The sequence below is a fragment of the Methanofollis sp. UBA420 genome (assembly GCF_002498315.1).
In the GTDB taxonomy this organism is placed as follows: Archaea; Halobacteriota; Methanomicrobia; order Methanomicrobiales; family Methanofollaceae; genus Methanofollis.
The window spans coordinates 795,485-850,866 of record NZ_DAGX01000002.1; the positions used below are offsets into that span (position 1 = coordinate 795,485).

Here is a 55,382-nt window from a genome sequence, read left to right on the forward strand (position 1 = left end):
AAGGAGGGAAAAAACCGCAGACTTTCAGGTCACGGACAACGAAGCCAGAACGAGTCAGCAGATCGTTTATGATCCGAATATTAAAATGACAGGTATAAATGCCCATTTTTTTGAATGTTGATTTTCTAACCGTCTGAGGAACACTGATAAGGATCAACCCATCATTTTTTAGCACCCGCCGGATCTCACACAGTGTTTGCACGGGGTCTTTCACATGCTGGAGTGTGGAAATACAAAGGACCATATCGAGGGAATTTGATTTTACCGGCAGAGATTCACCCAGGCTCTGACAGAGATGGATATCAAGACCCTCAATTTCAGCATTTTTTCGAGCTCTGAGAAGAGAAGTATCCCACAGTGGGTCAACCCCAATACATTTTCTCCCTTTTTTTTGAAGATAGAGGATATATTCACCAATTCCGCATCCCACATCCAGGACACAGGACTCAGAAGATGAGTGCTCCACTGCCATCTGCAAGATCAATTCCCGATTCAATGACCAGAAGATCTTGTTGACCGGGGTTATTCTTCCCGATCTCCAAGAACGCAGAATCTCATCCTGCTGCTCAAGTGTTGCCTCGTATTGAGGAGGATTTGGATCTATTTCAAAATCTCGTGGACACATCGTATGACATGACGAATGGTTTCTTCCTGCATTGCTGGATACAAAGGAAGAGAGACTTCATGATCGTATGCTCCTTCCCCAAGGGGATAATCACCCCGCACCAGACCATAGTTTTCTCGATAAAACGGATGAAGATGCAACGGAATGAAGTGAACGCTACAGCAGATGCCCATATTTGCCATCTCCCCGATAAAATCGCCCCGATCCATTCCATTGAGAAGAATCGGATAGAGATGGTAGACATGTCTCCGACCCTTTTTTTCAACCGGCGTCACCACTCCCTCGAGATCGCGGAGGCCAGTTGAATACATCTCCGCATACTTCCGCCGCGTCTCAACAAAACCGTTCAGTTTCCTCAACTGGTGGATCCCGAGCGCCGCCTGGATATCGGTCATGTTATATTTCCAGCCGCAGTCTTCGATCTCGTAATACCACGATCCCTGTGCCGAGTACCTCTTCCAGGCGTCCTTGCTGATCCCGTGCAGCCTGAGGATCCGCATTTTGTCGGCGATCTTCTGGTCGTCGGTGGTGACCGCACCTCCTTCGCCGGTGGTCATGTTCTTCGTGGCATAGAAACTGAAGCAGGTGGCATCGCTTAAGGAACCGATCTTTTTCCCGCGGTATTCCGCTCCGATCGCATGGGCCGCGTCCTCGATAACGACAAGGTCGTGGTCGTCTGCAATCTCCTGGATCTCCTTCATGTCGCAGGGCTGGCCAGCAAAATGTACCGGAACGATGGCCTTCGTCTTTGACGTGATCGCCTCGTTGATCTTTTCTGGGTCGATGTTGAAGGTATCCCGCTGGATATCGGCAAAGACGGGCCTGGCACCGGAGTGGACGATTACATTCCCGGTCGAAGCAAAGGTGTACGGGGAGGTGATCACCTCGTCGCCGGGCCCGATGCCATAGGCAAGGAGAGAGAGGTGAAGGGCGGCGGTACAGGAGTTCACGGCCACAGCATATTTTGCGCCGGTATATGCCGCGATCTGCTCCTCGAAGGCGATCGTCTTCGGCCCCATGGTGAGCCATCCCGACCGCAGGGTATCGACGACTTCTGCAATCTCTTCCTCGCCGATCTCGGGAAGGCAGTATGGTATCTTCAATTCGTCCATATCCTCATCTCGGCTTCGCCCATTCTTCAACCTTGTAGTTTCTGTACCATTCGATGAACTTTTTCAAGCCTTCGTCGATGGAATATTTCGGTTCCCAGCCGAGTTTTCTCGCCTTCGAGATATCGGCAACAAGGCGCTGGACCTCACCGGGACGCTCCTCGACATGGACAGGGGTAAGATCCTTGCCGCAGAGACCGATGATCTTATGGGCAAGGTCGATGATCGAGACATCGACGCCGGTCCCGAAATTGATCGGTTCTCTGAGGGGATTCGGGTATTTCACGACGAGATCGTACGCCTCCACGATGTCATCGACATAGGTGTAGTCCCGCGTCTGCAGACCGCTCCCGTAGATCACCGGCGGAAGGCCACCCATCGCCCTCTTGGTGAAGATGGAAAGAGCGCCGCCGTACCCGGAATCCTTCTGCCGAGGCCCATAGAGGTTGAATGGCCGCATGATGCAGACATTCATCCCATAGGTCTCGATATAGGCATAGCACATTCGGTCAGCTGCAATCTTGCTTGCGCCATAGGGATGAGGGGCATTGAGCGGGTGGTTCTCGTCCATCGGGGCATATTGCGCCGAGCCGTAGACCTCGCTCGTCGAGGCATGAACGACCTTGTCCACGTCATAGACCCTGGCGACCTCAAGGACATTCTGAGTGCCAAGGACGTTCACTTCATAGGTCAGCCTCGGTTCGATGATGGAGCGGTCCACATGGATCTGGGCGGCAAGATGGATGACGGCGTCGACATCACGCATGATCTTTTCAAGGAGGTCATAGTCCCTGATGTCGCCGTTGATCAACTTGAAATTGCGGTATCCCAGAAGGTGTCTGACATTTGTCAGACTTCCATTCATAAAGTTATCCAGACAGACAACTGTATCCCCGTTCTTTACATATCGATCGCAGAGATGAGAACCCACAAAACCGGCGCCGCCGGTGATCAACAGTTTCATGCCTGTCTCCCCTTTAGACAATTATAAATCATGCCCATCTCCTTCATCTGAGTATCATATCCTGCTTTTTCCTCAGCAATCCTTCGCGAGGCTGCGCCAAACCGTATCCTACTATCTTCGTTCCGAAGAAGATAAACAATTTTCCTCGCAAGTGTTTGAGAATCTTTTTTTGGTATAATAAACCCGTTTACCCCGTTCTGGACCCAGAGTGCATGGTCTCCGCTATCAGTCGCGACAACAGGAAGACCTGCCGCCAGTGCCTCAAGCGTGCTCACCACCGCACCGCCGTCGGAGAGTGACGTGGAGACATATACATCGGCGGAAGAAAGAAAGGCAGGAAGCTCATCATGGGGGATCCACCCGACAAAGAAAACGGCATTGGCAACCCCGAGAGAGGCCGCAAGATCCTGATTCCAGGCCTTCTCCTCCCCTTCACCTCCAAGGATGAATTTTGCATCAGGGATCTCCTTCAAAACAGAGGGGACCGCCCGGATCAGAGTCTCAGCATTATAGACCGATCGAAAACCCCGGATGTCGATGACAAGGGGATCGTTCTGGTTCGAGAAAAGTCCAGCAAAAAGAGTCTTATTCCTCTTTCCAGGATGAAAGAGAGTCGTATTCACTCCATGATGGATGACATGAATATCTTTTCCCTCTCCTCCGAGATCGTGAATTGCAGGAAGGTAATTCATACCATCGCATGTGATCACGTCGGCATCCCTCAACGCTTTTGTGACCATATACCTAAAAAGCGGATTTTTTTTCGGATCCTGAAAAATATCGCTCCCCCACAGTGTCAGGACATAGGGGCGGCCGGAGAAGGCAGCGCAGAAACCATAGTGCGTTGCATAATGGGCATGGACAACGTCTGGATCCAGACGCTTCAGAATGCTCCGGATCCTCACGGGTGCCAGGGCGATTGAGGGAAAAGCATAGGAAACCGTGATGACGCTAACGCCGATAGAATCGTAAAATGATCGATGAGCACGAAGTTCAGGAGTTTCCAGATAATCAAGGGTGATAAGGGTGACCTGGTGGTGAGTGGCAAAATATTCAATCCAGCGTCTGGTATGGATCGACCTGATATCCGCAAGATAACAGATATGCATCAGACCACTCCCATAAAAGCCACCCTAAAGTACCCCCATCTCACTCAAACGCGCCGGCAAATACTCCTTCGTCACGAAGTCCAGCCCCTGCGCGGCGAAGGCCTGCTGTTCCGCCTTCAGCCCCATCTCCAGCTGCAACCCGATCTGCTCCCGCCAGTAGTCTGTCGCGAACCTGGGATCGGTCAACTCCGACTTCAGGGCCGCCACATCCTGCTCGGAGAGGTGGTCGGCCGGGAGGTCGTAGTCGCGGATGTCCGAAGGCTGCACCCCGATGAACTGCGCCTGCGGCGTCGCCAGCAGTTCGGACATATGCGCCGCCTTGATCGATCCGTACGCCACCGAGGCATAGATACGGTACGACCAGGGGTCGCCGTCGGTGAAGACGACGATCGGAAGTTTGAACTCCTCGTTGATCCGCTTGAGGAGCCGCCGGGTGGAACGCGCGGGCTGGCCCTTCAGGTGGACGAGGGCCGCGCCGTACTCGTCGTCGAAGCCGTTCTCGATGAGGCGGGCGTACATACCGCCCGTCTCCAGCGCGATGACGAACTTGGCGTCATGGTCCAGGAAGTCGAGGGCGTCGACATTGTTCGGGATCTGGTAGCCGGTTTCGCCCACGTCGTCCTGGCAGTGGATCTCCCGCACGCCCCGCCGCGTCTTCTCCCGGATCCTGATAGGCCCGAAGATCGAGGCCCCGTCCTCCTCGGGACGGAGGTGGTAGACCTCGCGCTGGATGTCGGTGAGGATCTCCAGGTCCTCGACAAGTTTGTTGGACTCGTCCTGCGCCCCGAACTTCGCCTGCTTCCAGCCCTCGGAGATGTAGTACATCTCTCTTAAGGTCGAGGACCGGTTCTCGGCCAGCTGCTGCTTCAGGAAACCGATCACATACGCCATCTTCAGGAGGTGGACGGCCCCCTTCGCGGTGGCGGCCGAGCGCATGCTCTCCTTGTCGCCGTACTTCCAGACCTCGCTCTCCTCGTCGTACGCGATGTTCTGTTTGGTCCGCGTCGGCAGGGCGATCGAGGGGATCCGGCCGTCGATGAGCTGGTCGTACCAGCGCTCCGCGATCGCCTTCAGTTTTTCAAGGCCGAGGGCCTCAGTCTCCTCTTTCGTGCTCACAGGTACACCACCACTTTCTTCGCGTCCTCGACGCCGCGCACATCGAGCATGCCGCCGCCCGTCCCGGTGTAGACGACATGCCAGCCCTCGCCGGGAGCGAGGGCGCAGTTCCAGACCCGCGTGTACTCGCCGTCGAGGTCGCTTGCAAATGCGGGCGCAGGCTCCGCGTCCTTTGCGGCGTCAGGGGAGATGTCGTAGACGACCAGGGCGAGGTCATCGGCCGTGTGGTTGCGCACTTCGATGAGCACCCGGCCGTCATAGGACCGCTTCCGTGCGACAAGCCTGTGCATGATCCGCCCCTCGATCGCCGAGATGTCGGGCACCGGCCTCTCCGTGATCTCGGCCACCTTCTCGGCGATCGCGGGCATCACCGCGCAGACCGCCCGCGCCCGGTCATCCTTCTGCTTGTTCCTCTCCCGGCGGGCGAGGTACGCCTTCAACTCCCGCCCCAGGTCCTGAAGGGCGAGGGTGACCTCCTTCTCGATCTCCGGGATCGAGGCGACCGCGTCCTTGCTCTCCGAGGTGAAGGGGACGTTCGTCGAGGCGACGTGGACGAGGACGAGCACAGGCCCTGTCGGGAGGCCCGACTGGGAGAGCCCGTAGTTCTTCCAGTTCACGCCGGCGACCTGCGCCGTGATCGCGCAGGCCCCCTGCTGGTACAGCAGGGGCACGCGGTTTGCAAAGCGCATCAGCTGCGCCGTTCCCTCGGCGTCGAGTTTCCCGCCATAGCCGATCGCCGCCTCCACGACAAAGGGGTGGCCTGAGAAGACCGAGGCCGGGCGGGTCCGCGCCTTCACGAAGTCCGGCTGGAACTCCTTCTCCAGCCCCTGGACGATGAGGTCCTCCCCGATCGGGGAGAGGCACTGGTTCGTCGGCGGCGCCGGGACATGCACAGACTGCATCGCGGCAAGGAGGGTCTTCAGGGCGTCGGGGGCGACCGCACCCATCTTCGCCCTGACAGGGAGGCCGGCGGCCGCCGCGATCTCCTCCGCGGTCTTCTTTCCCACCCGGCAGAAACTCCCGACGAGAAAATCGTCAAGGGTGACGTCGGCCTTCGTGGCCGCCATCCTCTTCAGGGTGCCGAGTTCGATGCCGTGCGGGTGGGGCTGGATCGCCTGAGGCGGCACGATCGGTTCTGCCGAGACCCGCTCGAAGGTCGTCGCCTCGCCGTCGATCTCGATGCTGATCCGCGCGTGCGGGTTCACGACCGAGGTGTAGCGGAGGTACTCGATGAGGCGCTTTCGCGCCGCAAGGGTGCTCGTGAACTCCAGCTCGATCCTGGTGCCGTGCGTCCTGTCCCAGGCGACCTCCTCGTGGCCGAGCACCTCGGGTTCATTCGTCTCGGTCCTGATCATCAGGGAGAAGCGGTGGGCCGGCACCTTCGCGGAGGTGCGGGAGACGACCACGGCAGGCGTGCCCGTGGTCAGTTGCGCATAGAGGACCGCGGCGGAGATGCCGATCCCCTGCTGGCCGCGGCTCTGCCTGATCTGGTGGAAGCGGGAGCCGTACAGGAGTTTGCCGAAGACGTACGGCACCTGTTCGGGGACGATGCCCGGGCCGTTGTCCTCGACGGCCACCCGATATGCATCGGGCGAGGCCTTCCTGATGGAGACGAAGATGTCCGGGAGGACGCCCGCCTCCTCGCAGGCGTCCAGGGCATTGTCGACCGCCTCCTTGATGGTGGTGATGATCCCCCGCGTCGGGGAATCGAAACCGAGGAGGTGCTTGTTCTTCTCGAAGAACTCCGCGACGCTGATGCTCTTCTGCTGTTTCGCAAGGTCTTCAGCGAGCACCAACGCCCTTCACCCCGGCGATCGCCTCGTCGAGCTTCATCTCCCGCTGCTCGCCGGAATGAAGGTCCTTGAGGGTGACCGTCCCTGCCTCGGCCTCGCGCGTGCCCATGATGCAGGCATAGTCCGCGCTCTTTGCGGCATGCGCGAGCTGCGCCCCCATGCCGCGGCCGAGCAGGTTCACCTCGGCCCTGACGCCGGCGGCGCGCATGCTCCGGGCGACCCCGAAGGCCGCCGCTTCGAGGCCGGGCTGGGAGAGGACGGCGACGACCGGCTGCTTCTCCAGGGGGTAGTCGCCGAGGGAGACCATCACCCTGTCGAAACCAATCGCAAACCCGCAACTCGGGGCGTCGTCCCCGCCGAAGAGCTGGGCAAGTCTGTAGTTGCCGCCGCCGAGCACCTGGTTCTCGGCGCCCAGGTTGTGGGCGAAGCCCTCGAAGACCATGCCGGTGTAGTAGTCCAGGCCACGGGCGATCCCGAAGTTCACCGTGTAGTCGATCTCCTCGCCGTCCAGGATCCGGAAGATCCCCTCGACCCGCTCCTTCTCCGGGATATCGCCGCAGATCTCGAAGGCCTCCGCGGGGTCCCGGCAGGAGACGAGGCCGGTGAGGGAGTCCTCGAGCTCGGCCTGCCCGCAGGTCTCCAGGCAGCCCTTCAGGCCGTCCATGTCGCGCTTGTCGAGGTACGCCATCACCTGTCTCTGGAGCGAGGGTTCCACGCCGGAGAGGAGGTGCTTCATCGGCGCCAGGAACCCGACCTTCAGGTCGTAGTCCAGGCCGACAGAACGGAGGAGGTCGTCGGCGACCATGATCACCTCGGCATCGGCCGCCGCGGAGTCCGCGCCGATCAGTTCGACGCCGAACTGCCAGAACTGGCGGTACCGACCCTTCTGGGGCCGCTCGTACCGGAAACAGTCGGCCACATAGTACCAGCGGAGGGGCTTTGCGATGGAGCGCCCCTCGTTCACGTACATCCGCGAGACCGAGGCCGTCACCTCGGGCCGCAGGGTCATCTGCCGCCCGCTCTTGTCCTCGAAGACGTACATCTCCTGCTTGATGTTCTCGCCCGAACGCATGGTGAAGAGTTCGAGGTGCTCGAAGGTCGGGGTGCAGACCTCGCCGTAGCCCCACCGCCCGACGGCCTCGCGCATCTTCGCTTCCGCGGTGCGCCGCTGCGCCATCTCGTCGGGCAGAAAGTCCCTGGTTCCGCGTGGTTTCTGTAGCATCAGATCGACTCCTGCCGTAAAATTTGCGTTTCAGACCTTATCTTACCTGCGGGGAACATTCCCGAAAAAGCGCGTCGCGGCGCTCTCCCCGCCTGTCCAGACCTTCTCCCGCGGCACGCGCCCCTGGAGGTACAGGGCGAGGAGGACCGCGCCGAGAGCGAGGAACTCGAGGTCCGGGTTTGTCAGGGCCATCAGGGACCCGAAGAGGGCGAGGGCCGAGTAGAGCACGCCCCTGTACGCCGCCTGCCTGTAGCCGGGGAGGGCGGTCCGATAAAAGATCCGGGCGTCCCGCAGCCAGAGGAAGAACGTCGCCGCAGTGCCGAAGGCGGCCACGTAGACAAGATAGGTCATTACCGTGGGTGATTTATTATCCCCGCACCCATATTTTACTATTGGACCATGACTGCGGACACTATCCTGAGAGAGGTGCTTGCCGCGTACGCCGCCGGCAGGATCTCCCTCGACGATACCATTGACAGGATATCGGGGCTGAGGGTCGAGAAGGTGGGGGAACTCGCCAGGATCGACCTCGGGCGGGAGGTGCGGTGCGGCATCCCCGAGGCGGTGCTCGCGGAGGGAAAGGAGACGGCCGACCTGGTGGCGATCATGCTCAGGCATGCCGACGCTGCAGGGCGCTGTCTCGCCACGCGGGTCTCCCCCGAGCAGGCTGAGGCGGTGCGGACCGCGGCTGAGGCGGCCGGCCTCGCGTTCAGGCACGAGGAGCGGGCGCAGGCGGTCGTCCTCTCGAAGGGAGGACAGCCCGAGAAGAACGGCGGGATCGTCGCCATCCTCACCGCGGGGACGGCCGACATCACGGTGGCGGAGGAGGCGCGTGTCGTCGCCGAGGAGATGGGCTGCGAGGTGCGGACAGCCTACGACGTCGGCGCGGCCGGGGTCCACCGCCTCTTCCCGGCCCTGAAGGACCTTGCCGGGGCGCACGTCTATGTCGTCGCCGCGGGGCGGGAGGGGACTCTTCCCGCCGTCGTCGCAGGGCTCGTGGACAGGCCGGTGATCGGCGTCCCTGTCTCGACAGGCTACGGTTTCATGGGCCAGGGTCAGGCGGCACTCGCGAGCATGCTCCAGTCCTGCTCCGTGCTGACCGTCGTGAACATCGACGCGGGCTTCGTGGCCGGGGCGCACGCCGCGCTCATCGCGTCCCTTGCGGGGCGGCCATGACGCGTGCCTTCTACATCGGGCGGTTCCAGCCGTACCACAACGGCCACCACTCGGTGATATCGAGGATCGCCCCCCTGGTCGACGAGATCGTCATCGGCGTCGGGAGCGCCCAGCTCTCCCACGAGGTCGAGAACCCCTTCACCGCGGGCGAGAGGGTGATGATGATCGCGGCGGCCCTGGAGGAGATCGGCATCCCCTTCTATGCGATCCCGATCGAGGACCTCCGCAGGAACGCCCTCTGGGTCTCGCACGTCTACTCGATGACGCCGTACTTCGACGTCGTCTACTCGAACAACCCCCTGGTGATCAGGCTCTTCTCCGAGGGCGGCATGAAGGTGCAGACCCTGCCGATGTACATGCGCGACACCCTCTCGGGCACCGAGATCAGGCGGCGGATGGCGGCGGACGAGGACTGGCGCAGTCTCGTGCCGGAGAGTGTCGCCGACGTCATCGACCAGATCCACGGGGTCGACCGGATCAAGCAGATCGCCTGCTCGGACTGAGTGCCTGAAACCCTTTATAGCGGGCCACCGATAGATCGGTGATGTTCCGCTTTCTCAAGGGTCTTTTTTCAAAGAAAGAGGTAGAGGAGAGTCTCACGCTCACCGTCGACAGGGCGGGGGGGTGGCTCGACGCACGGGATGAGGAGGTCGAGGCCGGCCTGGAGGAGGCGACAGGAAGGTGCAGGACGGCTGTCTCGGCCTCGCTGGAGGACCTCGACCGTCTCCTCGCAACGCTGAAGGACGCCGAGGGGCGGGAGGACGTCCACCCGAAACTGAAGAGCGTGACAGACCGCTCTCTCCCGGCCTTCATCGCCGCGATGGAGCAGCAGGCCGCCCATCCCCTCCCTGACGATGCGGACGGGTTCTATGCGGCGGCCGCCGAACTCCTCACCGGCCTCCTGAAGGCCCAGAAGGGGCAGGGGAGATACCTCGCCGCCGTATTCCCGGAGGAGATGAAGGAGGTCAGGGGGGTCACCCGGGATATCGGCCGGGAGATCAACACCCTCACCGGCCTGGTGAAGGAGGCACAGGCGACGACGGCGCGGATCGGCGCCGCCCGCGCGGGCCTTGCCGCGGTCACGGAGGCGGGGACAGAGACTGAGAATCTCGACGCGGAGATCGGGGCGCTCAGGAAAAGGCTGGAGGCGGCCGACCCGGCGATCGCCAGGGACGGGGAGAGACTCCGGGCGCTCACGGCGGGCCAGGACTATGCCGCCTGCATGACCGAGCAGGAGAGGCTTGCCGGACTGAAAAAGGAGGAGGAAGGGGCCGTACAGGACCTCACGAACACGGCGGCCCAGGCGGCGCGGGTGATGAGGAAGGCGGAGCGGGTCGCGGGGCGTGCCCGTGCGCAGCAGGACCTCCGCACCCTCGAAGCCTGCACCGCGCTCCTGGACCGGCCGCTTGACGCGGGCCGCGAGGAGATTCTCCCCCTCGTCGAGGCCGCGGCAGGGGTCGTGCAGAGGCAGATCGCAGGGGGCGACCTGGTCCTGAAAGGAAAGGACGACCTGGCACTCTTCGCGGACGCGGGGGCGGCCGCGAAGGAGATGGACGCGCGGATCGCCGCCCTCGACGGGGTGCGGGAGAGGGTCGCCGCCGCGGAGGAGAGGGTGCGGGCCTGCACCGCCCTCGGCGAGGCGCAGAGACTCGAAGAAGCGATCGCGAGCGCGGAGGCAGAGAAGGAGAGAGACAGGCAGGCGCTCGCAAGCGCGGAGGCGCGGAAGAGGGCCCTTGCAGACGGGGAGGCAGACCGCCTGCACCGCCTGGAGGAGGCTCTCGCCGCGGTGGCGGGCCGGCCCGTCACTCTAGCCTGAGATACCAGAAGCGGCGGAAGTCGGTGACGGCACACTCCGGGTTCTCTCCGGTGCAGGCACCGAGCCGCGTGATGGTCGGCACGGAGAGGTCGATGCAGGCCCCCGCGACGGGCAGGCCGGGGAGGGGTTCGGGCCTCAGGGGGACGGAGACGATACGGCCGTCCTTTTTCTGGCAGCAGAGGGGGACGTGCTGGTGGCCGCAGCAGAGGTGGGAGAGGCCGCGGCGTTCCAGTTCGGCAAAGGCCATCTGCGACGTGTAGTGGTAGCCCGCAAAACTCGGGCCTGGCACGCGGGAGAGGCGCTGCCAGAAGGGCTGCTCGGTGAGGACGTCGCCGAGGCGGAGGGGGCCGCCGTGGACGAAGAGGGTGGCGTCGAGCACCGCCTCGACAGGGAGGCGGGAGAGGGCGTCGAGGTGGGGGGACCCGTTCAGGCGGCGGTGGGCCGTCTCGCTCCTCGCGTCGCTGCCGCTCACCGGTATGCCGTGGATGCAGGCGTGGTCGTGGTTGCCCATGAGGGAGACGAGGGTGACGTCCCCGGCGAGGCGCTCCACCAGGCGCAGGGTCTCGATCGGGGCGTAGCCGCGACCGAGGAGGTCGCCGAGGTTCACGACGGTGTCGACCCGGCCGAAGAGCCGCGTGAATGCCGGTTCCTCCCGCAGGGCGAGGACGCGGGAGAGCGCTTCCGCATCGGCATGGACATCGGAAAAGACAAGAACCGCCACACTATGATCTCCGCCACCTCCCTTTTAAATGTGCGGCGCATAGATCTGATGGGATATATGTCGTGGCATGGGTTTGACAGCAGGGCATGGCTTGCCGTGCCTCTGGTTTCGTTCGGCGGGATACTGGTATCGACCCTCGCCATCGTCGCCGCGGGCGACCAGATGCTCGTCACCCACCCCTTCTGGACGGTCGGGCGGGTGGCGTGCATCATCGCCGCGTTCATCCTCGGGGCGATCGCCTACTCCACCGAGAAAAAAGACCTTGTATCCCTGATGGCGCCGGTTTTTGCGGTGATCATCTTTGTTATCGGCGATTTTTCCACCGGGCCGGTGATGCAGGTGCTCTTCGCCGCCACCATCACCTTCCTCGCGGTGAGGCTCAGGAAATAAATATCAGTGCAGAAAGGAGGAGACGGATATGGGACGGGCAGAAAGGTACCTGGAGGCATATATCGAGAGAGTCGGGCCGCGGCTCGCGGGCCTGGACGAGACGACCGGACACGCCATCGCCTCGGCCCTCCTCAGTTTCAAGGTCGGGCTGTACGGGATCGCGGTGACGCGGGCCGATACGGCACTGCAGAGGCTTGCGAAGAGGGAGGCCCCGGCGGCCGTCGCCACGGCGCTCGAAATCCTGAAGAAGCGTGCCTCCGACCTGCAGGCTCAGGTCGCCGTCTCGGAGGGGATGCCGGCATTCTCCGGGGACGACAGGCCGCTCCTCGCGATGGACCTCCCGGCCGACCAGGTCGAGGACGCGGTATCGTACACCCTGGACAACGCCCTCCTCCTCCTCTATGCGGCAGGGCTCATCTCGTCGCCCGACGACGAGCAGGCGCTCGACGAGCACCGGGGTTTTCCCATCCAGATCCTCGCCTCCTATGCAAAGCAGTTGAATCTCTGAGCTGCTGAAGGCGCTTCTTTTTCGTGGGGTCTCTGTGCGGCCCCAGATCGTTTTTTAGAGTCTCCGCGTATCGCTTTATCTCTCTTGATCCAGATGGCAGAGAGTATGGGATCCCCTGCCTTCCCCAGACCCTCCACCGGGGGCTCTTCGAAAGCCTTCGGCTCATGGCACATCAAAGATGTGCCTGCTCAGGAGAGCTCCGATCTCCTGTGTCCTCAAGCTCGCTGACGCTCGCTGCCCCCGGACCCCCATATTCAGGATTGGACGGGGGAAGAGCGAACAGGATATCCTGAGGAGAGAAAATACCATCGCACCCCTATCCGGGAGACGACCGGAGGGAGTCGAGAAGACCTTCAGGTCTTCGAAGTAGTCCCCCGGCGCAGGCGCTCCAGAGAAGGAGTTCTCCAGAGTCAAAAAAGATTTCAGGAATGACTCTACCCTCAGAACGAGTCGATCGAGATGCCGTCGAAGGACTCCGCGATCTCCCTGACCTCCTTCACGCCGAAGGCAGTCTGGACGGAGACGAGGTCGATCTCGCTCGCGCACGAGCACATGTAGTCGAGGACGTCCACCGAGAGTTCGCGGTGCTGCTGGCTCTTCTTCAACTGGTCCATGAGGCGCGCCATCGTCTCCGGCGGCTCCATCCGCAGCTTCGCCAGGGAGACGACGCACATGAATATCCGGGTGAGGTTCCTGTCAGGTCCGGTGATGGTGTCGAAAAAGTTCCGCAACACCTGCGCCTGGTAGACCTCGCCGCCCATAGGTGAAAGTTCCCCCTTGCATATCAAAAAGGTATCTGTTTTGTTCCGGGGAAGAGGGGAAGGGGAGGCCCCTCACTTCCTGGTGCTCACGATCTTGATGATGTCGCCGTCCTTCAGTTCCGTGCTCTCCTTGATCCGCATGCCTGTCTTCGCATCGACGGCATACAGGAAGCCCTCGCCGATCTCGGTGTGGACGCGGAAGGCGAGGTCCTTCGGGGTCGAGCCCTTCTTCATCAGGAAGGCGTCGGGGAGGACGCGGCCCTGCTTGTCGGTGAAGCGGTGCTCGTCCTCCACCGGGTAGACGACGATCTGGTCGAGGAGGTCGAAGACCGCCCTGTTGAGTGCTCGCTGGACGCCGGTGCCTTCGTATTTTTCCACGAGTCCCTGCAGCTTTTCGAGGGCCGCCCTCTGCGGGGTGCTGAGCTTCGCGTCGGGCTTGATGGCGAAGGAGGTGTCGCCCGGGAGATAGGTGATGAAGCCGCCGTCTGCCGCCATCCGCAGGGCGAGTTCGGCCGCCGCGCTCGTCGGGATGCCGCCCATCTCCTTCATCTCGTCGATGAGCGCGTCCGGGGCCATGTCCATCTTGTTCGCGACAAAGATGACAGGCTTGGTCATCTCAAGCAGACGCTCGCAGAGAGGGACGAGTTCCTCCTCGCTCGCCCGGCGCAGGTCGAGGTCGAGTTCGGCGGCGACCTCCTTGACCTCCTCGTAGGTGATGCCGAGGCCCGCGAGCACGCCGGCGACCCCCTCGTAGGCGTCGAAGGTCTTCTGCTGCGCCTGCCTCTGGAGACGGGCCCAGTGTTTGGCCAGGATGCCGTGGACCCACATCGTCATCTCGAACTTCAGGAAGGTGACGTCACCCCGTGGATCGTGGCTGCCGGGCTCGACAGGGTTGCCCTCGGCGTCGGTGGCGCCGCTCGCGTCCACCACATGGAGGATGGCGTCGGCCTCCCTGAGGTTGTCCAGGAACTGGTTGCCAAGGCCCCTGCCCTTGTGGGCGTCGGGGACGAGCCCGGCGACGTCGACGAAGGCGACAGGCACGAAGCGCACGCCGTCGTGGCACTGGGTGCAGCCCTCGATGCCAAGCGTCTTGCACGGGCAGGTGGTGCGCACATAGGCGACGCCGTGGTTCGCGTCGATGGTGGTGAAGGGATAGTTGGCGATCTCGACCTGCGCCATGGTTGCGGCCTTAAAAAATGTGGATTTGCCGCAGTTTGGTTTTCCGGCCAATGCTAGCGTAATCATAACAATTCTCTTTTACGTTTGCACTCTTATTAATCTGGTACCATGGGATACAGCACGAGGAATACCTATTATTTCGACGCACCGGGCGCGGCGAACACGGAGGACGCCGCCCGCTTCGCGGTTGAGCGCGCACGCGAGGAGGGGATCGGCACCGTCATCGTGGCGAGTTGCACCGGAAAGACGGCCCTCGCCTTCCTCCAGGCGATGAAGGGGACCGGCCTTCGCCTGGTGGTGGTGACCCATGCCGTCGGCTTCTCCGCACCGGGCGTCTGGGAGTTCGACCAGGCGGCCGCGGAGACCCTCAGGGCGGCAGGGGCCGCGGTCGTCACCGGGACGCACGTCCTCTCCGGTCTTGAGCGCGCGATCTCCCGGTCGCCGAAACTCGGGGGCGCGTCGCGGACCGAGGCGATCGCCGAGTCCCTCCGCCGGACCGTCGCCGTCGGCCTGAAAGTGGCCGTCGAGTGCTGCCTCATCGCCGCGGACCAGGGCGCGGTCAGGGTGGACGAGGAGGTTGTGGCAGTCGGCGGGACGGCGACGGGCGCGGACACGGTCTGCGTGATCAGGCCGGCCCACACCGCGGCCTTCTTCGACCTCCAGGTGCGCGAGATCGTCGCCATGCCCAGGAACCGGTGATCGGGTGTTCGGGTCATTGCAGGAGGCGTTCAGCCTCCTTATCAGGGTCCCCCTGGTCTGGACGACCGGGATCATCATGGGCGCGGCCTTCGGTATCGACCTCATGCTGGAGTTCTCGGGGGAGACGTTCTTTGCCGGGAAGGTCCTCCTCTTCGGCCTCCTCGTCCTCCCCTTCTTTGTCGCGGGGGCCCTCGGGGCGATGCACAGGAAGGACGGGAGCCTCGCCGCCTTCCTGGAGGAAGGGAAGAAGGGCTACTTCAGGGTCCTCCTCCCGGCCATCGTCCTCGTCTTTGCGGCCGCCGTGACCCTCCTCCTCCTCGCCGCCCCGGTCGCCCTCTTCACCGGCGAGAGCGCAGTCGGGGCGATCAGCTCGGCGGTCATGGGAGTGGCCCTCTCCTTCGCCTTCTTCGCGTACTTCTACGACGCCGCGGCGGTGACGGAGGAACTCGGCGTCTTCGCCTCCATCCAGAGGAGCGCGGCCCTGGTCTTCACCGACCTCTGGAACGTGCTCCTCTTCTATGCGGCGAACATCGCGGCATTCATCGGCATGGGCTTTGCAGCGCTCTTCCTCCTGACAGCCCTGCTCTACGATAAACTCGCACCGATCGTCGAGAGCGGCGAGACCTTCGCCTTTGACGCCGTCAATGCCACCGCGACCCAGGCAGAGTTCGCCGCCATCCTCGGGCCCGACGGCGTCTGGGCGACCGCCCTCGTCTACGCCCTCTTCATCGCCGTCTTCGTCCCCTTCGCCCTCGCCTTCAAGGCTGCCTTCTATTCCCGACACATCAGGGAGGCCGAGGAGGAGAAGGTCGTGGGCGAGTACGACGAGAAGGGCCGGTGGTACAGGTACTGAAAGAGTATCACTCTTTTTTTCGGGGCGGGTTTTTTCCGCCGTTTCTTCGGGGCGGGAAGACGTTCACTATCCGAGATGAGGGATGCGAGAGTCAGGGTTCATGAGATGACGGAGGCTTTCGAGCGATGTAACCCGAGAAAGAGCGACGATCTATTGCCTTCCCTGAACACAGGCCGGGGGACTAACGCCCCCGAACCCCCGACCTAAGATTGGTCCGGGGAAGAGTGAACAGGAGATCCGAGGGAGGAAGATTGTCATGTCCCCGCCTATCCTGAGCGGGCTGCGAACGGAGTGAGCACAAGAAAATTTCTGATTTTCGAGTGACGACCGAAGGGAGTCGAGAATACGGGAAATGCAAAGCATTTCCCTGTTCACGCACATCTTCGATGTGCAACGCACGGAAGATCGAAGATCTTCCTGTTCCGGCAGATCTCCGATCTGCCAGGGGGCGAAGACCTTCGCTGTAGTCCCCCGGTGGAGAGCACCTATTCACTGCATTCCCTTCAGACACAGACCGTGATTTTCATCACCCCGAACCCTCTCTTTAGGATTGGTAGGGGGAAGAGATTCAGAGAATTGAGGGATGAGTAACCACTTCGTCCCTATTTTTAGTTGTCCGGCCCTGAGAAAGAAGAGAGAGCAGCAGTTCCCGCCATCCAAAAGCCTAGACCACCATAAACGCGAGCAAAAATGCCGCCACGCCGCCTGCCAGGGTGGCGGCGAGGTTCGTGCCCGCATTCCCGAAGACCCCCCTGTTCTCCAGGGTCGCCCCGACGACGCTGTCCACGTTCGTGCCGATGAAACCGGCGACGACCCCGACGGCGGCGATGGGGAGGGAGGCGACGCCGAGGAGGAGGGCGGCGAGGGAGACGACGACAGCCGCACCGGTGGCCACGACCTCGCCGAGGATCGTCACCCCGCCGTTCGTGCCCGGCGGCACCCGCTCCAGGGTGGTGATCAGGTACGGGTCGCCGCCCATCACCCCGATCTCAGAGGCGACGGTGTCAGCCGCCGCGGAGGCGACGCTCCCCAGGAAGAGGGCGATGAAGGCCTCGTGCCCGGTGATGCCGAAGAGCACCGCCCCGGCCGTGGCGACAAGGCCGTTTGCAAAGACATTGAAGTAACCGCGCACCCCGCCATGGGACTGCGCCACGCCCAGGGCGTCCTTCTCGCGGTACTTGAACTTCGTCGCCGCGGAGCCCAGGATGAAGAAGACGAGCATGATGAAGAACCAGCGGACATCGGCAAAGACGATGAGGAGGAGACCGATGATCGCACCGGAGAAGAGGCCGGAAAGGTCGGCGGTCTTCAGGCGGTAGGCGAAGTACCCAAAGGTCAGGCCGATGAGCGCCGCCACGGCAAGCACCCACAGGTCCACGATATAGCCGATCTCGTAGAAGAGTTGCTGGGCCATCGCCACGCCCAGGGCCTCGATCATCAAGGCGTCCTCCCTGCCCGTGAGGGCGGCGCGGAGGAGCACGGCGACAAGGACACCGATGAGGACGGTCAGCGGGGAGAAGACCCCCACATAGTACATGGCCAGAAGTCCTCCCGCGCACCCGGTCAGGAAATACGGGATATAGGAGCGCGGCCCTCCCCCGGTGACCCGGAAGGCGTACTCGCCGGGGACGACGATCGCCAGCGTCGAGGCAAAGACAGCGAGGGAGAGGAGGCCGAGGCCATAGAGCACCGCGGTGACGATGATCGAGACGGCGACAAACTTCGTCCCGCGGATCAGGAGGAGAACCCCGGAAACCAGGACGACGATGAGGGAAAGGAGCCACGCGGGCTGTATATGCGGGGCTACCAGAATCCCGAGTACGGCAAGGACCGCAGCGAGCGCAGGCCCAGTCTCCTGATGCATTCAGTTTTTTATTGGAACCGGGAAGAGATGAACTTTCCAGTCAGGGGCGGGCGTGCCGACTCTATTCGGCGACCCATATATTGATTTAAAAACTTGGAAACCAATAGTAAGGGAAGATGTCATCCTCGCATACGATCCCAAAGACCTATGATTTCCGGGAAGTGGAGGAACGGTGGCAGCGCACCTGGCGCGACGAGGACAACTACTTTGACCGCACCTCGACAAAGCCGCGGTTCATCATCGACACGCCCCCACCCTACCCGACAGGCAACTTCCACATAGGAAACGCCCTCAACTGGTGCTATATCGACTTCATTGCACGGTACAAGCGTATGCGGGGCTACAACGTAATGTTCCCGCAGGGCTGGGACTGCCACGGCCTGCCCACCGAGGTCAAGGTCGAGGAGATCCACGGCATCACCAAGAACGACGTCTCCAGGGAGGAGTTCCGCCGGATGTGCCGGGACCTCACCCTCAGCAACATCGAGAAGATGCGCGCCACCCTGCGGCGCTGCGGGTTCTCGACCGACTGGAGCAACGAGTACATCACGATGCTCCCGAAATATTTCGGGAAGACGCAGCTCTCCTTCCTGCGGATGCTGAAGGCGGGCTACATCTACCAGAGCGAGCACCCGGTGAACTTCTGCACGCGCTGCGAGACGGCGATCGCCTTTGCCGAGGTCTCGTACGAAGAGCGTGAGACAAAACTCAACTACTTCGACTTCGACGGCCTGGAGATCGCAACCACCAGGCCCGAACTCCTCGCGGCCTGCGTCGCCGTCGCCGTCCACCCTGACGACGAGCGCTACACGGCCCTCACAGGAAAGCACCTGACGGTCCCCCTCTTCGGCCACGAGGTGCCGGTGATCAGGGACGAGGCCGTCGACCCGTCCTTCGGGTCGGGCGCGGTGATGATCTGTACCTTCGGCGACAAGCAGGATGTCCACTGGTGGAAGCAGTACGACCTCCCCCTGAGGAAGGCCATCGACCGGAAGGGCCGGATGACCGCGATCTGCGGCCCGTACGAGGGCATGAACACGAAGGAGTGCCGCGAGGCGGTCCTCGCCGAGATGGAGAAGCAGGGTATCCTCAAAAAGCAGGAGACGATCGAGCAGAGGGTCGGCACCTGCTGGAGGTGCAAGACCCCGATCGAGATCCTCTCCGAGAGGCAGTGGTTCGTCAGGATCAAGCCCGAAGAGATCATGAAGGCCGCAAAAGAGGTGACATGGTACCCCGAACACATGTTCACCCGCCTGGAGAACTGGGTCGAGTCGATGGACTGGGACTGGTGCATCTCCAGGCAGCGGATCTTCGCCACCCCGATCCCGGTCTGGTCCTGCGCGAAGTGCGGCGAGATCGTTCTCCCCGATGAGGCCGACCTGCCCATCGACCCGACGGTGGACAGGCCGAAGCACCCCTGCCCGAAGTGCGGGTCAGAGGAGTTCGTCGGCGAGCACGACGTCCTGGACACCTGGATGGACTCCTCGATCTCGGTGCTGAATGTCACCGGCTGGGACGGGAGCGGCACGCCCGCACTCTTCCCGGCGCAGATCCGCCCGCAGGGCCACGACATCATCAGGACCTGGGCCTTCTACACGATCCTGAGGGCGGTCGCCCTCACCGGCCAGAGGCCCTGGGACCAGATCTTGGTGAACGGCATGGTCCTCGGCGAGGACGGTTTCAAGATGTCCAAGAGCCGGAACAACATCATCCCGCCCGAGGATATCCTCAAGGAGTACGGCGCCGACGCCTTCCGCCAGTGGGGCGCGATGGGCGGGGCCACCGGCCAGGACATCATGTTCAACTGGAACGATGTCGTCGCCGCGTCCCGGTTCCAGACGAAGATGTGGAATATCGTCCGCTTCGTGCTCACCCAGCTCGAACGCGAGGGTGTCCCCGACGACACACCGGTGACCGAGCTCCTGGACCGCTGGCTCCTGGCAAAACTGACGGAGACAACTGCCGAGGTGACTGACGCCCTGGAGACCTGCCAGTTCGACCAGGGCCTCAAGGCGATCCGGGACTTCACGAAGAACATCCTGGCGGACGACTATATCGAGCTCGTGAAAGGACGGCTCTACTCCGACGCCCCCGAGCGTGCGAGCGCCTGCCGCGCCCTTGCGATCACGATGGACGCCCTCTGCAAGATGCTCGCCCCCTACACCCCGCACTTCGCCGAGGAGTGCTGGGCCCAGTTCAGGGAGGGCTCTGTCCTGAAACAGCCGTGGGTCGACCTCGCCTTCGCGGACACAGAGGCAGAGGGGCTCGGCGACCACGTGGTCGCGCTGACGGCCGAACTCAGGCGGTACAAGCACGACCTCGGCCTTGCCCTGAACGCCCCCTTCGGCAGGATGAACATCTATGCCCCTGAGTCCATCGACGACTGCGGCGACGTGGCGCGGGCCCTGAATGCGACGGTCGCCTGGAAGACAGGCGAGCCGAAGCTGGAGAAGGCGGTGGCTGGCGTCGAGTTCAACAAGGCAGTGATCGGTCCGGCCCTCCGCAAGCAGGCAAAGGCTTTCATGGCGGCAGTCGAGGCCCTGCCAGCAGAGCAGATCGTCACCCCCCCGGCAACCGTCGTCATCGACGGCGAGGAGGTGGCAGTCCCGGAGAACGCCTTCACCCCGACCTTCACCTACCAGGTGGAGGGCGAGGCCGTGGACGTTCTCACTCTCGGCGAGGTCACCGTCACGCTGCGGCGTGACTGAGCCCTCACTTTTTTGTGCTGTTGATCCGTGATGGACGCGGATCAGGAGAATTGCTCTTCTCGTGTCGGATCAGATCTCAGACCCGGGAGTCTTTTGATCACGCTCCTCAGAGCCGAATTATTATTGAGACACTCCCTATACAATCAAACTGTGGTTTCTCAAGCCCGCTCCCTCTCCCGCATCATGAACATCGACCCGGTCCGGCGGCAGGGTCTGATCAGTCTCGCCTCTACGGTCGGCCTTACCGCGGCCGGTTTTGCTGCCACGATGTACTTCACCCATGTGCTCGGGAAGGCCGCATATGGCCCTTACGCTCTCTTTCTCGCGTACTATGGGATCTTCAATCTCATCGGCGACGGAGGGTTTGGCGGCGCGGCGGTCAAACGGATCTCAGCCGGGAGCGAACGGAACGAATACTTTACGGCCTTTCTCGTACTGAGAGTTCTTCTCCTTGCGCTCTCGGTGACCGCACTCCTTGCCATCCGACCGTTCATCGACGCCCTCCAGGGCGAAGGGATAGTATTCTGGCTGGTGCTTGCGCTGTTTATCGGGGTCTTCACCGGCGTCACGGGAAATGGGGTCTATGGAGAAGGGAAGGTCGGCGTGAACCAGAGCGGAGGTTTCCTGAACAATCTGGTAAAAATTCTTCTCCAGGTGGTCGCCGTCTTCTTCGGGTATGGTGTCGCCGGACTTGTCGGCGGGTTCGTCGCCGGTCTTTTCGTTGGTGGCCTTTTCAACCTCAGGTTCCTCTCTCTCAGACCGGCATGGTTCACAAGGCGCCACCTCAGAAACCTCAGCACCTTCTCATTCTGGATCTTCCTCGCGTCGAGCGGCGTGATCATCTTCTCGTACGCCGACACGATCCTGGTCGGCTACTTCATGACCGATGCCGACGTCAGTGTCTACCAGATCGCCTTCCAGTTCACCGCCGCCGCGGCCTTCACCACCACGGCGCTCCGCACGACCCTCTACCCAAAAATCAGCCGCTGGCACGCCGACCGGCACCCGGCCTGGATCGCCAATTCCCTCTCGCGCGCCTTCACCTACTCCCTCCTCCTCGCGGTCCCGGTCGCGGTCGGCGGCTGGGTCCTCGGCGACCGCCTCCTCTACTTCTTCTATGGTGCGGGCTTTGCCGAAGGGGCAGCGGTGCTCGGCATCCTCCTCCTCGTGCAGGTGATCAATGTCTTCATGTACCTTCAGACGATGACGCTCAGTGCCATCGACCGCCCCAGGGAGTCCTTCTATGCCACCGGCACCGCGGCGGTCGTGAACGTCGTCCTCGATCTCGCCCTCATCCCCATCCTCGGGATCGAGGGGGCGGCGGTCGCCACCCTCGTAACGATGGTCGTCAACGCCACCATCGCTCGTCACTATCTTTCAAAACAGATCACGGTGCGTCTCGAACGCGGCCCGGTCCTTCACATCCTCCTCGCCGCGGGAGCGATGGCCCTCGTGCTCATCCTGTACCGGACTGTCATCCCCCTCACAAACGTCTTCGTCGTCCTCGCCGCCGTCGCCCTCGGCGGGATTGTGTATGGACTTGTGCTCATGAAGGCTGATCGTAGCATCCACGACGAACTCCGCGACCTCGTCGTGCAGCTCGGGGTGCCCTGGCCGCGGTGGCTGTGAATATCGGGGGAGTGCGTGAAAAGGCGTGAGGATCGGATTTGCCGCCCTAGATCAGAAAATTTTTCCCGTAATCTTTGCGCCGGGGGTTTCATACCTCGGAGATCCACAAGAATGTTCACTCGCGTATGCTTGGGCCAGGTTTTCATGCTGTGCAAAGAGACGAAGGCCTCCACTTTTCCTGCTGGCGTCTCTTTTGAGAGACGTACATGACTCCCGGCCTGGCCGCTTACGGTGAAACCATACTCTTTTGAGAAGATTTTATCACCGTCTCGCCGGAGATCGGCTTACGCCCCGGGCACCACCGGCCACCTCAAATATCGTGATGATGGGCCTTCTTCTCTCTTCTAACGGAAAATCTGTGCACCTGTCACCGAGTGCACGAGCCTCACGCCAGAGGTGTGAGGCTTCGGCAAGATACAACTCCGTGGCTTCCTTGAGGTTTGCTACCGACTCTTCCCCCGTCTCTCCCTGACCGACGGTGCCCACTTCCGGGCATCCGGGTACATGTCATCTTCTCCAGAGAGCACAGCCGTGAAGGTCTTCATGATCTCATCACCGGGGTATCATCGCCCTTCAGAGAGATACTGCTGAAAAAGATAGCATGAGGGGCATCACGAGACCATGGCCGAGTCCGGTATCCTATCGGGGACTGAAAACCCCGCAACCTCTATCATCCCGGAAAGGGACGATCCTGTATGTACAGACAAAAAACAGAGGGGACGTAATGCCGCGTGAAGCGCTCTATGTGGGACTTGCCTGCCTCGTCGCGGCCGCTGCCCTCTGGTTTCTCACGGCCAACCTCACGGTGAGCGGCCTCCTCGCCCTCATCGGCATCGTCCTCGTCCTCCTCGGAATGCAGACGTCGGAATATACAGAGGAACCGGAGGACGACGAGGAGACAGACCGGGAGGAATAACCTCCACATATCTCATGAGACAAGCGCGGGTCCCCCGCCAAAATCAGGATAAGCCCCGGGAAGACAGAATACGAAATCCCGATGGGAGATTGCCATCCCTCTCCTATCCTGATGATCTTTCCTCAAAAAAAGGGTCGGCGAGATCCTGGAAGGGCTATCGCCGTGACCCGGCCCGCCGCCTGATCTCGGCGGCGACAAAGTCCAGCACCGCCTCTTTTTCGAGCATCGCATCGACGAGGACGAAGCGTTCGGGCTCGGCCTCCGCAAACTGGAGATAGTTTGCCTGGACGGCGGCGAGAACCGCAGCCTCCTCGAAGTGCTCCTTGTGCTCCTTGAGCCGCGTGACCGCCGCCTCCACCGGGAGGACGCAGAGGAAGGTGAGATCGGGGACGACGGTGAAGGGGGCGTGGACGGCCCGCAGCCATCCTTCGGGGTCGGGCATCGTCCCCTGCAGTGTCACCGCCTGGTACGCGTACCGGGAGTCCGAGTACCTGTCGGAGATGACAATTTTCCCCTCCTCAAGGGCCGGCCTGACGACATGGGTGAGGTGGGCGGCATGGTCGGCGACAAAGAGGAGGCACTCGGTGACGGGGTCGCGGTTCTCGGCGATCGCGCGCCGCACCGCCTCGCCCACCCAGGTGGCGCCGGGCTCGCGGGTGACCACGGGACCGAGGTCGGCAAGGGCGCCGGCAAGGCCGGCGACGAGCGTGCTCTTCCCGCTCCCGTCGATCCCCTCGACGGTCACGAGCATGTCCGCCCCTCCTCCACCCATGCGCGGGGGATCGTCCCCCTGTGCACGCCCGTTGCCACGATGGCGCCGTCGAACCCCGCGCCCTCAATGACGTCGAGGTCGCGCACCCCGGCGACGCCCCCGCCCCAGAGGAGGCGGCCCGGATAGGCGGCCCGGATCTCTTCGAGGTCGGCAGGCAGGCCGCAGCCCGTCCCGACGCCCCCGACATTCAGAAGGATGCACCCGGCAAAGGGGAGGTCAGCTGCCCTCTTCAGCACGGCGACCGGGGCCTCTCCCGACGGGATCACCAGCCCGCCCTTCACGTCGACAGAGAGGAAAGAGCCAGGATAACGTGCGAGGTCCTCCCCTGCAGTCTCTGTCCCGACGACATTGACGACGCCGCCCATCAGGTCGGCCGGGCCGCGGCACCCCCTGTCGACATAGCACCGATCCACCATATCGGCAAGACGCCGGATCACATTTTCGTGATCGCCAACGCCCTCGATACGGTCAAGGTCCGCGATATAGAGGTACTTCGGTGCGAGGTCCTCGCAGTAGGCGACAGGCTCGGCCGAGCGCGCCAGACCCCATGTGAGAGGGGCATAGGTCTCCCGCTCCCCCTTCGCCCCATGGACGACAGAACCGCCTTTCAGGTCCATTGCAAGAATACATTCCATGACTTCAACGCAATCACTATTAGGATTAAAGATCATTAATTCCTATGCGATTATTGGTCAGCCCTAGCAGTATTGAGGAGGCCCAATCCGCACTCGCAGCCGACATCATCGACGTGAAAAAACCGTCCGAAGGATCGCTCGGCGCCAACTTCCCCTGGGTGATCCGGGGGATCAAGGAGATGGCGGAAAAACCGGTCAGTGCTGCCATAGGCGATTTTGATTACAAACCTGGAGGCGCAGCCCTTGCAGCATACGGGGCTGCGTGCGCTGGTGCTGACTATATCAAGGTCGGGCTCATGTTCGACGGCAGGGATAAAGCCTACGAACTGAGCAGGGCCGTTGTGAAAGCAGTTAAGGACGAATTCCCGGAGAAAACCGTCGTTATCGCCGCATATTCCGATTACGAGAGGCTCGGCACGATCTCTCCCTTCGTCGCCGCCGAAGCGGCAGCCGAAGCAGGCGCCGACGTCGCCATGATCGACACCGGCAGGAAAGACGGAAAGAGCACCTTCTCGTTCATGGATGCGGACGCCCTTGCCACCTTTACCGAACAGAACCGCAGCCTCGGGGTGGCGACGGCCCTTGCAGGTTCGCTGAAATTTGAAGACCTCACCACCCTCAAGACCATCGACCCCGAGATCATCGGGGTGCGCGGCATGGTCTGCGGCGGTGACCGGACCGATGCCATCCGCCCTGAACTGGTGGAAAAGGCACTTGCCATGATCAGGTGAGCATGATGTATGCCGAAAAACTGAACGTGCCCACGGCCCTCACCTTCGACGACGTCCTCCTTGTCCCGGCGGCGTCCCTTGTCGAACCGAGCGAGGCCGATGTCCACGCAATCTTCTCGAAGAACATTCCCCTGAATATCCCGATCGTCTCGTCCGCGATGGACACGGTGACCGAGTCGGAGATGGCCATCGCCCTTGCCCGCCTCGGCGGCATCGGCGTGATCCACCGGAACATGAAGCCTGAGCGGGAAGTGGAGATGGTCAGCCGGGTGAAGCGTGCGGAAGATCTGATCGAGCGCGAGGTGCTCTCTGTCGGGCCTGACGCCACCCTCTCCGAGGTGGAGGAACTGATGAACAAGCACGGCATCGGCGGGGTGCCGGTCATCGAGAAGAACCACCTTGTCGGGATCATCTCGCGCCGCGACATCAGGGCGATCGTCCACCGCCGGGGCAAAGAGGCGGTCCGCTCGATCATGACGACGGCGCCGATCACGGCCCGCGAGGACGTCACCGCCGAAACGGCGCTGGAGACGATGTACTCGAGCAAGGTCGAGCGCCTGCCGGTCACCAACGGCGACGGGAGACTGCTCGGCATCATCACGATGCAGGACATCCTGGAGAAGCGCGCCTATCCCCTGGCAAACAGGGACGCGGACGGGAGCCTCAGGGTCGCCGCGGCTGTCGGCCCCTTCGACTTCGAGAGGGCGATGATGCTCGACGAGGCCGGGGTGGACGCGATCGTGGTGGACTGCGCCCACGGCCATAACCTCCATGTGGTGAAGGCGGTGCGCGAGATCAAGGCGAGCGCAAAGGCCGACATCGTCGCGGGGAACATCGCCACTGCGGCGGCGGCCTCCGAACTCTCCGACACCGTCGACGGCCTCAAGGTCGGGATCGGGCCGGGCTCGATCTGCACGACCAGGATCGTGGCAGGCGTCGGTGTCCCGCAGGTCTCGGCGATCAGCAGCGTCGCCGACGTGGCAGGGCCTCTCGGCATCCCGGTCATCGCGGACGGCGGCGTCCGGTACTCGGGCGATATCGCCAAGGCGATCGCCGCGGGCGCAAACTGCGTGATGATGGGCAGTCTTCTTGCCGGGACAGACGAGGCACCGGGTCGTGTGATCGCCATGCAGGGCCGGAAGTACAAGCAGTACCGCGGTATGGGGTCACTCGGCGTCATGAGCGGCGGCGAGTCCTCGGACCGGTACTTCCAGAAGAAGGGGATAGGCAGGACCAAGTACGTCCCCGAGGGCGTGGAAGGGGCGATCCCCTATGTCGGGAATGTCTCCGATGTCGTGTACCAGCTCGTCGGCGGCCTCAAGTCGGCGATGGGCTACACGGGGTCGGCGACGATCGAGGACCTCAGGACGAAGGGGATGTTTGTCAGGATCACGGCGGCCGGGATGGGCGAGTCCCACCCGCACAACATCCTCATCACCGACGAGGCCCCGAACTACCGGCTGATGAGCTGATATCATCCCCATTTATATTTTATGAACACTAACATCTGGTAAGGATGCTCGATAACGGTGAAGTCTCCCGCCTCCTTGATATCCTCGGGAACAGGAACAGGAGGCGGATCATCGATCTTCTCAGGCTTAAGCCCTGCTTTGTCACCGAGATCTCGGACAAACTGATGATCTCGCCGAAGGCGGTGATCGAACATCTGCAGATGATGGAGCAGGAGGAGATCCTCTCTTCGTTCCACGACGACCGTCGGCGGAAGTATTATTGTCTGGTACGTGAGATCAGGGTCGATGTCAGGCTTGAGGGGAACGAGACGGGCCCTTTTCCCCGGCCAGGAGAGAGCAGGGGGGCGAAATATCTCACCGCACTCTTCATGCTCACCAGGATGCTCCGCACGCGGGACAGTCTCATCGCAAACCTCGAAGAGATCGAGCGGGACATCGAGGTCAAGATGAATGATGTGGTGAAGTACAGCAGGGAGATCCTCTCGAACGAGACCGAGATGGACCTGGTGCTGGCCCTTGCCCACTGTACCCTCACCCTGCAGGATCTCGAAGAGTACACCGGTCTCGAAGCCGAACCGGTGGAAGCGATGCTCGAAGACCTTATCGGAAAAGGGATCGTGGAACAGAACGGGAAAGAGTATATGCTGCGTGTTTCCTATGCCGAACAACCCTTATGACGAAATTTTCAAGAGCCTGGCAAAGATCCTCGGCGAGATGACGGCCGAAGGCGGCGAACCGCCGCGGATCATCGGGTGCACGATCATCGCCGGCGGCGGGGCGCCGCACCGGGAGGAGGAGATGCCCGAGGACGACGACGGCATCGACTACGAGGTGGTCGAGGGCGAGGACTGCGTCTATGTCACGGCAGAGGTCCCGCCGGAGGCAGAGGTCGCGGCCGAGTTCGGGCCCCGCGAGGTGACGTTGACGGTCGGCGATGCGACGGAGACGATTGACCTGGAGGCCGACATCGACGGGGAAGGGAGTTCGTACTCGGTCAACAACGGCATCCTCGACGTCGTCTGCAGGAAGGCCGGGAAAACGGCCTGAAACTTTTTTTATTTTTTTATTCTGGGAGAGGGTCCGCTTTTTCAAAGAGGGTACCGGGGGACGGGCTCGAAAGTCACAAACGTTCGTGTCTCCATTCTGTCATCCTCTGAATTAGGATCAGACGGGGAAAGCAGGACAGGACATCTTGAGAGGGAGATTGCCATCTACCCTCTATCCTGTACCGGGGGAAACGAGCGTTAGGGAATTCGAGAAATACGGGAAAATCGAAGATTTTCCTGTTCTGGCAAATCTATGCTTTGTCGTTGACCGAAGGTTTTCGCTGACGGGGGCTGCGAGCGTCAGCGAGCATGAGAAAAACGTAGTTTTTCGAGCGGTAGTCCCCCGGACAAGATGACGATCCACCGCCTTCCCAATACCGCCCACCAGGGGACTACGCCCCCAGACCTCGAAAATCAAAGATTTTCCCGACTCCCTTCGGTCGTCCCCGCTCAGGATTGGACCGGGGAAGACAGAGCAGTAGATCCTCTGGAAAGAATACCAATCCCCCTCGACCCTAATGGCGGGTGCGAATGAAGTGAGTTAGAGAACACAGGATATGGAAATATCCTGTTAGGGCAGATCTCCGACCTGCCAAGGGTCAAAGACCTTCGAGCGGCAGCTCCCCGGCAAGGACGGCGGCACACCAACCGTCACCTCTATGTCATCAGGCGCCCCATCACCTCCCGATGAAATATATCGTCACCGGCGGCGCAGGATTTATCGGCTCCCATATCGCCGAGGCACTCAGAGACAGGCACGAGGTCGTCGTCATCGACGACTTCTCGACAGGCCACCCTGAGAACCTCAGGGGTTTCGACGTCACTCTCGTGGAAGGGAGCGTGGCCGACCTCCCCCTCCTGCAGGAGATATTCGCCGGTGCCGACGGCGTCTTCCACCAGGCGGCGATCGCCTCGGTGCCGAAGTCTGTCGCCGACCCCCTCGCCACCCACGAGGCGAACCTCACCGGCACCCTGAACGTCCTCCTCGCGGCACGGGACGCCGGCGTGCGGAAGGTGGTCCTCGCCTCCTCCTCTGCCGTCTACGGCGAGAGCCCCGAACTCCCGAAGAGAGAGGGGATGCTCCCCGAACCCCTCTCGCCATACGCCGTCTCCAAACTTGCGGGCGAACACTATGCCGCCTCCTTCTCGCGGCTGTACGGCCTGCAGGCCGTCTGCCTGCGGTACTTCAACGTCTTCGGCCCGCGGCAGGACCCCTCCTCCCCGTACTCGGGGGTGATCTCAATCTTTGCAGACCGCATTCTCGCGGGCAAACCGATCACCATCTATGGCGACGGCGAGCAGACGCGGGACTTCGTCTATGTCGCCGACGTCGTCAGGGCCAACCTCCGCGCCATGGAGGGCGGCGCCGAAGGAGTCTTCAACATCGCCCGCGGCCGCACGACCACCCTGAACGCCCTTGCAGAGACGATGATGCGGGCCGCGGGCAGGACGGTGGAGGTCAGGCACGCGGAGGCGCGGGCAGGCGATATCAGGCACTCGTGCGCCGACATCGAACGGGCGCGGGAGATCCTCGGGTGGGCGCCCGAGTGGGGGCTTGAGGACGGCCTTGCCCGGACGATCCGGGCGGCAGGCCCTCAGCGGTTGTGACCGGCCTTCTCCCTGATGAGGTGGCGGATCGCGCCGAAAAAGAAGGGCCGCAGGCTTTCGTGCCTCAGGTCAGACACCACCGTCCTGATCGCCGCCGCGGGGACGCTGCCCATCCCCCTCTCCCGCATCTTCCTGAAGACCGCACCTTTTTCGATCGAGTTCCCGTTCCCACCCGTCTGCCCTGCGGCCGCCGAGGACCGGGAGACATTCGGGAAGCGGTTCGTGCAGTAGACCCTGAACGCGTCCTTATACCACGCCTGCCTGTACTGCTCCTCCGAGTCGAAGACCTGCAGGTGCCGCCGGAAACACTCCTGCCTCTCTTCGTCGTTCGCCATGACGATCAGCCTCTTCTCCAGGTCGATATGGTAGTAATACCGGGTGAGGGCGATCTCGCCGCCGTCCTCGATCTCCACCCCGAGACAGTACGAGTCGCAGGTGTACGAGACATTGTGGTGGGTCGGGACGTCGAAACAGAAGTTTCCAAGGCCATAGACGATGGTCCGCCCGTCGACTGTCTCGATGCCCTGTGGGGCATGGGCATGGTGGCCGATGACCAGGTCGGCCCCGGCACGGGCGATCTCGTGGAAAAAAGCCCGTCTTTTCGGTTCGGGGACGATATTGTACTCGGTCCCGCCATGGTAGTTGTAGATGACCGCGTCGGGGTCTTCGGTCTCCCTGACTTCCCTGATCAGGGCACGGATCTTTTTGAGGTCGAAATAATAGGGGGCCGGCGTCCTCCCGTCCCACATGGGGCCCTCCCGGTGGCAGGAGGCGATGAGGGCGACCTTCGTCCCGCCATGCCCGACCATGAGATATTCGGGATAACCGCCGAGGCCGTAGTGCCTGATGCCGCTCTCCTCCAGGTGCCTGACCGTCTCCTCGACACCAGCACGTCCGCTGTCCATGATATGGTTGTTTGCGAGGGTACAGATGCCGACATGTCTCTCCTTCAGGTACCCGGCCGTATTCAGGGGGGCCATCAGGTTGGCCCCGCCGCTCTCCTTCTGCCTGGGCGGGGCATCGGTGATGGGGTTTTCGAGGTTGATGTGGCAGACGTCCGCGTCACGGAAAAGGGCCCTGATCTGACTATCGAAGATCTCCTCCCCTGCCTGCACCTGATCAAAAAAAACGCCGCTTGCCGAGAAATCCCCCGTACATACGATCCTCATGGATATCACCCCCCCTATCGTGACGACTGGTTAATGAATCTTTTTATCTCCTGATAAAATCCGGCAACCCACCCTTTCAAAAACGGATCCCGTACAACGACCCGTGCATAATAGACGAGGCTCACGACAAAGGCAATGGCAAGGAGGGCCAGGGCAGGCAGGGAGAGGAATTTGGCCGCGATCAGGGGCGCTGCAATCAGGAGGCCGACCGCGAGGTCGGCGCACCAGAGGTAGCACTCCCTGAGATAGTCCAGGCCCGCGAGTTTCAGGAGCCAGAGGTTCATAAAGGCGCAGAAGAACGCACCTGTCAGGGAGAAGAGGAGGATCGCGATGACCGGGTCCCCGGTCATGCCGCCGATGGTGAGGGAGACCACGCGGGACGCCAGGAGCACCAGGTCGAAGACGAGGCCGGCCCCCTGCTTCTCAAGCACGCTGAAGATGGTCGTCAACGGCGACGAGACGAACATGAAAAAGATCCAGGGGACGAGGAGTTTGACATAGAAACCGGCCTCATACCACTGTGGGCCAAGGAAGAAGACGAACATTTCCTCGCCGATGAGGAGGAGGAGGAGCATGGGAAAGATGCTGATCGCGACAAGGCGCCTGTGGACCTCCTGCACGATGGGGCCGATCTTCCCGGTCTTTTTCCTCTCCTCGCTCGCCCTCTGGAAGAAGACCTGCGAGACCGCGGTGCCGACGAGGCCGAGGGGGAGACTCACCGTCTGGTATGCGAGGGAGTACAGCCCGACGATGGCCGGGGTGAAGAAGAAGGCGAGGAATATCGGGGAGATCTGGCGGGAGACCTCGTTGGCCGCGGTCGACCAGGAGGTGAAGATCGGGAACTTCCTGTACCTGACGGCGAGTGCCCTGACCCTCGCCAGGGTGACTGACGAAAGGAGGTGCCGATCCTTCCTGACCTCGCCAAGCATCAGGATATCGGCGGCGCCGTACCCGGCCACGGCCCCTCCGATGAGGCCGAGCGGAGAGGCCACTCCGATGCCAGCCCCGATCTGCACCCCTTTGTTCACGAGGGAGTTCGCCACCCTGCCCCCTGCCACGGTGCCGAACTTCTCCCGCCTGGAGAGCCAGTAGTTCAGGACAAAGAAGAGGCCATTCAAGAGGACGAGGACCGGGATGAGACCGATATACCCGGCAAGGGCAGGGAAATTCAGGGCGGCCGCGATATTTTCGGCGAAGATGAGGAGGACCGCACCGCTGACGGCCGATGTCGCCACCACCAGGACGACGCTGAGGACAGCGAGGTTTGCAGCGTCTTCGTCCTCCCTCGGGAGCATGATGGCAAGGTGATAGGAGAAGCAGGAGATGATCGCGAGTATCCCGGCGATCGAGAGGAAGACCTGGAAGACCCCGAAGTCGTCAGGGGTGTACAGGCGGCTGATGACCGGGATGAGAAGGACGCCCGCCGCCTGGGCGATGACGCTGCCTGAGACAAGTTTCAGGACATTGGTGACAAAACGCGACATGGGGTATGGAGCATAGATTCAACTTGCTCTATATTATCCTTTGGATAGCCTGGCCCTCGATACGGTGGCATTCGGAAAATCAAAACCCGACATGAGGAGGTCAGAGAGTCTGGCCCCTGAGGGCCTCGGTGCCCCGGACGATATAGGGGAGCGACCCCGTGTCAGAGACCTTCCTCGCGGGGACGCCGGCGATGGAGATATTCGGTTCCAGAAAAGACCTGTTCACGACGCTGTTGGCGCCGATGGCGATGCCGTCCGCGATCGTGATGTCGCCGAAGATCTTCGCGCCCGGGCCGATATAGACATTGTTCCCGATCTTCGGGGCGGTCTCGTCATGGGACCCGATATTGGCGCCAGGGTGAATCCGGCAGTTTTCTCCGATCTCGGCGGCGCTGTTGACGACGAGCTGGCCGTAGTGGGCGATGGACAGGCCTGGCCCGAAGACGTTCAGGGGGATGGTGAAGCCGAGGCGCACCGACATCTGGTGGTACCTGTACTGGAGTGTATAATAGAACAGAGCATGGGCAGGGCTGATATTTTTCAGGCAGTTGTTCCAGTACTCGCACTTCCTCATCAGCAACTGGAATTTCCACAGATCGTCCCCTATCAATGGCCGGGGTCTTGCCCGCCCAATTCCTGACGAAATTTTGTCTGCTTTCATGTAGAATAAGTAGTCATCTTTCGAACGGATCATCCGGCCCCTAAGATGATCGCATAGCTCATAGAATTTTCGATCATACAGATATCTGGACGAGTGTCAATAGAATCCATAATCACAAATAATTATCAAAATATAGAAAAATCATCCGGTCTCAGGCCCTGCCGCATCGACCCGGATCCCGGTACGGGCAGACACACGGAGGAGAGACACGGGTATTCTCTCCGGGAGATGCAAATGTTGATATAAAATGTCACCAGAGACAGGTCTATTCCGGTCCACCCGCATGTATCTGTCATGAAAGGGAGAGCGGGCGCCGATCCCCGGCCTTGCAGGCTCCCTCCCCTGCAGCCAGACACGCCGAGCCTGCCCGGCCGTCCAACCCGAAAAATGCCCGAGAGGTCTTTGTACGATGGACTATCAGAATGGCGGCGATGAAGAGAGTCCCCATGCAGCGCCAGGACAGGACCAGGCAAGAGGAGTCACCGGAGAGGGCGAGGACGGCACTTCTGTTTCGGTAGGGCGTCCAGGCGGCGCAGAGAGGGGAGGGGCGCGATGAAGAAGGAGCGCTGCGCCCTGGTGATGGGGGGGTACGTGAACGGCTACTCCATCATCCAGGAACTGTACGACCGTGGCGTGCGCGATATCGTCCTCATCGACCACGACAGAAAACCCGGGGCATACAGCAACAAGATCACGCGGTTCATCTGCGCCAGAGCCACCGAGGAGAGCATCCACGCCGAACTGACAAAACTCGGCAAGGAGTACGGGCAGGTAGTCGTCTACCCCACAGACGACGTCCACCTGGAGGTCCTGGACGCCCTTGCCGGGAAAGTCGGATCCTTCTGTTTCCTCCCGATCAACCCGGCCAATCTGGGCCTCTGCCTGAACAAGTACTACCAGTACAGGTGCTGCGAGGCGCTGGGAGTCCCGTACCCAAAGACAGTCCCTATCGAGCGGGTCGAGGACGCCGGCCGGATCCTCTCTGTCCCCTTCCCTGTCATCGTCAAGCCCGACAAAAGGGAGGACCTGAAATCCGATGTCTTCAGGAACATCGTCATCTCCGACAGGGGCAACTACGATGCACAGCTCCCCAGGATCACCGCCGCCCTCGAGCAGGGCGTCCCCCTCCTCGCCTCCGAGGTCGTCCCGGGCGACGGCTCAAACATCTATGCGTACGTCGGCTACCGGAGCCGGGACGGCAGGATCCTGAGTGAATGGACAGGGAAAAAACTCTCCCAGTACCCGGACAACTTCGGGATCTTTGCAAGCGCTTCCAACCAGGCGCCGCCCGAGATCCTGGAGCAGGGGAGGCGCCTCCTCGACGGGATGGACATCGTCGGCATCGCAGAGCCCGAGTTCAAGTACGATGCCAGAGACGGAAGGTACAAACTGATGGAGATCAATCTCCGCTCCATGATGTGGCACCGTGTCGGCAACCTTTCGGGCGTGAATGTCCAGTACGCCCAGTACCTCGACGCCGCCAGCCTCGAGGTTCCCGTTCAGGTCCAGGAGAAGGAGAGGGAGGTCCACCTCGTGTACCTGAAGCACGAGATCATCAACCTCCTCATGAGACCGGGCTATCACCGCACCTTCTTCCGCAACCTCTCAGGCCCGGTCTCCCTGGCCTTCTTCGACAGGCACGACCTCCGGCCTTTTCTCGTCGACGGCGCGGACACCGTCTACGAGGTGGGCGTGGCCTGCCTGAAGAAACTGGGCCTCCTCTGATGCCTGCAAAGAGAGGTACCTGAGGGCCTGGTAGCCGAGGAGAGAGACATAGGGGCGCCGGGCATTCGCAATGTTCACGACCACCCGGCGCGGCAGGCCGTCAAGTCCCCCGGCATCCCGCATCCTCAGGAGAGAGAACCTGGAGAGATGGGGGAAGGCGAAGTACCTCCCCCACCTGACGTCGAAGAGGCGCTGGTGCATGGCACGGATCCGTGTGGCGACGGAGGGGCCGGGCATGACGCTGCTGATACGGGTCGTGCACTCGATCCCGCCGAGCGCGGCGAGGTCGCCGGTGAAGAGGGAGCAGGCCGTGTATTCCTTGTACAGCGCCTGACCGAGCCTGAGGGAGAGGGGCACGCGCTGGAAGAATGTCATCAGCTCGCGGTCCCAGAGGGGCACGCGCCAGCCGTACCCGAAGTACTCGTACACCCTGACCGAGTTGATGATGTACTTCGCCTGTCTCTCCTTGAAGTCGAAGTACTCGATGGCGTCGGCGCAGGACTCGGCGTCATGGACATCGGGACACCCGGCACTCGTCAGGGACCGCTCCGCGTAGAGGGCACGCAAGGGGGGGTCGTCCCAGGCCCAGAGCAAGTAGTGCGCCGCCAGGTTGTCGGCAAGGAATTTTTGGAGGGTGTATGCCTGCGGCCGGCCGTACTCCCGTGGGATGTGGCTGCCAGCCAGCATGTCCCCGCTGTGTCCGGGCACAAAGACAGCATCGGGCGGCACCGCACCCTCATCCTTCATCTCGCAGACGGCCAGATAGTCCTGGGTGTGGGGGAGGGAGGAGAGGTTGCCGCCATAGCGGAGGTACTCTGTAAGGGCATCCCCCCCATAGCAGGCCTGCACCTTCTCCTTCGTGTACTCCACGCAGTGCCAGTCATAGCCGAGGGCCCGGGCGACCTCACGGCTGATCCGGACCTCGCGGTTCTCCTTCACGCCATAGGTGAAGCAGGTCACGTCCTCTGCACCCAGGCGCCTGAGCATGGCGACGATGATCCGGGAGTCGAGGCCGCCGCTCAGGGGGACGACGATCCGCTTCCCTTCGCACGAGGCGAGGAGGCGACGAAAGACCCGGAGGAGAACGTTGTCGAGGCCCCGGGTGAGGTCGCCGACGAGGTCGCTACCGGCAAAATAGTCGCCGTGCCTGAACTGTGCATAACTGACGGTTCGGGCGGCGCCTGAACGCCGCGGGGAGATGAGGCACTCACCGGCCTGGAGTTGCCTGATCCCCCGGTACAGGGTCCAGGGGCCGGTGACAAAGCCGGTGGCAAGGAACTCGGCTGCGGACTCCTCGTTCAGAGGCGAGGAGACGCGTTCCACAAGGAAGTGGGGGTCGTCGGCGATGACCATCTCCTCTCCCCTGCCGGCAAAGAAGAGGGGGATGCTCCGCAGGCGGTCGACGGCGGCGGCGATGATATCGGGTGTCTCGACGACAAAGGCGTACTCGCCGTTCAAGGACTCAAGGAGGGCCCCGACGGCGTTCAGGTCGTCCCAGGGGGCGGAGAGGAGGAGGGCGGCGGTCTCCCTGCCGTCAAGGAGGACACCGCCGGCAAAGACGGTCCCCTTGTACCAGCAGCGACTCTCTCCGTTTTCGGAGAATTCCCAGGGGAAGAAGGGGTTGTTCAGGCAGACATGTCCGGCCATGGTCCTGTCCTACCGGCGGATGCAGTTATCACTCCTGATCGCATAGGAGTATAAAAATGCGCCGGAAGAGAGGCACGCAGATCGTAACCCTCATCCCCCTCCTCCTCCCATGGGTACCCGACGTGTCCATGCAGACCCTCATCCTTGCAGGTGGTTCAGGCACCAGGCTCTTTCCCCTGAGCCGGACCTGCTACCCGAAACAGTTCATCCCCCTCTTCGAGAACGAGTCGCTCTTCCAGAAGGCGGTGAAGCGGGCCCTCCTCTTCTCCCAGCCCGAGGAGATCTCTGTCATTACCAATGAGGCCCACCGCTTCCTGGTGGCGGACCAGCTCGCGGCCGTCGGCGCAGACTGCCCTGTCCTTGTCGAGCCCAGCGGGAAGAACACCCTGCCCGCGATCGTCTACGGCATGACCGAGGTCCTGAAGGAGGGGGAGGACGCGACCGTGGCAGTCCTCCCCTCGGACCAGCTGATCCTCCCTGGCGAGGAGTACAGGAAGGCTTTCCGTGCAGCCGAGGCGCTCGCACAGGACCATCTCGTCACCTTCGGGATCGCCCCGACCTCGCCTCACACAGGCTATGGCTATATCCGCCCTGGCCAGGCCCTCGCCGGCGGCTATGCCGTCGATGCCTTCGTCGAAAAGCCCGACCTGGAGACGGCGAAGACATATGTGCGGGACGGGTATCTCTGGAACTCAGGGATGTTCGTCTTCCCTGCAGCCCTCTTCATGGACGAGTGCAGGCGCCTGGCGCCGGCTGTGGCAGAGGCCTTCACCCGCTCCCCGGCGGAGGCCTATGCCTGCACCCCGAAGATCTCGGTCGATTTCGGGGTCATGGAAAAGACCGACCGCGCGGCGGTCGTGCCCCTGGCCGCTGCCTGGAGCGATGTCGGGAGCTTCGACGCCCTGTACCAGGTGAGCAACAAGGACGGGCAGGGCAACGCGGTGAAGGGCGAGTACCTGGGCATCCACAGCGGGAACAACCTGATCATCTCCGACCGCCTGGTGGCAACGATCGGCCTCTCCGACCTTGCGATCGTCGACACGGCCGACGCCCTGCTGGTCTGCCCGAAGGCCGAGTCCCAGCATGTCGGCGAGATCACGACTCTCCTGAAGGAGAGGGGCGACGGCCGCTGCGACCTCCACACCACCGTCCACCGCCCCTGGGGCCGGTACACCGTCCTCCTCCAGGGCGACTCCTTCCAGATCAAGAGGATCACCGTCCTGCCGGGCCGCCGCATCTCGGCCCAGCTCCACCACCACAGGAGCGAGCACTGGGTCGTCGTCCGCGGCATGGCCGAGGTCTCCAATGACGGCCGCACATTCTTCGTCCGCCCCGGCGAGAGCACATTCGTCCCGGCCGGGGTGAAGCACCGCCTGGGAAACCCGGGGCTGATCCCCCTGGAGGTGATCGAGGTACAGAACGGCGACTTCATCTCCGAGGACGATATCGTCCGCTTCGACGACGACTTCAAAAGGGAGTGACGAGAGGTGCCCGCCCAGGATGAGGCGAGGATGGCACAGGATTCAGGGCCCTGTCTACCCCAACCCTATCCGGAGTGAGGAACGAGCGCCAACGAGTTCGAGAGGGGCGAAGACCTTCTCGACTACCTTCGGTCGTCACTCGAAAATCAGAGATTCACGGAAGATCGAAGATCTTCATGTAAACGGGAAATACATGGTATTTCCCTTTCAGGCAAATCTTCGATTTGCCATGCAAGAAAATGCTCTGCATTTTCTGTGTTCTTGTGCTCACCTCGTTCGCAGCCCCCGGACCCCGCTCAGGATAGGGGTGGGATGATTATCTCCTCCTCAGGATCTCCTTTTCTCTCTTCCCGGATACTCTCCAAAGATGGGACGACCGAAGGAAACATGAGAAGACCAAAGGTCTTCGAGAGTCCCAGGGCCAGGAGTGTGGGGGAGGCAGGGGAAACACCCCTCCACAGGATCGCCCGACGCATGAGGGCATCTCAAGGCCACATGATCTGGGCTTTCAGTTTATCCGTGCCAGCCGCCCCTTCACCCGCCACTTCAGTTCATGGCAGAGGGAGGGGAGGTGGTACAGGAGGTTTGTCGAGTAGTTGCAGCTGCAGCCAGGGCACTGTTTCAGGAACATCTCCTTGAGCCTCTGCCTGTACGCCTCCGAGGAGACGATCTCGGGGAGGGGCGTCTCCCTGACCGTGCCCATCGGGGGCAGGGCCCAGCACCCCGAGTAGACCTCGCCGTGCGGGCCGACGTACACCTTCTCGTACCCGAGGTGGCAGGGGATGTCCTCCCTCCTGGGGTTCTGGAAATAGTCCTTCATATATTCGAGAGAGGAGTAGCTCTTGCTGATCAGGCCGGGGTGCGTGGACTTGATCCGGTGAAGCTCAGCGACCAGATCGTCGAGCCTGTCCCTTTCGTCCGCCGGTATCCAGAGTTCCGCTGTGTCGACGTCCCTGAAGAAATAGAGCGATGTATTGAGGAGGTTGAAGCCGCAGGTGATGCCGAGTTCTCTGGCCAGGTCGACCATCTTCGGGATCTCCGGGAAGGTGGGCTTCATCACGGTTGTCCCGATGGTAATGGCAAGGCCGGGGTACCGGGAGTCACGAAGCCCGATCAGGGTCCTGAGGGCGCCGGTACTCCGTTCAAATCCACCTTTCACCCCCCTGACTGTGTCGTGGACCGCGGCCGTGCCGTCGATGGAGATGGAAAAGCCGTCGAGGCCGTTCTCGATGAGAGAGACCGCCCTCTCTTCGGTGAGCAGGAGCCCGTTCGTGGTGATGGAGAGGTCGGCAAAGCCGAGGTCATCCGCGATTTTTACGATCGCGGGCAGGTCTTTTCGCAGCAGGGGTTCGCCCCCGGCGAACTCGATATTCCGGATCCCGATGGCCCTCGCCTGGGCGAGAACCTCGCCTGCCTCCCCCGCGTCCATTTCCCCGACAGAGGCGTGCCGCCACTGCCGGCAGGTGATGCACCGGCTGTTGCAGTTGTCTGTGATATTGAAGACGAGGGTCGTCGGGTGGCAGGGTATCCTGGAAAGAAACGACGTATTCAATTTCGAGGCTTCTGAGTAGAAGATCCTGGAGGACTCCTTCATTCCCTCCTTAATATATGAGGATAGTGATGCGGCCATGGTTGACTCAACCATGCAGTCCCGAAATATATTTCTTCCCCCATGAACCCGGGAGGACACTGATGGTTGCCAGGTCCACGCCGCGGGTGAGGGCATGACAGGAGATAGTACTCGGGGGGCCGCATTTGTAGCCTGAAGTCGGGATGCCTGTTCCACCCGATCTCCTCTGCATCTGGAGAAGGCTTTTTGTGCGGGCAAACCTGACCAGGATGTCGATGTCACTCTGTGCACCGGCCTCTCCCCGTGCAGAGGATCCACCCGGCATCGTTCTGTGTCAGGACGCGGACGATGGTCTCACAGATCGTATTGGTCAGTCTATATCTCGCCATCTCGCCCGACCCGTGCTGTGAATGTTATTCCCGCCCCTTCATCGGTCTTTCGACACCTCAGTCCATGGGAGATCTCGCCGGTGCTGTGCCGCCTCACATCCTCTTCTGAGACATTTTTCCCGGCCCTCAGGTCAGTGCAGCAGATTCTGCAGAAAAGGAGACCATACGCAGGAGCAGAATGTCAATCGACTTTTCGTCTGTGCCAATGAGGATCATTCCCTCTCGAAGTGAGGGGCCTCCTGCCTGCTTTCTTCGTGATCGGTAAGGCGGCGAAGAAACTCCCCCCTCCTTCAGGGAGACCCGGATGGCAGGCATGCGGGACAGACTGTACTTCATTCAGTGTGGACCGGGAGATCGTCCGGGACGTTCTGACCCACGAGATCCCGGCACAGAAACCCCTCATCCGGGCATTGCTCGACCGGACAGAGGGGAACAGCGGCTGAAAACATCTCTCTTTTTCCACCACGGCGTGCCGCCGCCCCTTACACTCCTTCCAGTTCCCTGAACCGGAAGGAGACCCGCCACTCCTGCTGCTCGCGCAGCATCATCTCGTTCGCCTCGGCAAGGAGTGCGCAGAGGGCCGGCATGTCCTCGGCCCGCCTGATCCGCAGGGAGAGGGCTGAGAGATGGCGGAGCATGCGGGAAGCCCTCTCGGCCGTCGAGCGATACTCCTGCTGGATCCGCACAGCCGCTAGGCCGGCCGCCACCGCAGGGAGGACGATGGTCAGGGTGGTGGTGTAGGGGTGGCCGACGCCCGAGGCATGGGCCGCGGCCGCGATCAGGGTGGCGATGAAGAAGATCTCCCCGGCATAGAGGAGGTCCTCGTGCCGCCGCCGGTTTTTCTGCGCCTTCTCCGCGTACCAGTCGATCTGCCGGGCGAGCCAGGCCTCCAGGAGAAAGGCCTTCAGGGGCTCGAAAGGCATCGCGAGGGAGCAGTACTCCTGCGGCCTCGACTCGACCAGACTCTCGAAGGCCCGGGAGAGCCAGTCGTCGGCATGGGGAGAGAGAGTGAGGGGCGGGCGGTCGGGGAGCTCGCAGGTGATGCAGACAAAACAGAGGAAGATCGCCGACCGGATCCTCTCTGCAAGGAAGCGGTAGTCGAGCCACCTGCGGTGCCAGTCCAGGATCCGCGCCGCGATGAGGAGGAGGAGGACGCAGGCGATCGCCGCCACCTCCAGCCAGACCAGGGCCGGCCAGGCAGGGAGGAGGAGGGCCTGAACCGCGACGATGGCGATCGCGGCAGAGGAGAGGGCGTACACTGCACTGCCAGCCAGCCGATGGCGGCTGCCATAGTGATCGGCGAGGATGCGGGTGCGGGCATAGTACGGGAGGAGGAACCCTGCCACCTCGTCAAGGAGGGCCGGGTCCAGGCCCGCACCGAGCAGGGCCGCCCTGTAAGCACTCTCGTGGCCGGCCACCTTTACCCTGACCCGCGCCGGGTCCACACTCTCGCCATTGTAGGTGTCAAAGAAGCGGAGGGTCTCGAGGATGCGGTCGGCATGGTGCTCCGCGGTGACCGCACCCGTCGGGGTAACGAAAAAGAATGTCCTGCCCGCGGCGCGGGCCGACGAGGCGGCATCTTCGGTAAAAGCGACGAGGATCTCGCAGGCCTCGGCCACCTCCGCGGCCGAGCCGACGGTCTGGAGGTCGGCGATGCCGGGAACAGTTGCACTGGTGGTCACGGCCACATAGGTGTGAGGTGTGCTGGCAAGGATGCGGTCCAGGTACGCGAGCACAGGCGCGGGGTCGCCCTCCCCTGCCACCCCGACGCGGACCACCAGGGGGAGGGGAGGGGCGTACATATTCACGGCCGCCCGAGGGCGTCCCTGATCGCTCGGCGCACCGCACCCGAGGGTTCGGCGACGAGGGCCGTCTCCAGGGCCTCGTCCGCGCCCCCCACACGCCCCAGGGCAAAGGCCGCCGCCTTCCTGGCAGGGGGGTTCACGTCGGCGAGGAGGGGGAGGAGGGCCTCCCGCGCCGCCGGGTCCGCGATCAGGCCGAGGGCCTTTGCCGCCATATAGCGCACATGGTCCTTCCCGTCGCGGAGGGCCCGCACCAGAGCCTGGACGGCACGGCGGTCGCCGATGCGGCCAAGCCCCTCCGCGGCGCGGTACCTGACCCGCCACGCAGGGTCCTGCAGCGCGTGGATAAGGGGGAGGACGGCACGCTGGGCCACCAGGCCCTCCATCGCCCTGGCACGCACCCCCTTGTCGGCGTCGCCGAGGGCCAGAACGAGCGCAGCCACATCATCCCCTGTCTTCCCAATCAGGATCGCCGCCATGCTCCTGATGCGGGCCTCGTCGGCCCCGGAGAGGGCGAGATTGAGTCCTTCCCGCGCACGGTCGACCGTGTACTCATGCTCCATGGGAAGACACTTCGCGGTCAGGAGTAAAAAACACACCCCGGCGTCGGGGAGTGACGACAGAAAAAGGGAAAACGCCCAGGACGGAATTCGAATCCGTGTCGATGCCGTGACAGGGCATCATGATAGGCCTCTACACTACCTGGGCACATTGCGATCCCGCCTCCCGGAGTCGAACCGGGGACATCGCGGTAGCCGCGCGGTTACCGAGCGTCGGTAAACCAAACTACAGCCGCGCACTCTACCAGTCTGAGTTAAGGCGGGTATTGCGTTATATAGGTGGGTCTAGCCGGTTATTAAAGATATCGGTGCCTCCTGACGCCCCGGGAGACACCTATATATATCACAGTGTCCACTTCTGTGTATGTCTCGCATCAACGCAGACACACAGATGACAAGGGGGTATCGTTTTCTTTACCCCTGGGAATGCACGTAAGAACATCACTCTTTTCGACACCACGCTGAGGGACGGCGAACAAACGCCGGGCGTATCCTTTACCGTTGACCAGAAGGTAGAGATTGCACGCCAGCTCGCCGCAACAGGCATCGGCACCATCGAGGCCGGTTTCCCTGCCTCCTCCGCGGAGGAGAGGGAGGCCGTGCAGGCGGTCGCCAGGGCCGTCGACTCTGCCCGGATCTGCGGCCTCGCCCGGATGCGCAGGGACGACGTGGACGCCTGCACCGCGTGCGGCGTCGGCATGGTCCATCTCTTCGTCCCGACCTCCGACATCCAGCGGGAGTACACGATCAAAAAGAGCAGGCAGGAGGTGCTCGACGCCACCGCCGAGGTCGTCGCCTATGCCAGGGAGCAGGTGCCGCACGTCCTCTTCTCCGCGATGGACGCCACCAGGACCGACAGGGACTACCTGGCCGAGGTCTGTCTGGCGGCCGTGGACGCGGGGGCGACGACCGTGAACATCCCGGACACCGTCGGCGTCATGACGCCGACCGCGATGAAGGAGTTGATCGCCTGGGCCGTGAAGGAGGTGAAGGCGCCGATCGACGTCCACTGCCACAACGACTTCGGGCTCGCGGTCGCAAACACCCTGGCCGCGGTCGAGGCCGGGGCCGCGCAGGTCCAGGTCACCGTCAACGGCATGGGCGAGCGGGCCGGCAACGCCGACCTCGCCCAGACCGCGATGGCCCTGGAGGCGATCTACGGCATCGAGACAGGCGTCGTCTCCAACCGTCTCCTGGAGACCTCGCGCCTCGTCTCACGGTACGCCGGGATCAGCATCCCGCCGGGCCAGCCCGTCGTCGGCGAGAACGCCTTCGCCCACGAGAGCGGCATCCATGCCCACGGCATCATCGAGCACCCGGACACCTTCGAGCCAGGCATCATGACCCCGGAGATGGTCGGCCACCGGCGGCGCCTGAAGCTCGGCAAACATGCGGGCAGGCACGCCGTCCGCCAGATGCTCGCCGACGTCCACATGCAGCCTGACGACGCCGCGCTCGACCAGATCCTGGCGAAGATGAAGGCGATCGCCAGCCGCGGCCGCCGGATCACCGACGCCGACCTGTACGCGATCGCCGAGGAGGTGATGGGCATGGCAGGCGTCACCCCCGCGGTCGGGCTGCGGGACATCGCCGTCTTCACCGGCACACACTCGATGCCGACCGCCTCTGTCAGCCTCATCGTCGACGGGGCCGAGAGGGTCGGGTGCAGCACAGGCAACGGCCCGGTGGACGCCGCCATGAAGGCGATCCTCCGCTGCCTGGACGAACCCGTCCACCTGAAGGAGTTCGCGGTCGAGTCGATCAGCGGCGGCACAGACGCCATCGGCCATGTCACGATCGCCGTCGAGGATCGGGCAGGCCACATCTTCGACGCCTCCGCGTCCTCCGACGACATCGTCATCGCCTCCGTCGACGCGATGATCAACGCGATCAACCTGCTGCAGAGGGTGCAGGGCGCGAAAACCGGGGAGTGAAACCCCCGGAACTACCCTCTTCTTTTCAACCCGCACGGGTTCACAACTTCATGCGCCAGACCGAAAGGCTATCCCAGAACACTCTCATTCATTCCCCTATCACTGCATGCAGGGCTCTGGAGAAAATTTCATGTTCGGGTCGATATCTCCCCCGGATTCCGTGATGAGCAGCACGAACCCCCCACCTTCCCCACGCTCTCCACCGGAGGACTGACGCCGAAAATCAAAGATTATCTCGACTCCCTTCGGTCGTTCCCCCGGACACCCGAAAATAGGATAGAAAGGGAGAAGGATAAACCCTGCAACCTGAGGACACCTGCCATCCACCGTCCTATCGTAATGGTGGGAGCGCGAGCGTTAGCGAGCATGAGAAAACCATAGGATTTCAATTCAGGGGGTGAAAAACCCCGTCACAGGCACGAAAATGATTTTTCCAGAGGTGAAAATTAAAGCAACACGAATAAATAGCACCACATAAAATTGCGTTTGAATGTGGGAGCCTCGAAAGTACCATGAACTGCCAGCATGGGTCAGGGCCGCATCTGATCCTCAAAAGATCCCTATACCAAAGGATACGACACGGTATTTTCATGGAAGGCACTACGTTTACAGGGTTGAGTACACAAGGGACGAAAAAGGGCACCTTCACATCAGAAACTGGAGAAGGAAACGCATTTCCGCTAGCATGATGGGCTTCATTCGATATTACCGCCCTTTCATACGCGTCTGTCTCATTATTGTATGTCTTCTCTGCATCTCACTCTTTATCCCCTGGAACGACCTGACACAGGCAATTGGAGATGCGTACAACCCTTCAACGACATTTAACACCTCCCCGGTAGCGCACACATATCCATATGGATACGATGGCAGGGACTCGCTCACATTTACTACGTACGGCGGGTTCTCAGAGTATCTTGGCCAAGAAGATCACAGTTATCAATACAGTTTCGAAGACGAGGTGATCGGCGACCTTCTGGGAAACAAATACCAAGAACAATACCTCGCCTCCCTCATCGACGCACTCAGGAGGACATCACCCTCCCCGGAGAGGCAGGCAAAAAATGCGATCGGTATGGTCCAGCATATCCCCTACTTTTGGGATCGCTTCAATGACCCGGCAGATACCGACTGGTATTACCCGTACGAGACACTGCATCACATGCGGGGGGTCTGCGCGGACAAGTCACTACTCTTGGCATATCTGCTGGACAAACTGGGATATGATGTCGTCCTCTTCGACTGGAATAGGGATAAAGGAGGACATATGGCCGTCGGGGTCAGGTGCACGGGAGGATACGACTACGCGGGCAGCGGATACGCCTTCATCGAATCCACCGGCCCGAACATCCCGACCTATGTCCCCGACACCTACATTGGAGGCCTTGTGCTCACTCCCGATCCGTCGATAATCCATGTAAGTGAGAGCGGAAAGGCCCTTGACCTCTCAGAAGAGTATCGCGATGCTGGAGAACTACAAAAGCTTGAGAGCATGGGCCAGGTGCTCGACAGTTACCACTATGGGCGATGGCAAGCGCTAAATAGGAAATATGACCTGGAATATGAGACCTGATCAACAAAAAAAGATTACGAGGCCTGGGACGGCGCGCCGCCGAGGGCCTGCTTGACCTGGGACTGGAGCTGCTCGAACTTCGTCTGCATCACTTTTTCCTGCTTTTCAAGGGACGCAATCCGCAGCCCGAGGGTCTCGGCCTTCTCCTGCAATTCGGCGAGCACCTTCTCCTTCCCCTTCTGCATCATCACGGTCCCGACATTCACGTACACCGGCGCATCGTCGGCGACCTCCTTCAGCTCCTCCGCCGCGCGGTTCGTCTCCTTCACCGCCATCTCGTACTGGGCCTTCTGCCCGACGATCGTCTGGAGCTGCTGCTGGATCTGCTGCAGCATCGCAAGCTGCTGCTGAACCCTGGGTGAAATGTTACTACTCATGCCTGATCATCTCCTGGATTTCGTCAGCCACATTGACCAGCCGAAGCCACATGTTCAGCGCCGCCCGCAGGGCGTGCACGTCCGCCGCCCGCACCATGAGGACAAGGCTGTCGGGGCCGGCGAGGGCGACCTCCTCGTGGGAGCGGGAACCGGCCACCTCCCCGGCCTCCGGGGCGAGGGCGCGGTACAGCAGGGGCGCAGCCGGCGTGTGGAACGTAAAGACCGCCTCATGCATCGGGTGCCACCTCAAGGACGATCCTCTTCTTCTGCTGGCCGTCAAAGATGACTGACGGCACGTCGGCCTCGATCTGTTCAGCTACACAGTATCTTTTCAGGACATCATAAACCGATGGGTCCGCGATCCTGACCGTGTGGCTGATCGGTTCGCTCCGCTCAGAGATCGTGACCTTCCTGAGAGCAAACTCATGGGCGACAACACCCTCCTCCACCACCTGGAGCCTGAGGGCGCCGCGTTCCCGGAGAAAGAGTATGACCGACTCGTCGGAAAGGGCCGCAAGGCCGGTCTTCCCGCGGGCCAGGTACCGGGCGCCCGTCGCAAAGGCGAGGTGCCGTGCGAGCGCCCGCAGGTCGTTTGCCGCTTTTCTGGAGGTCGTGACGACAGTCATCGAGCCTTCAGGTCTTTGGTCGCGGCGCCTCTCTCCTTGAACAGGATACGGTGTCCGCAGTAGGGGCACCTGACATTCTGGTCGATCTCGACCTTCTGCTTACACCGCGCACACTTGTACGAGCTGGCCACGGAGCTTACTCCTGGGTCTCGATTGCACGCTCGATCGTCCGCAGGGCTACGCGGAGGGACGGCGTCTGCGGAGCGTACGCACCGCCTGCAAACTTGAACCCGCACTTGCGGCATTCCCAGATCCCGGTGCCGACACGGTGGACAGACTCGTGGTCACAGCGGGGGCAGGTGTGGGCGGCCTTCTCGACCCTCTCGACCTCGACCACACGCTTGCGGATGAACCTGCCGTACCTGCATCCGAACCGCCCGGAACTTCCGGTGACCTTTCCTTTTGCTTTCTGGTTACGCCTCGCCATTCTGGATTACCCCTAATATGCTTATTTAGGTTAGATGTTTTGGTTAATATAGTTGTTCAAGCACCTTGACCTGCCCGTCTCCCTTGGAGAGACGGTTGACCAGAGAGTAGAATTCACTCTGGGTACCGGCAGGGATCCTGCATACGCAGACCCATGACCCGTCATTCTGCCACTCCTCTCTCTCGACCGTCGTCGCCGTCTGCATCTCGCCATAGGCGCGGGGCGCGTGGTCGGCCGGGATCCGCACCGCGACGCGGAGTTCCTCGAAGCGGATCGGGATGAGAGGGCGGAGGGCCTTCATCGTCTCCTTCACCAGTTCGTCCAGGTGCTTGAAGGGGTCGATGCTCACCCTCGCCTCCTCCATCGCCATCTCGATCCTCTGGGGCGGGTGCGGGAGTTTGGTCTGCGGGTTGACAGCGTTGCGTGCGATGTACGTGATGACCTGCCGGCGCTTATCCTCGATCAGCTGCCGGCGCTGCTCTGAGGTGAGATGGATCTCGCCCTTGGTAAGGATCTTTCGTGCGATCGGCTCGAAGTCCGTCGTCCCGAAGGCCTTCACCAGGGACTCGTCAGAGGCGCGTTCCCCATGCGCGAAGTTCTCAAAGACGAAATCGGCAGCGACAAGGTCCTCGATCGGGACGTCCTCGCCCTTTTTGACCTTCATCGCAAGGTCGGGGTCGACCCCGATCTCGAACCGCTCGCCGTGACTCTCAAGCCGTGCCACAATCGCCCGGTCCAGTGGGATCATACCTCACTCACTCCCCTGAAGGTTCCGCGACACTCTCGAAGTCCATCTGGTCGACAAAGGACTTCACTTCCGCGGCTTCCATCTTGTGGAAGAACGGGTTTGCGACCTCTATGACACCGATTTCGACGGTCTGGACATCGAACTTCCCTTCGGTCGCCGCATGGAGGGCCTTGAGGCCGAGACGGATCGCGTCGGGGATCGTCATCTCGGGGTTGTACTCCTCCTCGAAGATCTTCATGGCCGCAGGCCTGCCGATGCCGATGCCTGTCGCCTTGTACTCGAGGAGCGTGCCCGACGGGTCGGTCTCGAAGAGACGGACCTCGCCCTCGAAGACGCCTGCGATCAGCAGGGCCGTGCCGTACGGGCGGGCGCCGCCGAACTGGGTGTACACCTGCATGTGGTCGCAGATCTTCTTTGCCAGGGTCTCGACATCGATCGACTCGTCGTAGGTCACCCTGTTGATCTGGGCCTCGACCCGCGCCCTTTCCACAAGGAGGCGGGCGTCGCCGACAAGGCCCGAGGATGCGACACCGATGTGATCGTCGATCAGGTAGATCTTCTCGATCGACGAGGATTCAAGGAGGCGGGACGATACCCGCTTGTCGACAAGAAGGATCACACCTTCCTTGCACTTGATCCCGACTGCAGTGGTCCCCCGCTTCACTGCCTCGCGTGCGTACTCTACCTGGTAGAGACGGCCGTCCGGGCTGAAGACCGTGATCGCCCGGTCATATCCCATCTGATATTGTGGTTGCATTAGATCTCCTCTCTTTCATGATCTGTCAAAAAGACTCTGCTCTGCTTTTTAATACCCTCTTGTAGTACATCAACCTTGTGCCGTCCGTACCTGAAGGCCGGTGACTCCTTTTCCCCGTAGGTGACCGATTCCGGTTCCTTCCGGGGACCCCCCTCCTGAAGTCGCCTCTTGAGCGCGGCGATCGTCCCGGAAACCGCCACTGTCCTGAGGGCGATTCTCGCGTCCCCGACCGCGGTGACGGTCGAGCACGCGAGGGCGAGGTCGCCCTCTGTCCCCCGCTGGCAGCGGAGGATGGCGTGTTCCCCCTCGCGGGAGAGGACGGCAGGCTGGATCACGGCGGCACGGGCGTCGCCGAACAGGGAGGTCACCGCATCGGCGACAGCCAGGTACAGCGCCTTTTCCGCGGTCTCCTGCCAGGGCGGGAGGACCCGCACGAGCAGGTACCGCCTCTTCGTCCTGAGGGTCGGCGGCCGCACCTTCATCCGACCACCTGCACAGGTTCGGGGCGTTCCATCAACCTGTCGACGGACGAGAGGGCGGAAAGGGTTTCGGCCTCCTCCATCCCGAAGAGGGAGCAGAGGCCGACGGCCTCGCGCACGCTCCGAAGGTCGAGGACAGACCTGGCATTGCTTGCAACGGTGAGGGGAAAGCCGTAGTGGCGCTGGAGGACGAGGACGTCCGCGTAACGCTGGAACACCCTCTGCCTCTCCCGGCCCCGCAGGGATATGACCGGCGCAAGGTCGATCTCGATGGCGACGCCGTTTTCAGCAGCGGTCCGGGCGGCGACGTGGTCGAAAGCGTGTTTTCCGGCATGGCTAAGACCCCTCAGCACGTGGACCCCGCCGAGGGAAACGGCCGACCTGTTGAAGCCTTCTTCACCTGCTTCGACCATCACAAGAGCCCCGGCAGGGGCGCGGCGCACTCCCCGCGTCAGGTCCCTGACATGTGCTGCCGCGATCACGATGCCCGGGATCACCCGCACGCCAAAGAACTCACCGTTCCCGCTGGTCGAAACGATCCGGTCAAAACCGCAGTCCCGTGCTTCGAGGGCCATGCGAGGGAGGGTCGTGTCGCCGTCAGGATAGGGATGCACGCAGGCATCGGTGTACGCCATTGGTGCACTCCAAAAAATAAGGGGATGGTTACTTTCCTTTGTTCGCGTTGGACCGGATGCTCGGGCGGGTCTTCTCGGTGCCCGTGCCCTTGTGCCTCTGGCCACGGCCCTTCCGTCCGGCCATCGTCTTGCCGCGTTCGGCACGGCCGCGCTGGTTCGCCTGGCCGACCCATGCGAGCTGCGGGTCGCTCATCACGGACGGGTGGCTACCGTCGACGAGGATGATCTCGTACCACTTGTTGCGGCCGTCTTCGCCGACCCAGTACGAGTTGAGGACTTCCATGTTCCGGTACTTCTTGGAGGCACGCTCCTCGGCGATCCGCTGGATGCTCTTGCCAGCGGTGATCCGGCGCATGCCCATCCTGGCGGTCCTGCGACCGCGGATGTACCTGGACTTCCTCCTGCCGCCCCTGCGGATACGTGCCCGCACAACGATGACACCCTGCTTGGCCTTGTAGCCGAGGGAGTGTGCACGGTCGATCCTGGTCGGGCGAACGAGCCGCACGACTGCACCCTCGCGCCTCCAGGTCTGCATCCGCTCCCAGAGGAGCGCCTTGACCTCGGTGGCGTCGGGGTTTCTCCATGCCTCACGAACGTAGGCATACATTGACTTTGCCATTGCAATTCACCTCAGGTTCAGCGCAATAAGTGCGCCACATTCCTTGATGGGATACCTGTACTGGTGGGTTTTGTAATATTATTAATATTAGTACAGGACGGAAGAGCGGCAACCCAAAATCGAGAACAAAAAGGTACTCTCCATCTTCTGGATCTTTGTTCACTCTTCCCCGGAGCAAGCCTACAGCGGGGGTCCGGCGTAAATCTCCGGCTCTGATGGTGGAGAAGGAGATAGATCGGCACCCTCTTCTGGGGGACTACGCCCCCGGCCCCCCGCCATCAGGATAGGACGGGAATGGCAGTCCCGCTCATCAGATCTCCGGCTCTTTTTCCCGGGTTCAATCCGGAGTGGGGTTCGGGGGTGAAACCCCCGGACGAGATTATGGGGAAGACAGCGGATCAGTGCCTCACGCCGCGCCCTTCTTCTTCTCGACGACCCGGATCCCCTCGATCCTGGTTACAGGGTACTGCCCGTTCTCGTCCTTCTCCGCGGACTTCACCATGTCCCAGACAGTGAGGAGCGCGACAGAGACGCCGGTGAGGGCGTCCATCTCGACGCCGGTCTTGCCGTACGAGCGGACCCTGACCCGTGCTATGATGCAGTCCTCCCCTTCCTCGAAGTCGGTCTCCACGCCGCCGAGGGCGAGGGGGTGGCACATCGGGATGATGCGGGAGGCGTCCTTCACCGCCATGGTGGCGGCGACCCGCGCCGTGGCCAGGACATTGCCTTTGATGACGGTCCCGTCACGGATCGCCGCAAGAGTCTCCTCCCGCAGGTAGATCCGGCCCTCCGCGACCGCTTCCCGCACGACATCGGGCTTGTCGGAGACGTCGACCATGCGGGCGCGGTCGTCCGCGATATGGGTGAATTCAACCATACAGTACCTCTGGAATGCGGGCGAGCATTTCTGTTGCGGTCATGCCGGCGTCCCGCCCGGCGGCCGCTGCCTCGCCGGCGAGGCCGTTCGCATAGGCCGCGACGCATGCGGCGTCGAAGGCCGGGAGGCGGCAGAAGAGGCCGGCCGCAAGCCCGGCGAGGACGTCACCTGTCCCGCCGACTGTCATCGCGGGGCAGCCCGTCCTGTTGAAGCGGACCCGCTGGCCGTCAGAGATGATGTCGACGGCACCTTTCAGGAGGACAGCGGCGCCCTCGGGCACGGCCCCGCGCACGGTCCGGGCGCGGTCACGCAAGGATGAGGGGAGGGGGCGGCCGAAGGCCCTGACAAACTCTGCGGCATGGGGGGTGTAGACCGTCTCCGGCCCCGCGGGGAGGGGAGGGCGGAGGGCGTCGGCGTCGAGGACGAGCCTTTTCGCATGCCGGGCGAGGGCCGTCACCACGTCGTGGCTCTCCGTGCCGAGGCCGTTCCCACAGAGGACGACGTCGGCCCTCTCCGCGAGGGGGACGAGAGCGGCGAGGTGCTCGTCGCCAATCGCCCGACCGAATAGGGGGACGTGGATGAGGTCGGGGTTCTCCACGTACGCGGGGGAGGCGACACGCACGATGTCGGCACCGGCCCTGAGCGCGGCCATGCCGGCGAGGAAGGGGGCGCCCTGGTACGGCCCGCCGCCGACGACAAGCACCTCGCCGCCGGCCCCCTTGTGGGCTGAAGGCCCCTTCGGCCGCAGGCAGAGGAGGTCGCCGGGGCCGGTGCAGATCTCGGCTGCAAGGGGGATGCCGATCTCCGCCACCCGGCCGCCCGCCTCCTTCGGGCGGTGGAAGGTGACGATCAGATCTGAACGCGCCCCGGGCGTCGGCACGTCGACCGCCACCACGCGGGCCGCGCTCGCGTTCATGAGCCCGACCATCGAGAGCAGGGGCTCCCGCGGCACGCCCAGGGCCCCGGTGCCGAGCATGGCGTCGACGATCAGGTCGGCCCTCGCGAAGAGGGGGGAGAGGGCCTCCACGTCGGCCGGCACGCGCACCTCGTGGAGGGCGGCCGGGCAGGCGCGGAGGGCGGCGAGCTGGGCAAGGAAGTCAGGGGTAGCGGAGCCGTATGCCGGACAGACCACGTCCACCTCAGAGTCCTGGAGGTGGCGGGCGACGACGAGGCCGTCGCCGCCATTGTTCCGCCGCCCGCAGAGGACGAGCACCCGCGACGGCGAGGACTCCCGCACCGCCGCAACGATCGCGAGGCCGGCCGCCTCCATCAACTGGAGACCGGAGACGCCGAGGGCCATGCTGTTCCTGTCCACCGCACGCATCCGCTCGGGCGTGATCACGCCCGTCTCGCAGAACTCCCTCAGATCCTCAAACATCAGATGCCCGGTGGGAGGCGGGAAGATAGAAAGGTTGCGAAGGGGGTGCGCGGGGAGAGAGGGATCGATATGCGGAAACCTCCGGGGCGGGACATGACCCACAACAGGGAGATGCAGGGAATCCATGCAGGTTCCGCCGGAAAAAAGGAAGAGACAGGGTCGGGAACGGTACAGCAACAATCCAATGAGAGGGGGAGTGCCGGGAGAAGATCATGACAATAGGAGACATTCAGGGACTGCAGGCAATGTGCAGTATCTGTCAGGGAAAAATGACCATTACCACATGCAGGAATGACCAGCAATACAGGAAAACACTCCTGAAGAACTCGATAATGAGACAGATATCTAAAAATACATATAAAGAATAAAATTAAACTTTTTTAAGATGCACAAATAACAACCCATAAATATTATATCGCGTTAATAATCCGTCATTATATAGACTGTACCCAGAATGTGCAGATCCGGAGGATCGAGAATCTATGAAATCAAGAGTATTGTACGGAGTCATGGGCATAGCCCTGGTGGCGCTCTTCATCGGCGGCGGCACCTATGCGTACTTTAGCGACACAGAAACGAGCGAGGGGAACGTCTTCAGCGCCGGGACGCTGAACCTCACCGTCGAAAGCGACGGCACCCTGCCGTTTGCCTTCGACAACCTGAAACCAGGGGACATGGGAGTCCTGGCAGACCCCTGGCGGATCAACAACACCGGCACCATCGCCGGGAACCTCACCATCACGTGCGGGAAGATCATCAACAACGAGAACGGGCTGACAGAGCCTGAAGAGAGTGTGGACTCCACTGGCGGCGTGCTTGAAGGCGAGCTCGGCGTAAACCTCACGGTGGCGTTCTGGGTCGACAGCAATGCTGACAACACCTGGAATGCAGGGGACTATTGCCTCTATGCAAATGGAGACAAGGTAGATTACAACAGCGGTGACGCGCTTCCCGACGATGCCTTCACACCCCTGAACGAGTACAGCGAAAAGAGCTGGGCCAACCTGGCGACCATCGCCGCAGGAGAGACGGCAGGCACCTTCCATGTGGAGTATGACCTCCCCTGGGAGACCGGGAACGAGGTCCAGAGCGACACCTGCACCTTCGACCTCATCTTCAAGCTTGAACAGGCACGCACGTAATCCGAACCCCATTTCAGGGCCAGAGGAAGAATAAAATGCACCCCCTTGCCGGAAGGGCCTGCACGGTCCTCCTTGTCGTAGCCGCCCTCGTCGTCGTCGCCGCAGTCCTTGCGGGCTGGCAGGTCGAGGTCGTGCTCTCCGGGAGCATGGAACCGGCAATCCCGGTCGGCGGGGTGGTGGTGACCGCCCCTGTCTCCCCAGAGGATGTGCGGGCAGGCGACATCATCACCTTCAGCTCGGGCGGGCACCATGTCACCCACCGGGTGACCGCGGTGGTGGAGGGGCCGACGGCCGGTTTCATCACCCGCGGCGACGCCAACGAGGACGCAGACCCCGTGCCGGTAGCGGCCGGGGACGTCGTCGGCAGGGCCCTCTTCTCCCTCCCCTTCCTTGGTTACCTTGCCGTCTTCGTCAGGACGCCGGCCGGGTTCTTCCTCACTCTCCTCGTCCCCGGCCTCGTCCTTGTCGCCCTGGAGGTGCAGACCCTCAGGGGAAAACGCAGCGAGAGGGAGGGATAAGTCATGGGAGAGTGGCGGGGGGCGCTGACGGCCACGGTCCTTCTCCTCCTCCTTGCCGGGGGGTGCTGGACAGTCGAAGGACTCTTCTTCGACCAGGAAGACACAGGAACGTCTACCTTCGCCGCGTACGTGCCCGGACTCTGGGAGCAGACCATCAGGGCAGACTTCGAGAACGGCACAGGCGATGGCGTCGCGGTCTCACCCGCCGGCGACGTCGCCCTCGCGGCAGGCGGCGGGAGTTTCATGCTCTTCTGGGAGGACGAAACGGTCCCGGAGAACTGGACCTGCGTCTCCAACGAAGGAGGGGATTATTACCACCGCTTCCCCCGCGGGGCGGCAGAGTATGGCGGTGAGGGGGGTACGGAGAACCACACCCATACAGGGGAGGTGACGGGGTGCTCGGGGCCATCACGTACAACAACACAGAAATGGAGATTCTGGAACTTGGGCACGAAGGAGTGCGCATCCCCTGCCCACACACACACCGGCACCACAAGCGTTGCCAGTGCCTCCCATCTTCCCCCCTACCGGGACTTCAGGATCATCAGATACGACGGCGACATCCCCTGCATCATCCCGGCCGGTGCGATCGGCATCTTCGAAGATCTCCCAGCCGGGGACTGGGAGCAGGCATACGGGGACGATCGCTACCTCAGGGGCGGGGCTGTGACGGGCACGGGGGGATCGCAGGATCACACCCACGAGGTCACTGTCACGGCCGGGGGGGCCTCGGAGGTGGTCACAATCAATGTCAGGTGGGTGTTCGAGGGTGAGGAGATCGAGATCGCAGGCCCTGGACACACCCACGAACAGACAGGGACGATCGACGAGGCGGAAAACAAACCCCCCTTTATGACGGTGCGTCTGGGACGGGCAGGAAACGACAACCCTCTCCCTGCCGGCCTCATCGCCATGCACACCACAGGACCGGGTGAAGGGTGGAGTGTCGTCTCCGACTTTGAAGGCTACTTCATCAGGGACACAGGGACATACGGGGAGACCGGCGGCACGGAGACACACACCCATTCCAATAAGACATTCGAAACAGGCAACCCCACCCAGATCGAGCAGAAGGAGATGGGAAAGGGGGAGTATGACAGAAAAGAGGTCGCGGACCCCGCTCACACCCACACCCTCGACCTCTCCTTCTCCGAAGACGCCGCCATCCCGCCATACAGGGACACCATCTTTGCACGGGCAGAGTACGCCCTCGAAGGCACCCTCGAGAGCGTGGTCTTTGACACAGGCATCGAAGGCGCCACCTGGAACGCCTTTTTCTGGGACAGGACGACAGAGGAGGGGGCGACCGCGATCACGATGGAGGGCAGGGCGTCCGATGCCCCCTTCGGGCAGAGCGATGCCTCCCCCGCCTGGACGGACCC

The 55,382-nt window shown here is 62.2% G+C and carries 58 protein-coding genes and 2 tRNA genes (2 of these 60 running past the window's edge); 24 read left to right on the forward strand and 36 right to left on the reverse strand.

Translation table 11 applies throughout. The features are described 5' to 3' along the window. The 8 genes in view from BP869_RS03890 to BP869_RS03925 are tightly spaced (at most 42 nt apart) and all read right to left on the reverse strand, a layout consistent with a single transcriptional unit that may run on beyond the window. Positions 1-625: the 5' portion of a class I SAM-dependent methyltransferase gene (locus BP869_RS03890; protein WP_342677068.1), read on the reverse strand. The gene continues 143 nt to the left of window position 1, outside the view; 625 of the gene's 768 nt are visible here — the first part of the coding sequence; the start codon lies at positions 623-625; its stop codon lies off the left edge, out of view. Then, positions 601-1,737 carry a DegT/DnrJ/EryC1/StrS family aminotransferase gene (locus tag BP869_RS03895; protein WP_342677070.1) on the reverse strand — a complete coding sequence of 379 codons (1,137 nt, stop codon included), beginning with the start codon at positions 1,735-1,737 and terminating at the stop codon, positions 601-603. The genes BP869_RS03890 and BP869_RS03895 overlap by 25 nt, the downstream gene beginning before the upstream one ends. A gap of 4 nt (positions 1,738-1,741) precedes the next feature. Then, entirely contained in the window at positions 1,742-2,698 is a 957-nt protein-coding gene (locus BP869_RS03900; RefSeq protein WP_342677072.1) for a dTDP-glucose 4,6-dehydratase, read from the reverse strand. Then, entirely contained in the window at positions 2,695-3,807 is a 1,113-nt protein-coding gene (locus BP869_RS03905; protein WP_342677074.1) for a glycosyltransferase, read from the reverse strand. The genes BP869_RS03900 and BP869_RS03905 overlap by 4 nt, the downstream gene beginning before the upstream one ends. Positions 3,808-3,831: 24 nt before the next feature. Continuing rightward, complete coding sequence (locus tag BP869_RS03910) at positions 3,832-4,923, reverse strand: DNA topoisomerase IV subunit A (RefSeq protein ID WP_342677076.1); 1,092 nt, start codon at positions 4,921-4,923, stop codon at positions 3,832-3,834. Then, a complete protein-coding gene (locus BP869_RS03915) occupies positions 4,920-6,719 on the reverse strand; it encodes a DNA topoisomerase VI subunit B (protein ID WP_342677078.1) in 1,800 nt (599 codons plus the stop codon). Before BP869_RS03915 ends, BP869_RS03910 begins: the two co-directional genes overlap by 4 nt. After that, entirely contained in the window at positions 6,706-7,938 is a 1,233-nt protein-coding gene (gene hisS / locus BP869_RS03920) for a histidine--tRNA ligase (RefSeq protein ID WP_342677080.1), read from the reverse strand. The genes BP869_RS03915 and hisS overlap by 14 nt, the downstream gene beginning before the upstream one ends. 42 nt (positions 7,939-7,980) lie before the next feature. Continuing rightward, a complete protein-coding gene (locus BP869_RS03925) occupies positions 7,981-8,289 on the reverse strand; it encodes an ABC transporter permease (RefSeq protein WP_300166534.1) in 309 nt (102 codons plus the stop codon). A 48-nt stretch (positions 8,290-8,337) separates the two neighbouring features. Here BP869_RS03925 and larB point away from each other — a divergent pair, with 48 nt between their 5' ends. From larB to BP869_RS03940, 3 genes are read left to right on the forward strand one after another with little or no spacing between them, the layout of a single operon-like run. Further along, positions 8,338-9,114: a nickel pincer cofactor biosynthesis protein LarB gene (larB, locus tag BP869_RS03930; RefSeq protein ID WP_342677083.1), complete on the forward strand. Its 777-nt coding sequence runs from the start codon at positions 8,338-8,340 to the stop codon at positions 9,112-9,114. Beyond that, positions 9,111-9,617, forward strand: a complete 507-nt coding sequence (locus BP869_RS03935; protein ID WP_342677085.1) for a nicotinamide-nucleotide adenylyltransferase — start codon at positions 9,111-9,113, stop codon at positions 9,615-9,617. Before larB ends, BP869_RS03935 begins: the two co-directional genes overlap by 4 nt. Positions 9,618-9,658: 41 nt before the next feature. After that, entirely contained in the window at positions 9,659-10,930 is a 1,272-nt protein-coding gene (locus BP869_RS03940; RefSeq protein WP_342677087.1) for a hypothetical protein, read from the forward strand. Here the strand turns inward: BP869_RS03940 and BP869_RS03945 are convergent. Continuing rightward, positions 10,917-11,651, reverse strand: a complete 735-nt coding sequence (locus tag BP869_RS03945; RefSeq protein WP_342677089.1) for a metallophosphoesterase — start codon at positions 11,649-11,651, stop codon at positions 10,917-10,919. The genes BP869_RS03940 and BP869_RS03945 overlap by 14 nt on opposite strands. A 57-nt stretch (positions 11,652-11,708) precedes the next feature. Between BP869_RS03945 and BP869_RS03950 the strand changes: the two genes are divergently transcribed. Continuing rightward, entirely contained in the window at positions 11,709-12,041 is a 333-nt protein-coding gene (locus BP869_RS03950) for a hypothetical protein (RefSeq protein WP_342677091.1), read from the forward strand. 28 nt (positions 12,042-12,069) lie between these two features. Then, on the forward strand, positions 12,070-12,549 hold the full coding sequence (locus BP869_RS03955) for a hypothetical protein (protein ID WP_342677093.1): 480 nt from the start codon (positions 12,070-12,072) through the stop codon (positions 12,547-12,549). A 440-nt stretch (positions 12,550-12,989) separates the two neighbouring features. Here BP869_RS03955 and BP869_RS03960 read toward each other — a convergent pair whose 3' ends face one another. Further along, positions 12,990-13,310: a hypothetical protein gene (locus BP869_RS03960; protein ID WP_342677095.1), complete on the reverse strand. Its 321-nt coding sequence runs from the start codon at positions 13,308-13,310 to the stop codon at positions 12,990-12,992. Between the two features lie 72 nt (positions 13,311-13,382). Continuing rightward, positions 13,383-14,555 carry a redox-regulated ATPase YchF gene (locus tag BP869_RS03965; protein ID WP_342677097.1) on the reverse strand — a complete coding sequence of 391 codons (1,173 nt, stop codon included), beginning with the start codon at positions 14,553-14,555 and terminating at the stop codon, positions 13,383-13,385. Positions 14,556-14,597: 42 nt separating this feature from the next. On the opposite strand from BP869_RS03965, the gene BP869_RS03970 reads away from it, so the two are divergent. Together BP869_RS03970 and BP869_RS03975 are read left to right on the forward strand one after the other, a co-directional pair. Then, the gene (locus BP869_RS03970) at positions 14,598-15,188 is read left to right on the forward strand and encodes a pyruvate kinase alpha/beta domain-containing protein (RefSeq protein WP_342677099.1); all 591 of its coding nucleotides are present in this window, start codon (positions 14,598-14,600) and stop codon (positions 15,186-15,188) included. A gap of 4 nt (positions 15,189-15,192) precedes the next feature. After that, complete coding sequence (locus BP869_RS03975; RefSeq protein ID WP_342677101.1) at positions 15,193-16,041, forward strand: hypothetical protein; 849 nt, start codon at positions 15,193-15,195, stop codon at positions 16,039-16,041. Positions 16,042-16,705: 664 nt separating this feature from the next. Here BP869_RS03975 and BP869_RS03980 read toward each other — a convergent pair. Beyond that, complete coding sequence (locus tag BP869_RS03980) at positions 16,706-17,905, reverse strand: DUF92 domain-containing protein (RefSeq protein ID WP_342677103.1); 1,200 nt, start codon at positions 17,903-17,905, stop codon at positions 16,706-16,708. 116 nt (positions 17,906-18,021) lie between these two features. Between BP869_RS03980 and BP869_RS03985 the strand changes: the two genes are divergently transcribed. The 3 genes from BP869_RS03985 (at position 18,022) to BP869_RS03995 (ending at position 23,158) form a co-directional block, all read left to right on the forward strand. Continuing rightward, positions 18,022-20,613, forward strand: coding sequence for a valine--tRNA ligase (locus BP869_RS03985; protein ID WP_342677105.1), 2,592 nt, complete (start codon positions 18,022-18,024; stop codon positions 20,611-20,613). 150 nt (positions 20,614-20,763) lie between these two features. Next, positions 20,764-22,242, forward strand: coding sequence for a flippase (locus tag BP869_RS03990; protein ID WP_342677107.1), 1,479 nt, complete (start codon positions 20,764-20,766; stop codon positions 22,240-22,242). A 724-nt stretch (positions 22,243-22,966) separates the two neighbouring features. Beyond that, a complete protein-coding gene (locus BP869_RS03995; protein ID WP_300165611.1) occupies positions 22,967-23,158 on the forward strand; it encodes a hypothetical protein in 192 nt (63 codons plus the stop codon). 154 nt (positions 23,159-23,312) lie between these two features. Here the strand turns inward: BP869_RS03995 and tmk are convergent, their stop codons facing one another. After that, positions 23,313-23,909, reverse strand: a complete 597-nt coding sequence (gene tmk, locus BP869_RS04000) for a dTMP kinase (protein WP_342677109.1) — start codon at positions 23,907-23,909, stop codon at positions 23,313-23,315. Beyond that, positions 23,900-24,565, reverse strand: a complete 666-nt coding sequence (locus tag BP869_RS04005; protein WP_342677111.1) for a HisA/HisF-related TIM barrel protein — start codon at positions 24,563-24,565, stop codon at positions 23,900-23,902. Before BP869_RS04005 ends, tmk begins: the two co-directional genes overlap by 10 nt. Positions 24,566-24,609: 44 nt before the next feature. Between BP869_RS04005 and BP869_RS04010 the strand changes: the two genes are divergently transcribed. The 5 genes from BP869_RS04010 to BP869_RS04030 all read left to right on the forward strand — a co-directional run bounded on the left by BP869_RS04010 (position 24,610) and on the right by BP869_RS04030 (position 29,422). Continuing rightward, positions 24,610-25,296, forward strand: coding sequence for a (5-formylfuran-3-yl)methyl phosphate synthase (locus tag BP869_RS04010; RefSeq protein WP_067052279.1), 687 nt, complete (start codon positions 24,610-24,612; stop codon positions 25,294-25,296). 5 nt (positions 25,297-25,301) lie between these two features. Then, positions 25,302-26,768 (forward strand): IMP dehydrogenase, encoded by a 1,467-nt coding sequence (gene guaB / locus BP869_RS04015; protein ID WP_067053271.1) that lies wholly within the window; start codon positions 25,302-25,304, stop codon positions 26,766-26,768. 44 nt (positions 26,769-26,812) lie between these two features. Then, positions 26,813-27,445, forward strand: a complete 633-nt coding sequence (locus BP869_RS04020) for an ArsR/SmtB family transcription factor (RefSeq protein ID WP_342677113.1) — start codon at positions 26,813-26,815, stop codon at positions 27,443-27,445. Then, positions 27,426-27,815, forward strand: coding sequence for a CS domain-containing protein (locus BP869_RS04025; RefSeq protein WP_342677115.1), 390 nt, complete (start codon positions 27,426-27,428; stop codon positions 27,813-27,815). The genes BP869_RS04020 and BP869_RS04025 overlap by 20 nt, the downstream gene beginning before the upstream one ends. A gap of 686 nt (positions 27,816-28,501) precedes the next feature. Continuing rightward, positions 28,502-29,422, forward strand: coding sequence for an SDR family oxidoreductase (locus BP869_RS04030; protein ID WP_342677117.1), 921 nt, complete (start codon positions 28,502-28,504; stop codon positions 29,420-29,422). Here the strand turns inward: BP869_RS04030 and BP869_RS04035 are convergent. The 3 genes from BP869_RS04035 to BP869_RS04045 all read right to left on the reverse strand — a co-directional run bounded on the left by BP869_RS04035 (position 29,410) and on the right by BP869_RS04045 (position 32,649). Next, complete coding sequence (locus tag BP869_RS04035; protein ID WP_342677119.1) at positions 29,410-30,591, reverse strand: CapA family protein; 1,182 nt, start codon at positions 30,589-30,591, stop codon at positions 29,410-29,412. The genes BP869_RS04030 and BP869_RS04035 overlap by 13 nt on opposite strands. 14 nt (positions 30,592-30,605) lie before the next feature. Next, on the reverse strand, positions 30,606-32,075 hold the full coding sequence (locus BP869_RS04040; RefSeq protein WP_342677121.1) for a lipopolysaccharide biosynthesis protein: 1,470 nt from the start codon (positions 32,073-32,075) through the stop codon (positions 30,606-30,608). Between the two features lie 100 nt (positions 32,076-32,175). Further along, on the reverse strand, positions 32,176-32,649 hold the full coding sequence (locus BP869_RS04045) for a serine O-acetyltransferase (RefSeq protein ID WP_300165665.1): 474 nt from the start codon (positions 32,647-32,649) through the stop codon (positions 32,176-32,178). 639 nt (positions 32,650-33,288) lie between these two features. Here BP869_RS04045 and BP869_RS04050 point away from each other — a divergent pair. Continuing rightward, positions 33,289-34,461 carry a hypothetical protein gene (locus tag BP869_RS04050; RefSeq protein WP_342677124.1) on the forward strand — a complete coding sequence of 391 codons (1,173 nt, stop codon included), beginning with the start codon at positions 33,289-33,291 and terminating at the stop codon, positions 34,459-34,461. Here BP869_RS04050 and BP869_RS04055 read toward each other — a convergent pair. Next, a complete protein-coding gene (locus BP869_RS04055; protein ID WP_342677125.1) occupies positions 34,342-36,108 on the reverse strand; it encodes an asparagine synthase-related protein in 1,767 nt (588 codons plus the stop codon). The two genes, BP869_RS04050 and BP869_RS04055, sit on opposite strands and share 120 nt — an antisense overlap. A 56-nt stretch (positions 36,109-36,164) precedes the next feature. Between BP869_RS04055 and BP869_RS04060 the strand changes: the two genes are divergently transcribed. Further along, positions 36,165-37,589, forward strand: a complete 1,425-nt coding sequence (locus BP869_RS04060; protein WP_342677127.1) for a mannose-1-phosphate guanylyltransferase/mannose-6-phosphate isomerase — start codon at positions 36,165-36,167, stop codon at positions 37,587-37,589. Positions 37,590-38,097: 508 nt separating this feature from the next. Here the strand turns inward: BP869_RS04060 and BP869_RS04065 are convergent. Continuing rightward, on the reverse strand, positions 38,098-39,234 hold the full coding sequence (locus BP869_RS04065) for a radical SAM protein (RefSeq protein WP_342677129.1): 1,137 nt from the start codon (positions 39,232-39,234) through the stop codon (positions 38,098-38,100). Further along, positions 39,227-39,484, reverse strand: coding sequence for a nucleotidyltransferase domain-containing protein (locus BP869_RS04070; protein WP_342677131.1), 258 nt, complete (start codon positions 39,482-39,484; stop codon positions 39,227-39,229). Before BP869_RS04070 ends, BP869_RS04065 begins: the two co-directional genes overlap by 8 nt. 318 nt (positions 39,485-39,802) lie before the next feature. On the opposite strand from BP869_RS04070, the gene BP869_RS04075 reads away from it, so the two are divergent. Then, positions 39,803-39,991: a hypothetical protein gene (locus tag BP869_RS04075; protein ID WP_342677133.1), complete on the forward strand. Its 189-nt coding sequence runs from the start codon at positions 39,803-39,805 to the stop codon at positions 39,989-39,991. A gap of 39 nt (positions 39,992-40,030) precedes the next feature. Here the strand turns inward: BP869_RS04075 and BP869_RS04080 are convergent, their stop codons facing one another. The 4 genes from BP869_RS04080 to BP869_RS04095 all read right to left on the reverse strand — a co-directional run bounded on the left by BP869_RS04080 (position 40,031) and on the right by BP869_RS04095 (position 42,174). Then, positions 40,031-41,350: an SLATT domain-containing protein gene (locus BP869_RS04080; protein WP_342677135.1), complete on the reverse strand. Its 1,320-nt coding sequence runs from the start codon at positions 41,348-41,350 to the stop codon at positions 40,031-40,033. 2 nt (positions 41,351-41,352) lie between these two features. Continuing rightward, a complete protein-coding gene (locus BP869_RS04085) occupies positions 41,353-41,913 on the reverse strand; it encodes a HEAT repeat domain-containing protein (protein WP_342677137.1) in 561 nt (186 codons plus the stop codon). A gap of 72 nt (positions 41,914-41,985) precedes the next feature. Further along, positions 41,986-42,058 (reverse strand) — tRNA-Asp (locus BP869_RS04090). A 9-nt stretch (positions 42,059-42,067) separates the two neighbouring features. Then, positions 42,068-42,174: transfer RNA gene (locus BP869_RS04095), tRNA-Tyr, on the reverse strand. 140 nt (positions 42,175-42,314) lie between these two features. Here BP869_RS04095 and BP869_RS04100 point away from each other — a divergent pair. Beyond that, positions 42,315-43,844 (forward strand): 2-isopropylmalate synthase, encoded by a 1,530-nt coding sequence (locus tag BP869_RS04100; protein ID WP_342677402.1) that lies wholly within the window; start codon positions 42,315-42,317, stop codon positions 43,842-43,844. Positions 43,845-44,529: 685 nt separating this feature from the next. Beyond that, entirely contained in the window at positions 44,530-45,417 is an 888-nt protein-coding gene (locus BP869_RS04105; protein WP_342677138.1) for a hypothetical protein, read from the forward strand. 14 nt (positions 45,418-45,431) lie between these two features. On the opposite strand, the gene BP869_RS04110 is transcribed toward BP869_RS04105, so the two are convergent. The 12 genes from BP869_RS04110 to BP869_RS04165 all read right to left on the reverse strand — a co-directional run bounded on the left by BP869_RS04110 (position 45,432) and on the right by BP869_RS04165 (position 52,340). Further along, the gene (locus BP869_RS04110; RefSeq protein WP_300165261.1) at positions 45,432-45,794 is read right to left on the reverse strand and encodes a prefoldin subunit beta; all 363 of its coding nucleotides are present in this window, start codon (positions 45,792-45,794) and stop codon (positions 45,432-45,434) included. After that, positions 45,787-46,029, reverse strand: a complete 243-nt coding sequence (locus tag BP869_RS04115) for a KEOPS complex subunit Pcc1 (protein ID WP_300165259.1) — start codon at positions 46,027-46,029, stop codon at positions 45,787-45,789. The genes BP869_RS04110 and BP869_RS04115 overlap by 8 nt, the downstream gene beginning before the upstream one ends. Beyond that, complete coding sequence (locus tag BP869_RS04120) at positions 46,022-46,420, reverse strand: hypothetical protein (protein WP_342677141.1); 399 nt, start codon at positions 46,418-46,420, stop codon at positions 46,022-46,024. The genes BP869_RS04115 and BP869_RS04120 overlap by 8 nt, the downstream gene beginning before the upstream one ends. Then, complete coding sequence (locus tag BP869_RS04125; RefSeq protein WP_083523466.1) at positions 46,417-46,551, reverse strand: DNA-directed RNA polymerase subunit P; 135 nt, start codon at positions 46,549-46,551, stop codon at positions 46,417-46,419. Before BP869_RS04125 ends, BP869_RS04120 begins: the two co-directional genes overlap by 4 nt. A gap of 5 nt (positions 46,552-46,556) precedes the next feature. Beyond that, positions 46,557-46,847 (reverse strand): 50S ribosomal protein L37ae, encoded by a 291-nt coding sequence (locus BP869_RS04130; protein WP_067052396.1) that lies wholly within the window; start codon positions 46,845-46,847, stop codon positions 46,557-46,559. A gap of 43 nt (positions 46,848-46,890) precedes the next feature. Beyond that, positions 46,891-47,595 (reverse strand): ribosome assembly factor SBDS, encoded by a 705-nt coding sequence (locus BP869_RS04135; protein WP_067052398.1) that lies wholly within the window; start codon positions 47,593-47,595, stop codon positions 46,891-46,893. 7 nt (positions 47,596-47,602) lie between these two features. Continuing rightward, positions 47,603-48,352 (reverse strand): archaeal proteasome endopeptidase complex subunit alpha, encoded by a 750-nt coding sequence (gene psmA / locus BP869_RS04140; RefSeq protein WP_342677145.1) that lies wholly within the window; start codon positions 48,350-48,352, stop codon positions 47,603-47,605. Continuing rightward, positions 48,352-48,834, reverse strand: a complete 483-nt coding sequence (locus BP869_RS04145; protein WP_342677146.1) for an Rpp14/Pop5 family protein — start codon at positions 48,832-48,834, stop codon at positions 48,352-48,354. The genes psmA and BP869_RS04145 overlap by 1 nt, the downstream gene beginning before the upstream one ends. Further along, positions 48,831-49,466 (reverse strand): RNase P subunit p30 family protein, encoded by a 636-nt coding sequence (locus BP869_RS04150; RefSeq protein ID WP_342677147.1) that lies wholly within the window; start codon positions 49,464-49,466, stop codon positions 48,831-48,833. Before BP869_RS04150 ends, BP869_RS04145 begins: the two co-directional genes overlap by 4 nt. A gap of 28 nt (positions 49,467-49,494) precedes the next feature. Further along, positions 49,495-50,085: a 50S ribosomal protein L15e gene (locus BP869_RS04155; protein WP_342677150.1), complete on the reverse strand. Its 591-nt coding sequence runs from the start codon at positions 50,083-50,085 to the stop codon at positions 49,495-49,497. A gap of 406 nt (positions 50,086-50,491) precedes the next feature. Next, the gene (gene moaC, locus BP869_RS04160; protein WP_342677152.1) at positions 50,492-50,962 is read right to left on the reverse strand and encodes a cyclic pyranopterin monophosphate synthase MoaC; all 471 of its coding nucleotides are present in this window, start codon (positions 50,960-50,962) and stop codon (positions 50,492-50,494) included. Continuing rightward, positions 50,955-52,340 carry an NAD(P)H-hydrate dehydratase gene (locus BP869_RS04165; protein WP_342677154.1) on the reverse strand — a complete coding sequence of 462 codons (1,386 nt, stop codon included), beginning with the start codon at positions 52,338-52,340 and terminating at the stop codon, positions 50,955-50,957. The genes moaC and BP869_RS04165 overlap by 8 nt, the downstream gene beginning before the upstream one ends. Before the next feature lie 212 nt (positions 52,341-52,552). On the opposite strand from BP869_RS04165, the gene BP869_RS04170 reads away from it, so the two are divergent. The 4 genes from BP869_RS04170 to BP869_RS04185 form a co-directional block, all read left to right on the forward strand. Next, positions 52,553-52,708, forward strand: a complete 156-nt coding sequence (locus BP869_RS04170) for a hypothetical protein (protein ID WP_342677157.1) — start codon at positions 52,553-52,555, stop codon at positions 52,706-52,708. A gap of 114 nt (positions 52,709-52,822) precedes the next feature. Beyond that, the gene (locus BP869_RS04175) at positions 52,823-53,482 is read left to right on the forward strand and encodes a TasA family protein (RefSeq protein ID WP_342677159.1); all 660 of its coding nucleotides are present in this window, start codon (positions 52,823-52,825) and stop codon (positions 53,480-53,482) included. 35 nt (positions 53,483-53,517) lie between these two features. Further along, a complete protein-coding gene (locus tag BP869_RS04180) occupies positions 53,518-54,000 on the forward strand; it encodes a signal peptidase I (RefSeq protein WP_342677161.1) in 483 nt (160 codons plus the stop codon). 3 nt (positions 54,001-54,003) lie between these two features. Further along, positions 54,004-55,382 carry the 5' portion of a hypothetical protein gene (locus BP869_RS04185; protein WP_342677163.1) on the forward strand. It continues 109 nt past the right edge of the window, so only the first 1,379 of its 1,488 coding nucleotides appear in the window; it begins with the start codon at positions 54,004-54,006; the stop codon falls past the right edge of the window.

What these genes read in the sequence shown, in the direction of transcription:
- BP869_RS03960 (WP_342677095.1), bottom strand. Translation starts at nt 13,310, where the DNA reads ATGGGCGGCGAGGTCTACCAGGCGCAGGTGTTGCGGAACTTTTTCGAC.
- BP869_RS03935 (WP_342677085.1), top strand. Translation starts at nt 9,111, where the DNA reads ATGACGCGTGCCTTCTACATCGGGCGGTTCCAGCCGTACCACAACGGC.
- BP869_RS03985 (WP_342677105.1), top strand. Translation starts at nt 18,022, where the DNA reads ATGTCATCCTCGCATACGATCCCAAAGACCTATGATTTCCGGGAAGTG.
- BP869_RS03900 (WP_342677072.1), bottom strand. Translation starts at nt 2,698, where the DNA reads ATGAAACTGTTGATCACCGGCGGCGCCGGTTTTGTGGGTTCTCATCTC.
- BP869_RS04170 (WP_342677157.1), top strand. Translation starts at nt 52,553, where the DNA reads ATGACAATAGGAGACATTCAGGGACTGCAGGCAATGTGCAGTATCTGT.
- BP869_RS04055 (WP_342677125.1), bottom strand. Translation starts at nt 36,108, where the DNA reads ATGGCCGGACATGTCTGCCTGAACAACCCCTTCTTCCCCTGGGAATTC.
- moaC (WP_342677152.1), bottom strand. Translation starts at nt 50,962, where the DNA reads ATGGTTGAATTCACCCATATCGCGGACGACCGCGCCCGCATGGTCGAC.
- BP869_RS04115 (WP_300165259.1), bottom strand. Translation starts at nt 46,029, where the DNA reads ATGCATGAGGCGGTCTTTACGTTCCACACGCCGGCTGCGCCCCTGCTG.
- BP869_RS04025 (WP_342677115.1), top strand. Translation starts at nt 27,426, where the DNA reads ATGCCGAACAACCCTTATGACGAAATTTTCAAGAGCCTGGCAAAGATC.
- psmA (WP_342677145.1), bottom strand. Translation starts at nt 48,352, where the DNA reads ATGCAACCACAATATCAGATGGGATATGACCGGGCGATCACGGTCTTC.
- BP869_RS04010 (WP_067052279.1), top strand. Translation starts at nt 24,610, where the DNA reads ATGCGATTATTGGTCAGCCCTAGCAGTATTGAGGAGGCCCAATCCGCA.
- BP869_RS04155 (WP_342677150.1), bottom strand. Translation starts at nt 50,085, where the DNA reads ATGGCAAAGTCAATGTATGCCTACGTTCGTGAGGCATGGAGAAACCCC.
- BP869_RS04035 (WP_342677119.1), bottom strand. Translation starts at nt 30,591, where the DNA reads ATGAGGATCGTATGTACGGGGGATTTCTCGGCAAGCGGCGTTTTTTTT.
- BP869_RS03905 (WP_342677074.1), bottom strand. Translation starts at nt 3,807, where the DNA reads ATGCATATCTGTTATCTTGCGGATATCAGGTCGATCCATACCAGACGC.
- BP869_RS03950 (WP_342677091.1), top strand. Translation starts at nt 11,709, where the DNA reads ATGTCGTGGCATGGGTTTGACAGCAGGGCATGGCTTGCCGTGCCTCTG.
- hisS (WP_342677080.1), bottom strand. Translation starts at nt 7,938, where the DNA reads ATGCTACAGAAACCACGCGGAACCAGGGACTTTCTGCCCGACGAGATG.
- larB (WP_342677083.1), top strand. Translation starts at nt 8,338, where the DNA reads ATGACTGCGGACACTATCCTGAGAGAGGTGCTTGCCGCGTACGCCGCC.
- BP869_RS04120 (WP_342677141.1), bottom strand. Translation starts at nt 46,420, where the DNA reads ATGACTGTCGTCACGACCTCCAGAAAAGCGGCAAACGACCTGCGGGCG.
- BP869_RS03925 (WP_300166534.1), bottom strand. Translation starts at nt 8,289, where the DNA reads ATGACCTATCTTGTCTACGTGGCCGCCTTCGGCACTGCGGCGACGTTC.
- BP869_RS04080 (WP_342677135.1), bottom strand. Translation starts at nt 41,350, where the DNA reads ATGTACGCCCCTCCCCTCCCCCTGGTGGTCCGCGTCGGGGTGGCAGGG.
- BP869_RS04070 (WP_342677131.1), bottom strand. Translation starts at nt 39,484, where the DNA reads ATGCCGGGTGGATCCTCTGCACGGGGAGAGGCCGGTGCACAGAGTGAC.
- BP869_RS03955 (WP_342677093.1), top strand. Translation starts at nt 12,070, where the DNA reads ATGGGACGGGCAGAAAGGTACCTGGAGGCATATATCGAGAGAGTCGGG.
- BP869_RS04145 (WP_342677146.1), bottom strand. Translation starts at nt 48,834, where the DNA reads ATGAAGGTGCGGCCGCCGACCCTCAGGACGAAGAGGCGGTACCTGCTC.
- BP869_RS04105 (WP_342677138.1), top strand. Translation starts at nt 44,530, where the DNA reads ATGATGGGCTTCATTCGATATTACCGCCCTTTCATACGCGTCTGTCTC.
- BP869_RS03965 (WP_342677097.1), bottom strand. Translation starts at nt 14,555, where the DNA reads ATGATTACGCTAGCATTGGCCGGAAAACCAAACTGCGGCAAATCCACA.
- BP869_RS03980 (WP_342677103.1), bottom strand. Translation starts at nt 17,905, where the DNA reads ATGCATCAGGAGACTGGGCCTGCGCTCGCTGCGGTCCTTGCCGTACTC.
- BP869_RS04085 (WP_342677137.1), bottom strand. Translation starts at nt 41,913, where the DNA reads ATGGAGCATGAGTACACGGTCGACCGTGCGCGGGAAGGACTCAATCTC.
- BP869_RS04110 (WP_300165261.1), bottom strand. Translation starts at nt 45,794, where the DNA reads ATGAGTAGTAACATTTCACCCAGGGTTCAGCAGCAGCTTGCGATGCTG.
- BP869_RS04005 (WP_342677111.1), bottom strand. Translation starts at nt 24,565, where the DNA reads ATGGAATGTATTCTTGCAATGGACCTGAAAGGCGGTTCTGTCGTCCAT.
- BP869_RS04130 (WP_067052396.1), bottom strand. Translation starts at nt 46,847, where the DNA reads ATGGCGAGGCGTAACCAGAAAGCAAAAGGAAAGGTCACCGGAAGTTCC.
- BP869_RS03995 (WP_300165611.1), top strand. Translation starts at nt 22,967, where the DNA reads ATGCCGCGTGAAGCGCTCTATGTGGGACTTGCCTGCCTCGTCGCGGCC.
- BP869_RS04180 (WP_342677161.1), top strand. Translation starts at nt 53,518, where the DNA reads ATGCACCCCCTTGCCGGAAGGGCCTGCACGGTCCTCCTTGTCGTAGCC.
- BP869_RS04050 (WP_342677124.1), top strand. Translation starts at nt 33,289, where the DNA reads ATGAAGAAGGAGCGCTGCGCCCTGGTGATGGGGGGGTACGTGAACGGC.
- BP869_RS03895 (WP_342677070.1), bottom strand. Translation starts at nt 1,737, where the DNA reads ATGGACGAATTGAAGATACCATACTGCCTTCCCGAGATCGGCGAGGAA.
- BP869_RS04045 (WP_300165665.1), bottom strand. Translation starts at nt 32,649, where the DNA reads ATGAGGAAGTGCGAGTACTGGAACAACTGCCTGAAAAATATCAGCCCT.
- BP869_RS04060 (WP_342677127.1), top strand. Translation starts at nt 36,165, where the DNA reads ATGCGCCGGAAGAGAGGCACGCAGATCGTAACCCTCATCCCCCTCCTC.
- tmk (WP_342677109.1), bottom strand. Translation starts at nt 23,909, where the DNA reads ATGCTCGTGACCGTCGAGGGGATCGACGGGAGCGGGAAGAGCACGCTC.
- BP869_RS03940 (WP_342677087.1), top strand. Translation starts at nt 9,659, where the DNA reads ATGTTCCGCTTTCTCAAGGGTCTTTTTTCAAAGAAAGAGGTAGAGGAG.
- BP869_RS03970 (WP_342677099.1), top strand. Translation starts at nt 14,598, where the DNA reads ATGGGATACAGCACGAGGAATACCTATTATTTCGACGCACCGGGCGCG.
- BP869_RS04165 (WP_342677154.1), bottom strand. Translation starts at nt 52,340, where the DNA reads ATGTTTGAGGATCTGAGGGAGTTCTGCGAGACGGGCGTGATCACGCCC.
- guaB (WP_067053271.1), top strand. Translation starts at nt 25,302, where the DNA reads ATGTATGCCGAAAAACTGAACGTGCCCACGGCCCTCACCTTCGACGAC.
- BP869_RS04030 (WP_342677117.1), top strand. Translation starts at nt 28,502, where the DNA reads ATGAAATATATCGTCACCGGCGGCGCAGGATTTATCGGCTCCCATATC.
- BP869_RS04135 (WP_067052398.1), bottom strand. Translation starts at nt 47,595, where the DNA reads ATGATCCCACTGGACCGGGCGATTGTGGCACGGCTTGAGAGTCACGGC.
- BP869_RS04150 (WP_342677147.1), bottom strand. Translation starts at nt 49,466, where the DNA reads ATGGCGTACACCGATGCCTGCGTGCATCCCTATCCTGACGGCGACACG.
- BP869_RS04020 (WP_342677113.1), top strand. Translation starts at nt 26,813, where the DNA reads ATGCTCGATAACGGTGAAGTCTCCCGCCTCCTTGATATCCTCGGGAAC.
- BP869_RS04175 (WP_342677159.1), top strand. Translation starts at nt 52,823, where the DNA reads ATGAAATCAAGAGTATTGTACGGAGTCATGGGCATAGCCCTGGTGGCG.
- BP869_RS04065 (WP_342677129.1), bottom strand. Translation starts at nt 39,234, where the DNA reads ATGGTTGAGTCAACCATGGCCGCATCACTATCCTCATATATTAAGGAG.
- BP869_RS04040 (WP_342677121.1), bottom strand. Translation starts at nt 32,075, where the DNA reads ATGTCGCGTTTTGTCACCAATGTCCTGAAACTTGTCTCAGGCAGCGTC.